A 57,671-nucleotide genomic window follows, 5' to 3' on the forward strand; every position below is an offset into this window, starting at 1 on the left:
CTCCGCCTGACTGCTTTAGCCAACGGTTCAGGCTTCGCTGAGTGAATACGAGACTGAATATAGCTCGGAACACATCCAGAACAGCAATACCAGCTTGCTTGGTGACATTCGACTGCTTCAGGAGTCTTGCTATCCTGTACTCCTTGAAAAAGGCAAAAACCATGGATTGGAGTTGATCTTGGTGTTGAGGTTCACGTACCATAAGGGAAAACATCCTCTTCTCTGTAGATTGTTGTCTCGTCAACTTCAGTCTACCAGAAAATGAGGGTGTTTTTGCCTTTTCAGCGCCTGAAATCCCAGTCGCACCAAGGATTTATTGACTCAGACCGGGTGCGAAACTTGAGTACGTAAATTTAACCTTTAATATGTTCTCTCAAGTATCTTCCCGTGATCGACTGCTCCGCATGGATGAGCTGCGCAGGTGTGCCCTCGAATACCACCTGGCCGCCCTTGCTGCCTCCGTCCGGTCCCATATCGATGATCCAATCCGCTTGGCTGATCACATCGAGGTTGTGCTCGATGACGATCACCGTATTGCCGGCATCCACGAGGTGGTTCATGATCTCCAGAAGGTGACCGATATCTGACATATGTAGGCCGGTCGTCGGCTCGTCCATCACGTAGATGCTGCCCTTCTTATGCAGCTCGCTTGCCAGCTTGATGCGCTGGCATTCCCCGCCCGAGAGCGTGCTGAGCGGCTGGCCGAGGGTCAAATAATCGAGCCCCACATCGCTCATGGCCTGAAGTTTGCGGATCACGTCCTTGTTTTCGAAGAAGGCGAGCGCCTGCTCGACGGTCATCGCCAGCACGTCGGCGATCGATTTGCCGTTCAGCTTGTACGCGAGCACCTCTTCCTTGAATCGTCTACCTCCGCATACTTCGCATGGCAGCTTCACGCTGTCGAGGAATGCAAGGTCTGTATACACAACACCCAGCCCTTGGCAGTTCTCGCAAGCCCCTTTGGAGTTGAAGCTGAACAAGCCCTGGTTGACCCTGTTCGCGGAAGCAAACGCCTTGCGCACATCATCCATAATGCCCGTGTAGGTCGCGGGAGTCGAGCGTGTTGACACTCCTACCGCCGATTGGTCGATGACGATCGCATCCGGATGCTGACTGAGGAATACTTCGTTAATCAGCGTACTCTTACCCGAGCCGGAGACACCCGTAACTACTGTCAGCACTCCGGTTGGAATATCTACACTCACGTTCCGCAGGTTGTGCAGTGTGGCATCCTTGATTGACAGCTTGCCGGACGGCTGCCTGCAATCGTGCTTCAGCTGAAGCGGCCGCTTCATATGGTTGCAAGTCAGCGTACCTGCCTCCAGCAGGCCTTGGAAGCTTCCTTCATACACGATGGTACCGCCGCGGCTGCCGGCGTGAGGTCCAACGTCGACGATGTGATCTGCAACCTTGATCACATCCGGATCGTGCTCAACGACAATCACGGTATTGCCCTTGTCGCGCAGCTTCTGAAGCAACCCATTTAACCGGTGTACATCACGGGGGTGCAAGCCAACGCTGGGCTCATCGAAGATGTAAGTGACATCCACCAGACTGCCGCTCAGGTGCTTCACCATCTTGACGCGCTGCGACTCGCCGCCGGACAGTGTATCCGTCTCTCGGTTCAGCGTCAAGTAGTCAAGTCCGATATCCACCAGATGCTGCAACCGCTCCGTCAGCGACTTGACGATCGGCGCGGCGACAGGATCGTCAATCTCCCGAATGACGCGGATGAGCTGTCCGACCTCCATGGAGGACATCTCCGCAATGTTGAGTCCATTGATCCTGCAGTTGAGCGCAGCCTGACTGAGTCTCGAGCCGCGGCAGCTGGGGCAGGGACCCTCGGAGATGTACGGCGTAACAGCTTGTTGTGTGCGCTCGGAATACGTCTTCACATCTCGCTTGATGTACTTGTTGGTGAACTTCTCGATGCAGCCTTCCACCGTAATGTTCACTGTCTTCCCGCCGAACTGCGTCGCCACTTTCCTCGCCTTGCCGTACAGCAGTTGTTCCAGTTCCTCATCCGAATAATCGCTCAGCTTCTTGTCGGGATTGAAGGGACCCGACTGCACGAGCATCGTCCAATCCATGCTGTTCACCGTATAGCCCGGCAGCAGGATTGCCCCTTCATTCAACGACCTTGACATGTCCAGCGCCTTGCTCATGTCGACGCACAGCCTGCGACCAACCCCGTTGCACTCGGGACACATGCCTTGTGGATCGTTAAACGAGAACATGTGTGCTGGTCCAACATAGGGCTGACCCACTCGGGAGAAGAGAAGACGGAGAATGGGAGAGATATCGGTAATCGTGCCCACGGTTGAGTGAGCGCCGCCACCCAAGCGTTTTTGGTCGACGATAACCGCCATGCTGAGATTTTCGATTGCGTCTGCATCCGGTTGCGGAACACGCGGCAGAAAGGTGCGGACGAACATGCTGAAGTTTTCATTCAGCAGACGCTGGGATTCGGCGGCGATGGTATCGAAAACGATCGACGATTTGCCGGAACCGGATACACCGGTAAAAATGGTAATTTTGCGCTTGGGAATGCGCAAAGATACATCTTTAAGGTTATTTTCCCGGGCGCCGCGGATTTCTATATACTCTTGGGTCATAAGATATCTTCCTTTACGTGTACAAACAGATCACTTGATGGGCAATAGATACCACTAAGTGATCTGTTTGATGATGTTGGGCTATTTCAATAGCGTCCCCATTCATTTAGTTTTGGGGAAGGAGATGTTTTAGTACCGAATGCGGTTATTGTTCCAACACCTTTTCAAGCTGTCCGCACATTTTAGTCCAGCCCCACTTAGCGCCTTCGAGTCCTTGAGCATTTCCGATTCCGGTTTGTTCGAGATGAAGGTTTACCTTTCCGTCCCCTAAATCTTTCAGCGTCCAGGTGACCGTGTGCTTCTCCCCTGCGCTTTCCCAAGTATAGGACAACCGGTTTGGTGCTTCCACGATAAGCACTTCGCCGTCAATAATTCCATTCCACCCATTGATCGGCTGAGTGCGAAACTGAAAACGGTGTCCTACGACGGGCTTGAAATCATTTTCCATGACCCACTTGGCAAGCTTGCTTGAATCGGTTAAGGCGGACCAAAGCTTCTCGATCGATGTCGTGAACTGAAAATCCAAGGATAATGTTAAACTCATTCTTTTTCCTCCTCTAATCGTTGGTTCAAGCGCAACATATTCGTACTCCAGAATTTGCTGTAGAAAGCCACCCAATCTTGGGCTTCTCTGTGTGAAGAGGCGTTTAGCCTAAATCGCGTTTCTCTGCCGACTTTTCAGCCAAGTACCAGTTCGGCCTCTTTAAGGAATGTCCAATGCTTGGATAACGCCATACGGCCTATTTGAAACTGTTCCGTCAACTCATGAAGTGATATCTTCTCCGCCGTTGCTTACAGACGAATCAGTCGGCGCCTACTTGGATCTGCAATCGCGTCAAACACATCCCGCAACGGGTTGTTCTCGCTCACAACACCCTCTCCACATCAGTGTTTCAAGTGAAACTTATTCAGGTTCCAAACTTTCCAATGACTAACTCCTAATTGGGCACCGTTTAGTGACGTTTTGATTATAGGCCACCATTTGGTGTTGTGTCAAGCAGACCATGATTGGCAATTTACATGCAGATGTGTATGTAATTTACCGAGAAATCATAGCGGTATCTTAAGTTCCGTAGATGATTTTCCACTTTCATCAATGTTTTCAACGACAATCTCATGTACCCTCGATTCGAATATCTCATTGAAGTGCTCGGTTTTTAGGAACAAATATTCCTCCTCAGACCCCGTGCCCCCCCGTAGAACGATATAGAACGGCTTCACACCCATCAAGGAATCTTGCACGTGTTGCGCGAGAACTGCAGTGGTGATTGTACTTTCAAACGGAAATACCAGGGTCACATGCGATTGAATGAGGCTAAACAACGGATCATATTTCGCCCGTAGGTTGTCAATAGCCTCTATGTTCGAAAAATAAGGAAATATGTGTATAGCCCTCAACACTGCAAAGCCACGTCCCTCACGAACCATTGTCTACCGTGTTATTTTTATTCGGATCTACAATGACTCCTCAAATACAACTGTTTCATTCAACGTTCGCTCTGGTATAGATGTCCAAGTAGACGAGACTGCAGTCAATGTATTGTTCAATATGCGTGATTTGATAGGTGATGTCTTCTCGGCGGATCTTGTGCATGATGGGAATGATGTGCAGCAAATTTTGTGGAGACACCGCAAGGCGTGGTGCACGCCACGGATTGCTCATAGCGGCGAAAACGGATGCAATCACATGAACGTCAACCTGATATTCTTGGCACCAGCGGTCAACCTGTTCTTTCGAGGGATAACCGTTTGTTCCACGGCTTTTCCGTATTCGCTCTGCGATGAGTTTCACCAATTGTTCATCAATCGGCTTCAGTCGATGGTCGTACAGGACCCTCATCATTAAGGATCTGATCCTCTCGGCTTGCAGAATCACGGCTTCTATTGATATTGTACCAAATAATAGGAACGTTTTGAGTGATCTAGGGCATCACCAGGGCTATCCTCGATAATTTCATAGAAAGAGGGCGTTTTTCGTGGCAACCATCGATGATTTTGCGAAACTGGAGATTCGAGTTGGAACAGTCATAAAAGCTGAACCGTTTCCGGAGGCTCGGGTCCCGGCCATCAAAATGGAGATTGATTTCGGACAGGCAGGTGTGAAGCGTTCCAGTGCTCAAATTACCAGGCGGTATTCCCCGGAATCGCTCATCGGAAAACAGGTTGTAGCCGTGGTGAACTTTCCTCCTCGGCGGATTGCTGGATTTGAGTCCGAGGTGCTGGTGTTGGGCGGCATTCCCGAGAAGGGTGATGTTGTGCTGCTCAATCTGGATGACGCTGTTCCGAATGGGACACCCATTGGTTGAATGGGATCCACCTGTGTGAAAGGGCTGCCGATGACGCGGGGAGAGGGCGAAGCGGGTGAATGTCTGTGGGAGCGCACGGATAACAACGGACGAATTTGTCCGACATGGGGGGATTGGGATATGAAAGTGGTCAGCGCATGTTTGGCAGGATGCAGATGTCGATACGACCAAAGAGCGGCCACGGGAGCCGACATTGAGGCCATGGTTCAATCGGGAGAGGCAATTCCAGTTTGTCCTGAGCAAATGGGCGGTTTGCCCACGCCGAGGAATCCCGCAGAAATGGTCGGTGGCGACGGATTTGACGTGCTCGACGGTCGAGCCAGGGTTCTGGACTCACAAGGCAACGACGTCACGGATGCGTTTATTCGCGGCGCGGAACAGGCACTCCGAATTGCACAATTGGTTAACGCCAGTGCAGCAGTTCTTAAATCGAAAAGTCCGTCGTGTGGGAGCGCGCAAATCTATGACGGGTCATTTTCCGGGCGCATGAAGACCGGAGTTGGCGTGACCACGGCACTGTTCATGCGGAACGGGATATCTGTCTCCTCGGAGTCGTAGGCTTTGACTTGACATTCGCGGCATGGAGATGGGAAGTGGCGAGACGGTCATACATGGTGTTCGGCTTCAGCAAGATTTCGCCTTTCAGGTCGAGTGGGAGATGGAGGTGGGGAATCGCAGTCAAATGTAAAATCCACCTCTGGGTATGTCTACATGGGCACCGAAGTGGGGGAAATGGTCTTGCTCGCTGCGTTCATTCACGGGTTTGTGCTGTCTGTTGGACTGATTCTGCCCATCGGCATGCAGAATGGATTCATTCTGACTCAAGGGGCGCTTCACCATCGCTGGTCCAGGTCACTACCAGCTGTGGTGACGGCGTCTGTCTGTGATACGTTGTTGATTGCACTGGCTGTCATCGGAGTTTCCACGGTCGCTTTGCAATTCACTTGGCTCAGGCTTACGTTCGGAACCATCGGGATTGGATTTCTGGCATTCATGGGATGGGCCACGTGGAGGGAGAAACCAGAAGGGAAGACGGACGATACCGTTTCGACGACTTGGACCACAAAGCGGCAAATTGGGTTTGCATCTTCGGTATCGCTGCTAAATCCTCATGCGCTCATCGACACATTCATGGTGATTGGCGGCAGTGCAGCGGCGTATGCCGATTGGCCGGAGAGAATCACGTTTGGTGTTGCAAGCGTGGCTGTCTCATGGCTGTGGTTCACTGGCTTGTCCATCGTCGGGCACGTCGTGGGTAAGGTGGTGTTGAGAACGTCTTCACTTCGTACAATCAATCGGGTATCGGCAGCAATGATGTGGGCGTCAGCCATCTATTTAGCCCATATCATCTATGCCTTCCAGTGAGCATACGACCGGGCGACGGTCAATCGATTTCGTTTCTCGGACTTTTTCTGACACATTCGATCCGAATGACCGAGAGGGCGATGCGACAATTCGCAATCTGGGCATGGATCACCGGACGATAACGATGGAGGGACAGTTGTAGAGGAGTGTCAGTGACATGCGAAGTGGGGACATCTCGGAACAGAACTGGAGATCTGTAGTTGAATCTGGATGGCAGCTCAAGCATGAACCGTCCCGATTGGTTCAGTATTTTCAGCACTTGGTCCATGCGTATCCAGCAGATGGGCGTGCGACGTTTGAACTGGCGAGTGCCCTGGACTTTCTTGGGGAAGAGGCGCAAGCGATTCCGTTGTACGAAGAAGCCATCGCACTGGGACTGTCGGAAGCCGATGAAGCCAGCGCCATGCTCCAGCTCGGCAGCTCTCTCCGCAATGTGGGGCGGTTCAAAGAGGCGGTATCGGTGCTTCAAAATGCACAACAACGTCATCCGGGTATGCCCGTCATCAGCATGTTCCTCGCTTTGGCGCTGTATAGCAATGGACAATCAGACTTGGCGTTACAGGTGGCGCTGCAGGTGATGATTGAACACCTCAAATCGGATGATGTTGAGCGATATCGCAAGCCATTGGAGAATTACATCTGGGAGTTGGAGTGTGAAGCATCATCGCGGATATCCCGCAAAGGCCGTCCGAATACTGTCAAACTACAAGATCCCATGCAGGTTCATATTCGGTCATTGCGAGCAGATGAACGTCCACCGATGGATCTGCTGCTGCTTGCCGATCCCAGTGCCTCGATAGTTGCCGGGTACGTGAAACGAGGATCCTGCTCGGTTGCAGAAGTTTATGGTGCCATCGTGGGCGTGTACGTCCTGCTCGAAACGCGTCCTGAAACGATAGAACTGGTCAACATCGCGGTGCGCGAGGATATGCGGGGCAACGGAGAGACATATAACCAATCCGAAACATGGGCAATCATCGTCTCAGAGGGTTTTGGTCATTGTCCAGACCACCAATAAGAGTCTCAGATAAACACTGTATTTTCAATCGCAGCAACATCGTTTGTGGATGAAGCGAGGGAGGCGATCTCGTGATTCATGGATACCAGATTCGCAAAGTCAATCCAACGGATGCTGGCGCCATTGCGAAGGTGCATGTGGACAGTTGGCGGACGACGTACAGAGGCATCGTACCCGATGATTTTCTGGATGGGATGTCGTACGCCGTCAGCGAAGCCCGATGGCGGCGAATCTCCGCGCAAAACGCTCCGGATTACGCCATGTTCGTGGCGGAGGATGAAGACGGCAGTATCATTGGCTTTGCCAATGGCGGGCGCGAGCGCTCTGGAGACGCGGACTACGACGGTGAGCTGTACGCCATATACCTCCTCCAAGCTCACCAGCGCAGAGGGATTGGTCGAGCGCTGTTCCAGAATATCGTGCAGCACCTGGTTGTGAACGGATTTCGTTCCATGCTCATATGGGTGTTGGAGGATAATCCCGCCTGTCGATTCTATGAATCCATGGGGGGTGTACCCGTTCGAGAAGCCGATGTTGAAATCGGTGGTAAGATGTTGAGAGAGATTGGATATGGGTGGATGGAGCTCGAAAGCTTGTGAACACCTCCAGCGCCATGTGCTTCTGCGCGCAAAAAAGAGGGGGCAGATCCGAAGACCGCTCCCCATTTAATATTGCAGTTGGGCATTCACAACATGGATGGACGTTCCGCCCCTTTCCCATAAATCGTGGGTTACCACACCGTATTCAGGAAGAGGAAGTGATGGACAGGTCACTTACCCTTATCCGTTCGCACAATTGTCGTGTTTGGACGATTTTGAGTCCATGATAATGTAAGCGCATTCCGCGAAGAGATATGATATAAATGGGGAATGCAAAAAATACTGAAAACAAAAGGAGGATGCCAATGATCACCCCGTTGACACCGCTGGATTTCTTTCGGCGAGCGCTCAAGTATTACCCGGACAAGCTCGCGGTGGTGGATGGCGAGCTGCGATTCACCTATCAAATGTTTGGACAACGCGTGTACCGTCTTGCCAATGGACTTCGACAACTCGGCGTGGGTCCTGGCGTGAAGGTGGCGGCGCTGATGCCAAACACGCATCAAATGCTGGAGTGCTTTCAGGCCATCCCATTGCTTGGCGCGGTACTGGTCCCGTTGAACATTCGCCTTCAGGCGGAAGAGTTGCGGTATATCATCGATCACAGCGACAGCGAAATTGTACTGTTTGACGCGGAATGGTCCCCGGTGATGCGGGAGGTCTTGCCAAATCTCCCGAAGATTCGGCACGTGGTGCAAGTGGAATGGCCCGGTTTTCCGTCGCTCGATGGGGTGATGCAATATGAATCTCTGCTGGATTCGTCCAGCGACAGTCCCGTGCGTGCGGAGGTGGATGAGAACGATCCCATCACCATCAACTACACCAGTGGAACGACGTCTCGTCCAAAAGGCGTGGTGCTCACACACCGCAATACGTTCACCAATGCGGCGGATTTTCTGTTTCATCTCCGCTTTTCTCCCGAAGACGTTTACCTGCACACCCTCCCCATGTTTCATGTCAATGGCTGGGGCGGTGTATGGGCTGTATCCGCGCTCGGATGCACGCATGTGTGTTTGCGCAAGGTGAATCCAGTCCAAGTTCTGCAGTTGTTCCAAGACGAAGGGGTCACGGTTGCATGTGGCGCACCGACGGTGTTGAGCATGCTGTTGCAGGCGCCCAACGTGAATCAGGTGAAGCTGGCGCAGCGCCCACGCATCGCCACAGCCGGTTCGCCGCCTCCGGCCGCTGTGCTTGAACGGGTCCATGAGCTGCTGGGCATGGAGGTCATTCATGTGTACGGGCTGACGGAGGTGTCCCCGTTTATTTCCTACTGCGAGTGGCGCCAGGAGTTCAATCAATTGCCCGCGTCGGAGCAGGCTGCACTTCGCGCATGCCAAGGTGTGGAACAACTTTTCAATGGCGAAACCAAGGTGGTTCGAGAGGACGGTACGGAGGTCGCATGGGATGGAAAGGAAATCGGAGAAATTGTTTGCCGTGGAAATGTGGTGATGAAAGAGTATTACAAGCAGCCGGAGGAAACGGCCAGGGCGTTTGCCGGAGGCTGGTTTCACACGGGAGATTTGGCTGTGGTGCATGCGAATGGATATATCGAAATTGTGGATCGACTCAAAGATGTCATCATTTCCGGGGGTGAAAACGTTTCCTCGGTCGAGGTGGAGGGTGTGCTGTACCAGCATCCGGCTGTGGCCGACGCAGGTGTGGTCAGTCGGCCGGACGAGCGTTGGGGGGAAGTGCCAGTCGCGTTTGTGGTCGTCAAACCCGGGCATCACGTGACCCAGGACGAGTTGAACGCATTCTGTCGGGATCGCCTGGCTCATTACAAGGTGCCGAAGGACTACGTCTTTGTTTCAGAGTTGCCTCGCACCGCCACCGGCAAGCTGCAGAAGTTTCGGCTGCGCGAGCGGTTCTGGCAGGGGCAGGAAAAGCGTGTCCAATAGGCCCTTTTCTCGCCGGTGGTGCCGGAAGTTTTGGTGATTCTGTTCACCCATCCCGACCTGACTCGGACCACGCTGCCAAGAGCGCGGCGCGCACCGCGCGTCGGTCCAGTTTCCCGGATGCGTTGCGGGGCAACTCTGGCCAGAGGTGCAGCTGCCTCGGTCGCTTGTACCCAGCCAGACGCGGCTGCAAGAACGCCTGCAGTTCGTTCCAACGCTCCGTCAAAGATGCGGAATGCGCAGGGTGGAGAACCACCACGCACACGGGAACCTCTCCCAGGCGCGCATCCGGCAGGCCGACCGCGCAGGCCTCGCGGACGGCCGGATGCGACTGGGCCACCTGTTCGATTTCCGCCGGGTGGATGTTGACGCCGCCGCAGATGATGAGATCGGTCATTCGCCCTGTCAAATGCAGGATGCCGTCAGCGTCCAGATAGCCGCAGTCCCCCGACGCGAGGTAGCCCTGCGGCCGTTGTACGGACGCGAGCAGTGCGGCGGATTCCCGTGTGTAGCCGGAGAATCCCATGCCGCTTTTGACCTGAATCTCTGTGCCAGCCACGCGCACGCGAGCCGGGAAGAACGGCCGCCCCACCGCATCCGGCGATGGCGACGCGGAGGACATCACCGAGATAAATCCGACTTCCGATGAGCCGAAGTATTCCACCCAGCGGGTCTTCGGGAAGGCGGCCAACCAGGCCTGTTGCAGCGATGGGGGAAGTTTGTCTCCGGCGCTCACGCAGGTGATGGGGTGAATCCCTGCAGGACGCTGCAACGGTATGGTCGCATCCAAGACGGAACGGTACATGGCGGGAACCATAAACACAGCCTGAATGTCCCCGCTGGCCAAGTGGTTCGCGACAGTAGCCGCGTCGAATCTCCGTTGCAGCCAGACGGTGCCGCCGATGAACAGCGCGTGCAGTGCGGCAATCAGGGACGCGGAGTAGCAGAACGGGCCGGGAACCAGCAGGGTGGTGTCCGAATTCATTCCAAACTCGAGGGTCATGCCGAAAAAGCTTTCCGTCCACGACTTATGCGTTCGCAAAACGCCCTTGGGTTGGCCGGTGGTGCCCGATGAACAACCGAGGTAGAACAGATCGGTATCGGACAAGCCGTCGTCGAGTCCGTCCCAATCGCTGGATACGCCCTGGCACAGCGCGTCCAACAGGACGGCGTGGCTCGACGGCACCTGCCCTGGGAGATGGATGTCCACCACTGGCCGTCCGTCGGTCTCATGGACAATGCGCCACGGCTGAATGTGCTGAACCATGGCTTCAGATTCCATCTCCGGCAGCCGTGGGTTGAGCGGCGCCACGACAAATCCGGCGTGCGCCAAACCGAGAAAGAGTGCGAGGTACAGGGGGCTGTTGTCCAAGTGAAGCGCCACAACGTCCCCGGGTTGTCCGCCGAGTTGCCGAAACGCCCGGCCGTATTGGGCCGCTGCTGCGGCGAGACGGCCGTATGACCAGTACTCTTCTTCCATTCGCATGGCCAGTTTATCAGGGTCCCAGGCGGCTTTCCAGAACACACCATCGGCAATTCTCACGATTTCACCTTCACTTTCTCCCACAGCACCGCAATCCCCAAACCGCCGCCCACGCCCATCGTGGTCATGCCAAGCCGGGCATCCTGGCGTCGCATCATCTCATGGAACAGGTGCGTGACCAACACGGCTCCAGATGCGCCGTACGGATGCCCGAGGGCGATGGCCCCACCGTTCACGTTCAAGCGCTCATGGGGCCAGGCCCATGCGTTGACGCAGGCGAGCACCTGTGCCGCGAAGGCTTCGTTGAATTCCACCAAATCAATATCTTCCAGACGATATCCGGTGCGCTCCATCAGCGCCTGCACGGCGGGAATGGGGCCAATCCCGAGGTAATTGGGGTCCACTCCCACGACGACGGAATCCACGTAGCGAAGCGCCATCCGACAGCCGAGTTCGCGCGCCTTGGCGGTGGAGGTGAGCAGGCAGACGCTGGCCCCGTCGTTGATGGGACAGGCATTGCCCGCAGTCACGGTGCCTTCGTCGACAAACGCGGGCGGCAATGCGGAAAGTCGCTCCAGGCTCGTGTCGGGGCGCGGGCATTCATCCTCGGCAATGGTATCGCCTGCCGGCGTCTGCACGGGCGTTCGCAGCGACTCGAAAAACCCTGATGCTTCTGCGGCCAGCGCCTTTCGGTGACTGTCCAGAGCGAACGCGTCCTGCGCCGCGCGGGAGATCTCATAGCGGCGCGCGACGTGCTCGGCGGCCACGCCCATGTCCGGATCGCCAATGGATTCGGGATTGAAACGCGCCCGTGCGTAAATGTGGGGCAAACCGCGGTACATGTCGTCCGGCTTTGCGATTTTCCAGGGGGCCCGGCTGGCGCTTTCCACGCCACCTGCGACGACCATCTCCGCTTGTCCTGCAAGAATGGACTGGGCGGCCAGCACCATTGACTGCAGGCCCGAACCGCACTGCATGTCCACGGTGTAGCCGGGCACGTGCAGGGGAAAGCCGGCTTCCAACAGAGCGAGTCGCGCGATGTTTCCTCCTGGACCCACCACATTGCCGAGGACTACGTGATGGATCTGGTCAGCGGTCGCACCGGCCGACTGCAGCACCGCCTGTATGACCGTGGCGGCCAAGGACTCGGGAGGGACTGCGCGCAGCCGCCCGCCGACTTTCCCGATGGGCGTGCGCAGTGCGGCGACCACCAACGCGTCCCTTTGCGGTCGATTCACGATGACATCATCCGATTCAATTGGTTCAGCATCCCTTCGGCGTCACGCACCATCTGGTCAAACAGTTCCGCCACGCTGGGCACGCTTTGAATGAGACCCATGGATTGACCGGCCCAGGCAAATCCTTCGTCCATGTGACCCTCGAGAATGGCGCGTCGGTTTCGTTCGCCCGTGATATACGGCCACAGCTGCTCTGGCGTGGTGCCCTTTGCCTCTTCATCGAGAATTCGATCCACCCATGGCGACGGCAGGACCCGCCCCGGAGCGCCAATGCTGCGCTTAATCACGATGGTGTCGGTCTCCTGTCCCTGAACCAGTGCTTCCTTGTACGCGGGATGGGCGATGCACTCCTTGGTTGCCACAAAGCGCGTCCCCATCTCAATGCCTTCCGCGCCGAGTGCCAGCGCGGCCATCAGACCGCGGCCGTCTGCAATGCCGCCGCTCGCGATGACGGGAATCCGAACCGACTCGACGACCCGCGGCACGAGGACGATGGTGCCGGTGTCGCCTCGCCCAATGTGACCCCCGCCTTCCTGACCCACGGCCATGACGGCGTCGGCGCCCAGGGACTCTGCCTTCTGCGCTTGGCGCACCGCGCTGACGAGAACCAGTTTCTTTATGGATACATCTTGGAGGCGGCGAAGAATGGGTTCCGGATTGCCGCCGGTCAAGGAAATGGCGGCCACGCCCTCTTCCACGGCCACCTCGACCAGTTCATCCACCGACCGATGTTGGCCAATGGCGATATTGACCCCAAACGGGTGCTCTGTGAGCGCTTTCGTCTTGCGAATTTCTTCGCGCAGGTGTGCCGTGGACGGCAACGAGGTGGCCGTGATCTGGCCGAGTCCGCCGGCGTTGGAGACGGCGGCTGCCAACTCCGCGTAGGCGAGGTTGGCGAGTCCACCTTGAATGATGGGGTATGAGATGTTGAACAGTTCTGTGATCCGCGTGCGCAACGTCTCCACATCCTTTCACGGGTTCCGCCGGCCGCCCGACGGATGAATGAACGGTTGCATCCACTTCATGCAGACTCTATTGTACCGCACGAGCGGAGAGGCGGGCGACTGAATTGGATGGGAGTTACGAGCGGGTATGGGAACGGGCTGTGTCCGGCGAGTGGTTGCTGCAGACACAGCCCGCGCGGCCGTGTGATGCAAAGCGCGTCAGCAGCGGCGACCGGGGCAGCCCGGATCGACGAGGACGTTTTGCACCATGGGTTGATAGAAGTGCTGCGGGACATTCACCACAATGTGGCGATTGACGGTGATAACGGGGTGAACGTACGGAATCATGCGCGGAATGTAGCAGTCGCGGACGATGTACTTCGGTTTGCAAACAATGGGTGGGCAGTTCATGAAAGACACCTCCATGATGCAGGATGGGTTAGACGATTTATTGAATGACGGAACGTGGTCTTTTGGTTGGGGACAGTCGCCTGATTCCGGAGTGAATCTTGGTCTCGCCGTTACCGCGGCAGTTGCTCGCAGACGGGATGAAGATTTTTCTAAACGCAAATGGATTTTGCGTATAATGAGGTTCGGTAACGCCGCAACGCGATGTCTACGTGGGAGGTCGATTCGGAATGACGGAGACAAACAACGCGTTTCGTGCGTATCCGCTGCAGTTTCGGGCGATACCGCAAGAGCGCATTTGGGGTGGACACGCACTGAAGTCGTGGTTTGGCGTGGAGCAATTGGAAGCGCCCATCGGAGAGTACTGGGTGCTCTCGGGCCACCCGCACGCCACCAGCGTGGTGACGAATGGGCCATTGGCGGGCCGGACATTGACCGATGTGGTCGACGCGTATCCCTCGGAGTACCTTGGGAATTCTCCGCAGCCGCGATTTCCTCTATTGATCAAATTCCTGGAGGCGGCGGACGACCTGTCCGTGCAGGTGCATCCGGACGACGCGTACGCAAAGCAGCATGAGGGTGACTACGGCAAGACGGAAGCGTGGTACGTGCTGGGGTGCAAACCGGACGGCAAGGTTGTCTACGGACACCGTTTTGCCGACAAGCAGAGTTATCAGCGGGCGGTGGCCGAGGGAACGGTGAAAGATTACCTCGACTATCAGTCCATTCAGCCGGGGCAGGTGGTGTTTGTTCCAGCGCAAACGCTGCATGCCCTGTTGGCGGGGACTTCGGTGATTGAAGTACAGCAGACATCCGATGTCACCTATCGGGTGTATGACTGGGATAGAGTGGACAAGCACGGCAGAGGACGCGAATTGCACGTGGACAAGGCGGGGGATGTGCTGGCTTACACAGCGACCGCCGAGCCCAGCGCACCCGCGCCGACACTGCTGTCGGATGCGGACGGCATACGGCGCGAACGGCTGGTCACCTGTGATTACTTCACGTTGGAGAAATGGGTGCTCCAACCGGGCGCGCATCGCATCGAGCGGGGCCCTGCCGCAAGCCCCGACGTCCTGATTGGCGTTGGTGGCGCCGGACAGCTCACCTGGGACGGAGGCGAGCTGTCTCTGCAGCGCACCACCACGGTGCTCGTCCCCACGTCATTGGCGTCGTACACGCTGGACGTGACCGAAACCTTGGAGATTCTGCGGGTTACCTACTGAGCAAGATGAATCCGCGTGCGGAAGAAACAGGCGGATGCGGTGGGGCAGGTATCGTGTCCACCCCTCGGCATAGCGTATATGGTATGGCATCGGTGCCACGCACGAGCGGCGGCCCCTCCTCCTTGCTGCCGCTCCGTGCGTCTGGAAATCCGAAACCCTCTTCTCACCGTCGAGAAGAGGGTTTTTCGATGTACGTACGGATGCGCATAGATCCTTTGACCCTGGAAATGATAGCGGTAAATGGTTTGGGCAGGTCTGGAGTGACGGTGTGTGTTTCACAAACGTAAAGGCAAGAAGATGCGCCACATGTCCTTATCTCTGGAATCGAACAGCCAATACGGGTCACTCGGCGGTGCGGAACTCGGGCCTGACTCGCCGGTGCCGGACACGCTCTCCGCGATGGCTCAATCCATCCAGGAAGACTGGGACAGGTGCGCGGACTTGCAGACGCGCATTGTGGACGTCCGGGGGACCAAGGTGCTGTTGGTGTGGATTCGCGGATCGGTCAATCTCTCGCGGCTAGAACTAAGCGTGTTGACGCCGCTGACGGAAATTTACAGAGAACGGCCGCGCTTGGAGCACATCCAGTGGGCGCTGCGCAGCTGTCGGCTCAATCCATTGCGCACGCGGCGAGAGGTCAATCAAATGATTGCCGACGGCGGTGTGGTGCTGTACGTGGATGGCGCATCCGTGGCGCTGAGCGTGGACAGTGGCGATGCCCCCGGTCGCAGCGTGGACAAAGCAGAAAACGAGCCGACACTGTACGGACCGCAGGAGGGGTTCGTCGAGTCGCTGGACGTGAATTTGGCGTTGCTTCGCAAACGCATCCGCAGTCCCCATCTGAAAGTGGAGAGTCGACGTGTTGGGGAGTATTCCCATTCCGAAGTCAGCATCGTGTATGTGGACAACATTGTCAAGCCGCAACTTGTGGAAGAAGCGCGTCGGCGGATCTCCGGACTGTCCGTGGACACCATGTCCGACATCTACAAACTGATGGAACTGGTGACGGATGTCCCCAAGACGGTTTTTCCCATGGTCGAAGAAACGGAACGTCCGGACAGGGTGGTTGGTGGACTGATGCAAGGGCGCATCGCCCTGATGGTGGACGGGGCTCCCTCGTGCTTCATGGTACCTGTTCAATTTGTAACCTTACTGGCGTCGGCGGATGATTACTACATGAACTTCATATTGACGCTGTTCATTCGTCTGTTGCGTCACATGGCCTTTTGGCTTTCCCTGTTGTTGCCCTCGCTCTATGTGGCTTTGTTGACGTACAACCAAGATTTGATGCCCACACCGCTGTTGATCAGTGTTGCGTCACAGCACCGAGGGATTCCGTTGCCCACGGTGCTGGAAGCCCTAGTGATGATGGTGTCTTTTGAGCTGCTTCGGGAGGCTGGACTCCGTCTGCCGCGTGCCGTGGGGCAATCGGTCAGTATTGTGGGGACACTGATCATTGGAGATGCAGCGGTGCGTGCTGGATTGGTCTCTGCAGGCATGGTGATTGTTGTGGCGGCCACTGGAATGGCCTCGTTCGCTTTGCCTGTGTACGGTTTCGTGAATCCAAATCGACAACTGCAGTACCTGTTCGTGTTGGTGGCTGGATTATTCGGATTGGTGGGCATTGTCACATTGGGATATCTGCTGGTGGTACATCTCGTATCGCTCCGCTCCTTCGGAGTTCCATATATGGGGCCCATTGCCCCGCTCAATTTCCACGATTTGAAGGATACCTTCGTTCGTGCGCCCTGGTACGCTATGGACCGCCGCCCGGAACAGATGGAGACGGTCAATCCCCGTCGCGGGCGCACACGCCGCCCCGGTCCCACCAAACAGTCGACGGGGGAGAACCCGTGAAGAGCGTCTGGAGGCCGTGCGCCACGCTGGTGGTTATCCTGATATGGACCACCCTGTTTTTGTCCGGTTGTTACGATTTGCGCGAGGTCAACGACATGAACATCGTGACCGGAATTGGCCTGGACGAAGCAGAGAATGGCATGGTGCGCGTCACGCTGCAATTGGTGAACCCAAACAACGTGCCCTCGGCCGCAGGAGGGCAAGGATCGGGCCGGGCGTTTCTCACTCGTACGGTGGAGGCCCGCTCCGTGGAGCAGGCCGTGAATAAATTTAGTGAAGTCGTGCCTCATTTTCTGTATTTATCGCATAACACACTCGTGGTGTTCGGCGACGCGTACGCGAAGCATGGACTGAGCCGTGCGTTCGACTATTTTGAGCGCAGTCGGTTCTTTCGGCGCAATCAGTTGTTTGTCGTGGCGCAGGGGGAGGCTCGTGACGTATTGGCGGCGTCAACGACACCTGAGCCCTTGAATTCTTTCGGAGTACGCTTTCTCGTGGAACAGACGGCCAGGAGGGCTCGACTTTTAGATTCCGAGCAACTCAGTGTGTTGAAGGCGTATTTATCCGTATCCAAATCTCCCGTCATGGCGTTGATTGACGTGCGGGACGGGCGTCTCCGGGTAGCCGGGGCGGCGCTGTTTCGCGAAGGTACCATGGTGGGGACATTGACGCCGAATGAAATGGAAGCGTTGTCCTTGCTTCGCAGCGGTCGTGGAGAAATCTCGGTATCGATACCCTGCCCTACGTCGGCGGCAGATACCAACACGTCGCTTCAAATCGACTCATGGCGCAGGAATATGCGGTCGTCATTCGTAGGACAGCGGCTGCATCTGGAGATTCAGTTGACGGTGAGTGGCGAGATAGAGCGACTCTGTCCGGGAGGACAGTTGAACAAACAAGTACTGAGATCTGTGCAAAGGGAAGGGGAAGCCATCATCCAGAGACGTCTGCGGACGGTGATTGAAAAACTGCAATCGGATGGTTCGGATGCGGGGGGATTTGGCCAATGGATGTTTCAGAATCATCCTGGCTGGTGGCGCGAGCATGGGGCCGATTGGAGCGATATTTTCCAACATGCGGATGTATCGTGTGCAGTTCAGCTACAGATTCGTCGTGCTGGATTGTCCAGCAATGCGCCGGAGGTGATGGTGAACGAGGTGGACAAGGCGCCAAAGGCCGGTAGAGGGGAGGATATCCCATGATTGCCATGGCCATTGTAGCATGTGTTGTGTCGTATTTGATACACCGTCCAACGAGTTGGCGTGAACGTGTCCTCACCTGGGCGATATTGCTGTGTGTGGTCGGCCTGTCCCTGCGCACGGCGCTGCATTTGTGGCCGAATCTGGATGTTCTGGGTCCGCTGGACCTGGTATTCGGCAGTTTGACGCGCGTTATCTACAAAGTCCTGTAGGGAGAGAACAAATGCATGGAAAAGGAACGTATTTCCAGTACGCAATTAGTGGTCTTGCTGATCTGGACGACACTCGGGACAGGCATTGTAACAATTCCCTATGTCTTAGGGCTGTTCACCGTTCGGGATGGATGGATTTCCACCTTGTTGTCTTCGGCGGGAGGACTGCTCGTGACCGCGGTCGCCTGGCTTTACATCCGTATGCTGGAGATGCGGCGATTGACCGAGGCTTTGCTTCGAACGTTCGGTCCCGTCGTGGGAAGAGCGTTGGGCCTGTGGGTGGTGTTCTGGATTTGGATTTCGAATTGCACCGTTTTAAGGGAACTGGAGCTGTTTGTCGGCAATACCATCTTACCCAGGACTCCAGAATATGTTATCGGATTCCTGGCCAGTACGACGTTCGCCTACGCCGTGTACATGGGGGTGGAGGTGCTCGCGCGTACGGGGGAATTCATTCTCCCGCTGAGCGCCGTTGTGGGGCCGGTCCTCATCATGCTCTCCCTGCAGTACATGGATATCCATGAGATGATGCCGGTGCTGGCGGACGGATGGAGCCCTGTACTTCGAGGCGCCGTTGTGCCCGCTTTGGCCTACGGGATGGAGTTCGGCATCGTGCTGCAGTATTTGCACGCTGTGAACCATAGGCAGTCGGTTCTGGGCTCCCTCGTGATGTCCACAGGCCTGGTCTCGGTAGTCCTGACCATCGTGGTCGCGATTACGGTTGGTGTCACGGGGCATTCGGTCAGCTATTTGAACTATCCTGTGTTGGAGATGGTTCGTACGATTCGGGTGGGACGCTTTTTGGAGCGGATTGACACGCTGTATGTGATGGCGGTGATGAGCACCATATTTATCAAGCTCGGGGCCTTTCATTACGCCTGGTGTGAAGGAATGAAGGACATCTTTGGCCTCTCGTCCCACCGGACACTGGCTGTGCCGGGCGCACTCTCGGTCTGGGCGGGCAGCCTGGCGGTGTTTGCGAAGGCGGGGACTGTGGAGCATTTCATCATCACCGACGTCCCGTCCTATTTTGTCTTCACCGTTCTGGTGATTCCGGCTGTGACAGCGCTCGCGGCATGGTGGAAGCAACGCCGGACGCACCGGGGGGCGCCGCGCAGGAACGTTGCGTGACAATGCTTGGCGGGGAGGATTGACACCAGACCATGATGGGGAGAAACTGGTCTCGGGCGGCCATGCGGTGGCTGGCGTCAGCCATCATACAGGGGCGTAAGGGAGATGTCGAATGTATAAAATTGTATTTTTTGACCTCGACGGCACGTTGTTGAACCGCGAGAAACAGGTGCCGCAGGAAGTGAAGCAAGCCATTCGCAGCCTTCGGCGGCAAGGTACCATTGTGATGATTGCCACCGGCCGCGCGCCCTACTTCTTCACGGAGGTTCGACGGGAATTGGAGATTGACTCCTACGTCAGCATCAACGGGGCGTACGTGGTGCACGAGGGACGAGTGATCTCGGAGACGCGCATTCCACAGACGCTGGTGGAGGAATTCACGACATTTGCCGCAGACATGCAGCATCCGATGGTCTATCTGACCGAGCAAAAGCATGTCACCGCGCAACCGGATCATCCGCTGGTGGTGAAAGACTTCACTGAATTGCGCGTCGGACTGCCCAGCTATGCGTCCGAACCGCATCGGAGGTTTCCCGTGTATCAGATGATTGCCCACTTTCCGGAAGCGTACGATGACCTGTACCGACAGCGGTTTCCAGAGTTGACCATTCTGCGCTGGTCGGACACCGCAGTCGATGCCATTCCCAGGGGACTGTCCAAGGCGCAGGGAATCGCCACCACGCTCCGGCTGCTCGGGATTCCGAGAGAACAGGCGGCGGCGTTTGGGGACGGTCCGAATGACCTGGAAATGCTCCAGTACGTCGGCATGGGCGTGGCGATGGGGAACGCGTCGAAAGAGCTGCAGCGGCATGCGGACTTCGTGACGCGCGATGTGGAAGAAGGCGGCGTGGTATACGGGTTGCGCCACCTGCAGTTGATTCCGTAACACACCCCACCACTCGCCATCTTCGCATCAGAAGTTCGCCATCGCAGCGCCGAGGAGGGTTACGCCGCCGCCAAGCCATGACCAGGCGGAGACCTGCTCATGCAGCAGAAGGATGCCGAACACCACGGCCCAGACGGGGAGCAGGTTGATGTACGGGGCGGCACGGCCAGCCCCCACGCGTTTGACGCCGACCGTCCATGCCAGATAGGCCAGGACGGAGGCGAAGGTGCTCACGTACGCAACGGATACCCAGGCCCATGCGGTCATGTGAATCTGGTTCGCATGAATCGTTCCGATACAGGCGAGGGCGCTGAACAACGTACCGTACACTGCCGCTCCTGCCGTCATTAGCAATGAGTCCAGCGCCTTTCCGTACCGCTTGCCAAGGACGGTGTACAACCCCCACGCGATACAGGACAGCAGAATTTCCAGGTCGCCCAGCAAAGAGCCGCGTGGGCTTCCCCCATGCTTGCCCTGCACCAGCAGGATGACGCCCGCGATGGACACCAATGCGCCCATCCAGGCTCGTCCTTTGACAGGCTCCTTCAGCAGCAGCTGCGAGAATGCCAGAATCGCAATGGGAATCCCGGATGAAATCATACCGGCGCGGGAGGCGCTGATATTCTGCAGTCCGAGGTACGTCAACGTGGAGAAGGCGAAAACCCCCAGGAAACCGAGCAAGGCGAACGGCTTCCAGCACCGCATCAGTGGAATGCGCTGTTTGCGAAGCAAGAGAATGATGATGAACAGCACACTCGAGATGGCCCAGCGGACGGTGTTCAACAAGACAGGGGGCAGCGCGGTGCCGAGAAATCGGCCGCAGATGTAGTTGCCTCCCCACAGCATGGTGGCCAAAATCAGAAGTCCAATTCCCCGTCGCACAAGGCCATCATTCCTTTTTTTCAGATTGCGATCCGCGCGATGGCGGGGGCGAAGCCCCCACCACCTTCACGCCTTCCGACTCATTCCGCGCCCAACTCGCGGTTGAAGAAGGCCAGTACTCGGGCGAACGCATCGCGCGCGGCGCGCGGATGATAAGAAGCGCGCGTATCGTTGAAAAACGCGTGGTGCGCGCCTTTGTACACGTGGTACTCGAACGATTTTCCGGCTCGTTTCATGTTCTCCGCAAAGCCGGGGACCGCGTCGGTGATGCGCGGATCGAGCTCGCCGTAGAAGCCCATCACCGGGCATTGAATCCGCTCAATGGCCTCTGGCTGCGGTGCGTTGCCATAGAAAATGGCGGCTGCGGAAAGCGCCGGATCTTCGCAGGCCAACAGTCCCGACAGCGCACCTCCCATGCAGAATCCGACGGAGCCCACGGGCTGTCCCTTGGAGCCTTCATAGGTATCGCGCAGATGGCCGGAGGTCGCTTTGACCTGGTCGATGTACAGGTCCATCTTCAGCCCGCCGAACAGGGCGCCGAACGTCTCACGGATCTCCGATTGACGGGGTTGCGGCAGCTTCGCCAGGGCGGCGTTTCGCTCCTCTTCACTGTGCCAGGCGGTGGGCGGAACACTGTCGAGGAACGTTTTCACAGCGGCAATCCTGTCTGCCCGGAGCGCTTCCGGCCGCTGCCCGTCCTTGGCATACAGATCTGGCGCCAGCGCGACATACCCCGCCTGCGCAAAGCGCCGCGTGATGTCCTGGATGTGTTCGTCCACGCCCCAGATCTCCTGAATCACCACCACCGCCGGCAGCGGTTCGCGCGTACCCTCCGGAGCGGCCAGATATCCGAGGTACTGGTTGTCCGAACCGTATCGAATCCAACCTGTCTTCAAGCCCATCTTCATTCCTCCTCCATGGCGTCGCAGCCGCAGATGTCACTGCAGCAGCAGGTTTCCTTTCCGCACCGTGGACACATGGTCAAAACCTCCTTCGCATTGCCGCATCCCCACAGGAAATCCATCCTTCGAGAGCCGAACCGGTTTCATTATAAACCACCGGGCGGCAGTGAATCTTTTTCGTGCATGCCGCGCCAAAGTTTGATATGGTATAAAAATATAAATATACACAAAGGATTTTCGCGCATTCGCCGCTTCAGCGCGGTGCTGTGTAAACGTATAGAAACCTTGGTTCGGGTTGTCCTGCGACGACAGGCACAATGGAGGTGCAGCGGTGCAGAACGTAACGGAAGCACGGCGCGCGGGTCAGGCACAGGTGCCGCTGTGCGGGACCATGCGCGTAGCGGAGAATGGACATCTGTGGATTGGCGGCTGTGACACTGTGGAATTGGCGAAATTGTACGGCACGCCGCTGTTTGTCTACGACGAGGCGTTGATCCGCAGTCAAATTCAAACCTTTCATCGGACGCTGCAAGATCTCGGTGTGCGTTATGAAATTTCCTATGCCACCAAGGCGTTCTGCACCGTCGCGATGTGCCAACTGGCACACCAGGAGGGATTGACGCTCGACGTCGTCTCGGGCGGCGAACTGTACACCGCGCGGCGGGCCGGTGTCCCTGCCGGCGCCATCCGCTTCCACGGCAACAACAAAACCCCAGCGGAACTGGAATACGCCATTACTGAGGGGGTTGGCGTGTTCATCGTGGACAACTTTCACGAAATCCGTCTCCTGAATGGGTTGGCCGAGCGCCATGGGCGAAGGGTGGACGTGCTGCTGCGGATTGCCCCCGGCGTCGAGGCGCACACCCACGACTACATTGCCACAGGACAGCAGGACAGCAAGTTCGGATTTGACTGGCAGAGCGGGCAGGCGGCGGAGGCCATGCGGGCTGTGCAGCAAGCCTCAGCCTTGACGTGCATCGGGCTGCACTGCCATATCGGATCGCAAATTTTCGATCCGGAGGGACACGCGGCAGCCGCTGACCGGATGATCACACTCTACGCCGAGGGGGTTCGGCTCGGCCTGCCATTCCGCGTACTGAACCTGGGCGGTGGTTTTGGCATCCGGTACACGGAGGAGGACACCCCGGCCCCCATCGCCAGCTATCTGGAGCTGATGGTGGCGGCGGTGCGCGCCGGTATGGAGCGGTTTGGCTTGCCGCTTCCGGAGCTTTGGATTGAACCGGGACGCAGCATCGTGGGCGCTGCAGGGGTCACGCTGTACACGGTGGGCAGCCAAAAGGTGGTTCCGGACGTGCGGAGTTTCCTGGCGGTGGACGGCGGAATGACGGACAATCCCCGATTGGCGCTGTATGGCGCCGAGTACCGGGCGGCGTACGCCAATCGCATGGTGGACGCGGCGGACGGCGCCTGGACGGTCGCCGGCAAGTGTTGCGAAAGCGGGGACATCGTGATTCGCGATGCTGCGCTGCCGACGCCGCAGGCGGGGGATTTGCTCGCCGTATTCGCCACCGGTGCCTACAATTACTCGATGGTGAGCCACTACAACCGGATTCCTCATCCGGCGGTGGTGTTTGTCCGGGATGGGCGGGCGAAGCTGGTGGTGCAACGGGAAACGTGGGCGGATGTGGCGCGGTTTGATCTGCCTTTGGAGGATTGATCGTCGAGGGGCTGCACCCAGGTTCGAGAATCTGGTGTTGGTGCGCGTAAATCGAGGCGGGCTGTCGTTGGGGACAGCCCGCCTTCGCGCAGGTGGGAGTTCGTCGCTCAGCAGGTGGGGGGGCCGTTCAGAATCAAAAAGCCCGCTTCGTCTTCGGCGTCCAGCCACTCAATGGTGATATCCTCCAGCAGATGCGCAATCTGCTTGGCGTATACCAGGGACACCCCGTGCACCTCCACCTGTACATCTGACCGAAAGCGGAGTGTCGTCCATTCGATGGACAGTCCAGCGCCACCACAGGCCGGCGTGAATACAATGCGCGCCACTTCATCCGGCGCTTCCACCTGATGTTGAAGGAACTGCTGGCGCGCGCGATCTGTGATGGCCATCATGGGCAATCCCTCCGGCGTCCAATGTTACGTTCATTGTATCATACGGGACATATCGGCTTCGGCCTGACCCGCGTGCCTGCCGCGATTTCGTCGGTGGTCGGTGCTATAATACATAGTGGTTGTGGCAAACAAGTGTATCTATCGCAATCTATGCAAGCCATTCCATGGTCCCCCGGAGGGCAGGGCAAGTCGTTGAAAGCGGCACCACAGTGGAGAGGAGATGGCCAGAACATGACCCCGATACAGGAGAGCCTGTTGCAGCTCATCACGGAAACTTCGACCAATTTGCCGCCGGATGTTCGGCGGGCCATCAAACGCGCGCAGATTCAGGAAGAACTCGGATCGCGCGCGGCGTTGGCCCTCAACACCATCGTTGACAACATCGTCTCCGCAGAGGAAGACGTGCAGCCCATCTGTCAGGACACGGGCATGCCGACGTTTTATGTCAAGTGTCCCGTGGGGTACAACCAACTGCAGTTGGAGCGGGACATTCGCACCGCGGTGGAAGAAGCCACCCGGCGCGGTGTGCTTCGGCCGAACTCGGTCGATCCGCTCACCGGCAAAAACTCCGGCAACAACCTGGGCCCCGGCACGCCGGTGATTCACTTCCACCAATGGGAGCGAGATGACGTGGACATCCGCCTCATCCTCAAGGGAGGCGGATGCGAGAACAAGAACATCCAGTACGCGCTGCCGACGGAACTGCCTGGACTGGGCCGGGCCGGACGCGATCTCGACGGCATCCGCAAGTGCATTCTGCACGCGGTGTACCAGGCGCAGGGCCAGGGATGCAGCGCGGGATTCATCGGCGTCGGGATTGGCGGAGATCGGACGACGGGCTACGAGTTGGCGAAACAACAGCTGTTCCGTCCGGTCGACGACACGAATCCGAACGAGACCCTGGCGGCGTTGGAGCAGTACATTCTGGAGAAAGCCAATCAGTTGGAGATTGGCACCATGGGCTTCGGCGGCAAGGTGACGCTGCTCGGCTGCAAGATTGGCGTCATGAACCGCATCCCCGCGAGCTTCTACGTATCCGTGGCCTACAATTGCTGGGCTTTCCGGCGCCTCGGCATTGTGGTGGACGCGAACACCGGCGAGATCAAGCAGTGGCTGTACCGCGACCATGAGGAGCGGTTGGAGCGGCCGACGGGCGGCTTCGACATGAGCCGGGCCGTGGTGCTTCAGGCGCCGATTTCGGAAGAGCAAATTCGCCAATTGAAAGTGGGCGACGTGGTGGTCATTCGCGGGGAGATTCACACGGGCCGCGACGAACTGCACAAGTATCTGATGAAGCACGATGCACCGGTCAATCTGCAGGGCGGCATCATTTATCACTGCGGACCGGTGATGCTCAAGGACGACGAGGGCAACTGGCAGGTCAAAGCGGCGGGTCCAACCACCAGTTCTCGGGAAGAGCCTTATCAGGCGGACATCATCGAGAAGTTCGGAATCCGCGCGGTGATTGGCAAAGGCGGCATGGGACCGAAAACGTTGGCCGGTCTGCAGAAGTCAGGCGCGGTGTATCTGAACGCCATCGGCGGCGCGGCACAGTACTATGCGCGCTGCGTGAAGAAGGTGAACGGCGTTGACCTGTTGGACGAGTTCGGCGTGCCGGAAGCGATGTGGCACCTCGAGGTGGACAACTTTGCGGCGATTGTGACGATGGACGCCCACGGCAACAGCCTGCACAAGGATGTCGCGGACGAATCCATGGTCAAGCTGGAAGACCTGAAGGAACCGGTGTTCGCCTGAACGGACGTACACATCCGTCGGGGGTTCGACGGAAATGCAAACAGCCGCCTGGCTTCAGCCGATGCTGGAGCGGGCGGCTATTTGTTGTCATTTTGGGCCTTCGCCGGACTTCACCAGTGGACGTACTGCCCGAACAACGCCACGGCGACGACCACCACAATCAGGGCGATGAACACCATGGAATACGTTCCGTTGGGACGCGGATCCTGTTTTTCGGTCACGCGGCAATCCTCCATCTCTGCGCAATTGGGGATAGTGTCTGCGAAGGCGCAAAAACCATGCGTCGCCGGGATTCAGTCGTGCCGAGACCGTGTGCCGCGAACCTTGGTCAGGAGACTGCGCACCACTTCCAGGTACGGTCGAAAGTCGGACCTGCGGACGAGCCACACGGTGTGCCCCGGCTGACCGGTGGAGTAGCGAAACCACCACACGTAGGTGATGAACGACACGAGCGAAGACAGGGTCGTTGCCACCGCAACCGTCACCAGTGGCGGACAGACGTGCCAGAGCGCCCAGATGAGCAGTCCGTTCACCCCAATGTAGAAAACATTCATCACGACCGCCCGGAAGGGTTGGCCAAGGGAGTTGGTGAAGTATTGCATGATGACGGATCCTCCCGCTCTCAGTACATAACCGGGCAGCAGGATGAGAAATGGGACAATGGCTCCGTAGTACTTCGGGCCGAAGGCGAGCACCAACAGCCAGGGGAACGTCACCATCATGACGGCGGCCGCGAGCGAAGACGACAGCAGGGTCTGCCGGGTGGACGACTGCGTCACGGCGATGGCGTCCTCCCTGGATCCCCCCGTCATTCGCGCGAACACCAACTGGATGATGGACCCGGACAGGTTGTTCAGGACCTCCGCCATGACCAGGGCGATGCCGTACACGCTGAGGATGTCTTTGTTCGAGGCCAGGCACCAGTATCCCACGTTTCGGGCGATATTGCTGGTACCCTGGGCTGCGGCGGACCATCCGCCGTAGTTCAATGTCCCTGCCAATTCGCGCAGCGACACGCGCCAGCGCAGGATGCCCGCGTGGCGAAGATGCCGGTAGGTGATAATCATGGTGAGGCCGACGGCCACCGCAAAGCTGACAATCCAGAGATTGTACGTCCAACTCAGCTTTGCAGCTTCGGACAGATGTCTGTCCAGCCAAAGCGGGATGTAGAGCAAGAGGAACAAGAGCGGCTGGGCCAGGTTCATGCGGTTGAGCCAGGATTGTTCATCCATCGCGTTCAAAATCCGCGAACCGTATCCGTAGATGAACGTGAATCCCATCGCCAGCAGCGCAAAGAACCAGATGCGGGAGATGTGCGCGACCGGCAGTGGCACAACAAACAGCAGGGCGGCGGCCAGCCAGGTGAGCGCGCTGACGGTGTACACCAAAAAATTGCCTGCCTGTACCACCGCCACGGTCTCCTGCGGCCGCTTCCGGAGCGCGAACGCGTAGTAATTCATGAATCCTCCGAAGATGGTGTTCCCCGTTTGTTGATAAGATCCGGCCAATTGAAATTCGCCGCGGTCCGGCCGATTCAATCCGTGCGCCACAATGGCGCTGCTGACGAAGAGAATCAGGGAATTGACCGCTTTATAAAGAAACGTGAAAAACAACAGTTTTCGACGAGACGCAGGCATACTTCATTCAACTCCAGTGTGAGCATCTGAGGGAAAGGCTGCCCGGATTGCGCGCGAACGCATTCCGAAAAGAACCGCGCCATCCTCGGATGGACGGCGCATCCTTTGTAACTATGTCGAATCCGAATTGGGTCCGTCAAGTGGAATTCATCGTTTCCGATTCGCCGGAAGAGACCCTCGGTCCGCACACACTTCATGGAATTGGGGCAGTGTGGTAAAATCCAGGCAATTACGGAGGCGGAAATGGGACAGATGCCGCTCGAAACGACGCCACGGGCGGATGAAGGAGGCAATCGTGGGTGCGTGTTGTCGAACTGATTGAGAAAAAGCGAGCTGGGAAGGCTCTGACCGCATCGGAGATTCACAATCTGATTGCGGCCTATACAGAAGGGAACGTTCCGGACTATCAGATGAGTGCTTTCGCCATGGCTGTCTGTTGGCGGGGGATGACCGCCGCTGAAACGGCCGCGTTGACGGAGGCCATGGCGAAATCAGGCCAGCAGTTGGACCTGTCGGCGATTCCCGGCGTGAAGGTGGACAAGCACAGCACCGGCGGCGTGGGGGACAAGACGACCTTGGTGCTCGGCCCGCTGGTGGCCGCAGTCGGCGTGCCGGTGGCCAAAATGTCGGGCCGCGGTCTCGGCCATACCGGAGGAACCATTGACAAGCTGGAGTCCATTCCCGGCTTTCGAGCCGACCTGTCGATGGAGGATTTTCTCGAACAGGTGCGGCGGATTGGCATCGCTGTGGCTGGCCAGACGCACGACCTCGCGCCGGCGGACAAAGCGTTGTACGCGCTGCGGGATGTCACCGGAACGGTATCGTCCATTCCGCTCATTGCCAGTTCCATCATGAGCAAGAAGCTGGCGAGCGGCGCGGACGCCATCGTGCTGGATGTCAAGGTGGGCGAAGGGGCTTTCATGAAAAGTCGGCTGGAAGCGCGACACCTGGCGGAAACCATGGTCCGCATCGGACAGGCGGCGGGCCGGCGCACGGTGGCGCTGCTGACCGCCATGGATCAACCGCTCGGCCAGGCGGTGGGAAACGCGCTGGAAGTGCGGGAGGCCATTGCCACGCTGAAAGGCGCAGGGCCTCGGGACCTTCGGGAACTGTGTCTGGCGCTCGGCAGTCACATGGTGGTGTCGGCCGGGCGGGCGGACGATGAACGGGCGGCGCGTTCCCTGCTGGAGCAGGCCTTGGCGAGCGGTGCCGCACTGGCGAAATTCAAAGAGTTCGTGGCCGCGCAGGGAGGTAATCCGGCGGTGGCGGAGGAACCCGACCTGCTGCCGACAGCGCCGGTAATCCACCGGGTGACGGCGCCAAGGGGCGGCGTGATTCGCCGGATCCACGCGGAGGCGGTGGGCCTCGTGGCGATGCGCCTGGGCGCGGGCCGCGCCAAACGGGACGACGTCATCGATCCGGCCGTTGGCATTGTGCTGACGCGAAAGGCGGGCGAACCCGTGAAACCGGGAGAGCCGATTGCGGAAATTCACGCGCAGACCGCCGCGGCGGCCGCGGCGGCGGAACAAGAACTGTTGGCGGCTGTGGAGATTTTCGATGGTGCGGCTTTTGAAGATGCGCTCATCTTGGATGTGGTCAAACCAGGGGGGGCAGGCCAGGACGAGCATGCGGCGCAAGCTTTGGTGACCGCCGCGCGCGAGGCGATGGCAGGGGCGTACGTGCCGTACTCGCAGTTCGCCGTCGGTGCGGCGCTTCGGCTGGATACCGGCGAGGTGGTCGTCGGCGCCAATGTGGAGAACGCGTCCTACGGCTTGACCAACTGCGCGGAACGCACCGCAATCTTCAAATATGTCACATCCGGTGCGCGGGCGCGCGGTGAGCGCGTGGTCGAGGTGGCCGTGGTCGCGGACAGCGAGGGTCCGGTGGCACCGTGCGGCGCCTGTCGGCAGGTGTTGGCGGAGTTCTGCGCCGCCGATACGCCGGTGCACCTCGCGAATCTGAATGGGCAGATCCGCCGCACGACCGTGGGGGAACTCTTGCCCTGCGCGTTCGACGCGGGGCAAATGAACGTGGATAGAACGACGGGCATGGGGATTCGCGAATGAGCGTATCTTGTACACAGAAGGCAACAGCCAATAGGAGGATTCGAAGATGAGACTAGGATATGGAATCCGTTCAGCGCAGAGTCAGCAGGTGTCGCAGGGCGGAGGGCTGCCGTCTCGTCAGGACATTGCGGCGGAGTTTCAGTGGCGGCTCGAAGATATGTACGCTTCCAACGAGGCGTGGCAACAGGATGTGGATGCGGTCGGGGGCTTGGCCGCATCCTTGCAGGAACTGCAGGGCAAAGTGGGAGAGTCCGCTGAAAATCTGCATCGGGCCCTGTCTCTGCAGGACCAATTGGAGGAGCGTTTATCGAAGATTTACGCATACGCGCGAATGCGCCGCGACGAAGACAATACCAATGCGACTTATCAGGCCATGGCCGACCAGGCCATGTCACTCTGGGTGCAGACGGAGAGCGCGAAAGCGTTCCTCGTCCCGGAGATCTTGCAGATTCCGAATGAACGCATCCACGCGTTTCTGGACGCACACGAGCCGCTTCAGTTGTTTCGGTTTGAACTGGAGGAACTGCTGCGCCAGAAGCCGCATGTGTTGTCTGCGGAGCAGGAGGCATTGCTGGCGGCGGCTGGCGAGATGGCGAGCGCGCCGCAACAGATTTTTACGATGTTCAACAATGCGGACATGAAGTTTCCGACCATTCAGGACGAGTCGGGGCGAGACGTGGAACTGACCCACGGGCGCTACATTCAGTTTTTGGAGAGTAAAGTCCAGTCTGTGCGCAAAGCCGCCTTTGACGCCATGTACAGCACGTACGGGAAACACCGGAACACGCTGGCGGCCATTTACGCCGCGAGCGTCAAGAAGGATGTCTTTTACGCGCGCGTCAGAAACTACGAATCGGCGCTGCAGGCATCGCTGGATGACGACAATGTTCCGGTGTCGGTGTACGACAACCTGCTGAAGGCGGTTCACGAATCCCTGCCGCAGCTGCACAAGTACCTCGAACTGCGCAAGCGCGCACTCGGATTGGATGCGCTGCACATGTACGATTTGTACACCCCGATGGTTGGAGACGTGGACATGACGATGGATTATCCGCAGGCGGTGGAGGTGGTCCAGCGCGCCATCGCGCCGCTCGGTGCGGAATATCAGCGGATTGCCAGCGAAGGACTGCAGAGCGGCTGGGTGGATGTGTACGAGACCAAGGGCAAGACCAGCGGTGCATACTCGTGGGGGGCGTATGGCGTTCATCCGTACATTCTGTTGAACTATCAGGGGCGGCTGGACGACGTGTTCACACTGGCTCACGAGCTTGGGCACGCCATGCACACGTATCTGTCCAATCAACATCAACCGCACGTCTACGCGTCCTACACCATTTTCGTTGCGGAGGTGGCGTCCACCTGCAACGAGGCGCTGCTCACGCATCACCTGCTGCAGACAACGGACAACCAGCGCATACGGGCCTATCTGCTGAACCACCACCTGGAAAGCATCCGCGCCACCCTGTTCCGGCAAACGATGTTTGCTGAGTTTGAAAAACTGACGCACGAGCATGTCGAGGCGGGCGGATCGCTCACACCGGAGTGGCTGTGCGAGACGTATTATCATCTGAATCAGCAGTACTACGGGGCCGTCTGCACGGTGGACGAGGATATCGCCATGGAGTGGGCGAGAATCCCTCACTTCTACACGCCGTTTTACGTTTACAAATACGCCACGGGAATTTCTGCGGCGACCGCGCTGTCGCAGCGGATTTTGACGGAAGGGCAGTCGGCGGTGGAACAGTACCTCGGATTCTTGAAGAGCGGGCGCAGCGACTACCCCATCGCACTGCTGAAGAGAGCCGGCGTCGACATGGAGTCTCCCGAGCCGGTTCGAACGACGCTCGAGTTGTTCGGAACCATGGTCGACGAACTGGCGGGCCTGCTGTCGTAACCACCCGTCCGGTCAACAGAGGGGAGGAAAACCGTGTCAGGTGTGGCCTGGGTCCGCAAGGCGGTGATGGGGGTGTCGGTGGGCGTTGGCGTGGTCGGCCTGGCACTGGCCATCGCCTATCGCATGGCGCACCACTCCATCCCGTTGTGGGATGAAACCGTGACGGTCTACGGTTTGATATTCTCTATGTTTCTCGGCTTCGATGTCTTGGCCAGAGAACTGGGACGCGCTCGGATGTCCAACGGCAGGCGGCCTCTCGTCGTTCGTTCAGATGCAGCGCTCACGGCGCCGGGGCGTCCGGTTGTGCGCCTGGTTCGAGCCACCGATGCAACGAGGGCGTCGTCCCTGGCAACTCTGGTGGAGGCATGCCTGGCGGAAGTATCCGCATTGGAAGGGCGGCCCCCGTTGCCGGAGGCCATCGTGCACTGGCTCGGGCAACCACTGGACCAATGGGTGGCGCAGGATGGTGCGCACCCGTTCCTGGTGATGGCGGACGGGACAGCGGTCGGCTGTCTTTTGGTGAGCGCCGAGGAAGGGAGTTACCGCATTGCGCTCGTCTATGTCAAACCCGGATATCGCCGTCGTGGCATCGCCTCCGCGGCCATGGCGCAGACCGAAACGTGGATTGCCCTGTTGGCGCCGGAAGTGCTGCTTTGCGCCGACACCACTTCCGCCAATGCCCGCGCCATTCGGTTCTGGCAATCCTGTGGATTTCAGTGGGAAGCGGCTGCGACGCCTCGGCACCCGATGTTGGTGAAGCGGGTGGGTGGCGCGCCGATGGGCTCTTAATACAGGGCGACACCCGCTTTCCCCCGGCCCTCGGCCGACGCGTTTCTGCGGAACGGTGTGCCGTCCGGTGCCTCGTTGGATTATTCGCGCAGCATGGGGGCCATCGGAGGCCGCTGTGCGTGATGGGACGTGGCCTCGTGCAGGGTGTCGAACAGGGCGGGGCCCGCCTCGCGCAACGGCGTCATCCCGCATTCGGTCACGCCGCCGGGAACACACACCTTTGTGATGATATCCTGGATCGTCACGCCGCTTTGTAACAACTGTGCGAGGCCAACGACGGTGGACGTCAGCAGGTGTTCCGCCTGAACTCGGGTTAGACGGCCGGTGCGCTCTGCCGCTTCAGCCCAAAGCTGCAGCAGATATGCGATGAACGCCGGTCCGCAGCTGGTCAGATCACTCGCCACGCGCAGTTGATCTTCGGCAACCACAAAAGGCGTTGCGATGCGCCGAAATACGTGGTCCAAGAATACTTGTTGATCCGGTGTCAGAGATGGGCCGTGGGAGACGAGCAGGATGCCGCTGCGCACCGATTGCACAATGCTGGGGATGACCTTGGCCACGCCCGCGTCGGTGCAGGATTCGAGTTGGCTGCACGGCAGGGTGCTGATGGTCGGTACGAGATACTGACGGCAGGACAGGCGGGGGCCGATGTCCTCCAAAATGGAAATTCCCTCTCCGGACTTGGTACATAAAAACACCACATCCACCGCGTCGGCCACGGCGGCTTCGTTCGGCAAGACGTAGATGCGTTGCCATGCGTCCGCCAGGGCATGCGCCTTGCCAATGGTGCGGTTGTACACGTATACTTCCGTGTCCGGGCATTCTGCGAACGCTTTGGCCAACATTCCGCCAATGTTTCCAGTGCCAATGACACCAATGCGCATAATTTTCCCTCCAAATCGGTCGAACATAGACCTCACCTATCTCGCGCCAGTCGGCTCCTCCTTTTTGCTCTCACTCCCGCAGCGCCGGTCAATGCTTACTGTATGTGTATTCAAGGGCGCTAGATTTGCGCACCGAAAACGAACTTCCACCCCGAGGCGAAAGTTTTCTCCGGACGCTGCATACTGTGGAAAGGAGGTATCGAGCAGGAAATATGCCAACGACATCGAAATTACGAAATGTGTTAAGAAAATGATGTAATTTGATGACACTGATGTGAACCGAGGGGACACCGATGTGGCTTGGGTTTTCACTGCAGCAGGAACAATCCCAGAAATTGTTGATGACGGCGCAGATGCAGCAGGCGATTGCCGTCCTGCAGTGCTCCGCGTTGGAGCTCATCCCCTTTGTGCAGGCTTGCGCGGCAGACAATCCGTGTTTAGAGGTGGAGTGGCCCGAGGAAGCGGACGGATGGCTGCAATTTGCCGAGCAATGGGACCGGTGGTCCAGGTTCGCGCCCGGCGGCTCAACGCTGGCTCGGTTGGGAGACGAATGGGATGGCTGGTTGGAGCAGGTCTGCGTGGCGGAAACCACGCTCTACGATGAACTGGCTTTGCAACTGAAGACCATGCGGCTGCCGGAGGCGGTGTTGCAACTGGCACTCCACCTCATCGGAAGTCTGGATGAAAGCGGTTACCTAAGGGAGTCGGACAGTGAACTGGCGCGGCTGTTTTGCGCGACCGAGGATGTGGTGGCGGCGGCCGTGGCGGCGGTCCAATCGTGTTATCCGCGCGGGATTGGCGCAAGAACGCTGCAGGAATGCCTGCTGTTGCAGCTCGATGATGTTCCGGTCGGGGACAGAGCTCTGGTGGAGGCCATTCTGCGGAACCACCTGGAGGATGTGGCGGCCGGACGGTTTTCGCAAATGGCGAAACGCCTGAAATGCGGACCGACAGACATTCAGCGCGCGCTGGACGCCATCCGAAAGCTGCAGCCCCGGCCCGGTATGCCGTACGGCGGGCGTCCCGCAGGACGAGTGGTCCCTGACGTCATGGTGGAGGCGGGAGCGGATGGCTACTTTGTGCACACCAACGACGGAGTGGAGCCCGTTCTGCGGATTCACACGTATCGGCTCAACACGCCGGACGCCGACGGGGAGGTCAAGCGGTATCTGCGGACCAAGGTTCGGCAAGCCGTTTGGATTGCGCGGTGTGTGGAACAGCGTCGGCGCACCATCCTGGCGATTGCCGAGGCCATTGTGCGACTGCAGCCGGAGTTTTTCCGCGAGGGCCGCGCGGGGATGCGCCCGTTGACCATGCGGCAGGTTGCGGGTGTCGTCGGGGTCCATGAATCCACCGTCAGTCGGGCCATCCGCGGTAAATATATGGCCACGCCGCAGGGCATGATGGAAATGAAACAGTTTTTCTCGGCCGAACTGGGGACGGATTCGCATGAAGGCGGAACGTCCGCCACTGCGGCAAAAGTCGCCATTCGTCGGCTGATACAACAGGAGGATGGGCAAAAGCCGCTGTCGGATGAAGCCATCGCCCGGGCGCTCGCCGAACAGGGCATTCATATCTCTCGGCGGACCGTGGCCAAGTATCGGGATGAGTTGCGAATTCCGGCAGCGCTGCAGCGGCGCCGCTTTGGTTGACTCCGCGGCGGATGCTCCGCTGCGGCGCGGGTGCGCGCCGCAGCGCTCCAGCACGGCCCGAAGGTGTAAAAATTTTGGCAGCCGCGCGCCGTCCGCCGTTGCTTTGGATTTCCACTTGGCGTACAATGGGCAGTGATCGGTAATTCTTTTTTTGTGGTGCCAGCGGGACAGAATTGTATCCGTCGGGACGAAATAAGTCCCGAACGCCATGCGTCGATTGCGTGCTGCCGTAGGGCATGACTGGAAAGGAGGTGCGCGGTGAACGAAATTGACCTCGCGGTGGTGCGGAGAATCGTTCCTGAATTGATTGAGACGCTTCAGGAACGGGCTTGGATGATGCATCGGATTCGCTTGTTGCAGCCGATTGGGCGGCGCGCGCTCGCGGCCGAATTGAACACCACGGAGCGGGTTCTGCGGGCGGAGGTGGACTTTCTCCGTCAGCAGGGGTTGATTGTGAGCGCACCGTCAGGCATGTCTTTGACAGAAGAAGGGGACGCTCTGCTTGATGAATTGGACGACGTGTTGGCCACCATCGAAGGCCGATCCGAACTCTCCACCCGGCTCTCTCGGGCGCTGGGCATTCACAGGGTGTACATCGTGCCGGGCGACAGCGATGAGGAGAACTGGGTCAAGGACACCCTCGGGTATCAGGCCGCCATTCAGTTGCGCGAGCTGCTGCGCACTGCGGATGTCCTGGCTGTGACCGGCGGCACGACAATGGCTGCTGTGGCGCGCATGATGCCAAAGAAGGGCGTGGACCTGCCCATCAAGGTGGTGCCGGCCCGCGGGGGACTCGGAGAATCGGTGTATGCGCAGGCCAACGTGATTGCCGCTGAACTGGCGGAGCGCCTCGGTGGGACATCGGTAATGCTGCACGTGCCGGATCGGCTCGGATCGGAGACGTTAGACCTCCTGATGCAGGAACCTCAAGTTCAACAGCGGCTCCAAGAGGTTCGCGAGGCGACAGTGGTGGTGCATGGCATCGGCGATGCGATTCAGATGGCGGAGCGGCGGCAGCTGTCCGCGGCGGAAATCGAATTGTTGCGGGAACGAGACGCGGTGGCGGAGGCGTTCGGATACTACTTCAACCGCACGGGACAGATTGTGTACACCATGACCACGGTGGGGCTGCGGTTGGATGATTTGGCCGACATGCGGCTGGTCATGGGCGTGGCCGGCGGCAAGTCCAAAGCGGCGGCGATTGCCGCAGCCGCCAAGGCGTACAAAATGGACGTTCTCGTCACCGACGAGGGCGCGGCGAAGGAAATTCTACACCTTCATGGAGGGGTTCAAGATGACAACGAAAATCGGGATTAACGGCTTTGGGCGCATCGGGCGCAACGTGTTTCGGGCTGCGCTGAAGCGCAACGACCTCGAGGTGGTCGCGGTCAACGACCTGACCGACGCAGCTACGCTGGCGATGCTGTTGGAGTACGACTCGGTGCACGGGCACCTGGATGCGGACATTCGCGCGGAGGAAGGCTGCATCATTGTCAACGGCCGCCGGGTGCAGGTGTTGGCGGAACGTGATCCGGCAAATCTCCCGTGGGGCAAACTGGGCGTCGACATTGTGGTTGAGTCCACGGGCCGCTTCACCGATAAGGAAAAGGCGGTTGCACACATCACCAGCGGCGGCGCGAAGAAAGTGATCATCTCGGCGCCGGCGAAGAACGAGGACATCACCATTGTGATGGGCGTCAATGAGACGGCGTATCAACCCGACCAGCACCACGTGCTGTCCAATGCATCCTGCACGACCAACTGCCTGGCGCCGGTGGCGAAGGTGTTGGATGAGCAGTTTGGCATTGTGCGCGGTCTGATGACCACGGTTCACTCCTACACCAACGACCAGCAGATTCTCGACCTCCCGCACAAGGATCTCCGTCGCGCCCGCGCGGCTGCCCTGTCCATCATTCCCACGAGCACCGGTGCGGCCCGCGCAGTGGGATTGGTGCTGCCGCACCTGAAGGGCAAGTTGAACGGCATGGCGATGCGCGTGCCGACGCCGAACGTCTCCGTGGTGGATTTGACGGCGGAATTGAAGCAATCGGTCACCGTCGAGCAGGTCAACGAAGCGTTGAAGAAGGCGGCGGAGTCGAGCCTCAAGGGCATTCTGGCGTACTGCGACAAGCCGCTGGTGTCGAAAGACTTCAACGGCGACGCGCACTCTTCGATTGTCGACGCGCTGTCCACCATGGTTGTGGAAGGCAACATGGTCAAGGTGGTTGCCTGGTATGACAACGAATGGGGTTACTCCAGTCGCGTGCTCGACCTGGCTGCGTTCGTTGCGAGCAAGCTGACGGTCAACGCACACTGACAATTTACAGGGACTGATTTCGTCCCGGTTGTGTTACAATGCATTTCGGCGGGGAGAATGAATGGGCTCATTCTCCCTTTTTCAGGGCCGGATTGTGGAAGGGGGATGGCGATGGACAAGAAGACGATTCGCGACGTGGCGTGGCAGGGGCAACGGGCGTTGGTTCGTGTGGACTTCAACGTGCCAATGCAGGACGGTGCCATCACGGATGATACCCGCATGCGCGCAGCGCTGCCGACCATTACATATCTCTTGGACAACGGTGCGAAAGTGGTGTTGATGAGCCACCTTGGACGTCCGAAGGGGGAGCGAACCCTCAAGTATTCTCTGGCGCCGGTGGCGGAACACCTGCGGACGCTGCTGCCCGGACGCGAGGTCCGGTTTGCCGAGGACTGCATCGGGGCACCCGCCCAAACGGTGGTGTCCGACCTTCCGTCGGGAGCCGTGGCAGTGCTGGAAAACCTGCGTTTTCACCCGGAAGAGGAACAGAACGATCCGCATTTCGCCGAGCAGCTCAGCGCGCTTGGCGATGTGTATGTGAACGACGCCTTCGGGGCGGCGCACCGCGCTCACGCCTCCACCGCAGGCGTGGCGAAGTATCTGCCAGCGGTGGCGGGTTTTCTGATGGAAAAGGAAATTGACGTGATGGGGCGCGCGCTGGAGTCGCCCGAACGGCCGTTTGTGGCCATCATCGGCGGCGCCAAGGTATCGGACAAGATTCAGGTCATGGAAAACCTGCTGCCGAAGGTGGATGCGCTCCTGATTGGGGGCGGTATGGCCAACACGTTCCTCGCCGTGCAGGGGTATGAACTGGGCACCTCGCTGGTCGAGGAATCGGCCAAGGAATTGGCGAAACGGCTGCTGTCCGGATCGTACGCCAGCAAGCTGAAACTCCCGACCGACGTGGTGGCGGCCACGGCATTTGCGAAGGACGCGGAGCACGACGTGTACCCTGTGTCGGCCATTCCAGCGGACCGCATGGCGCTGGACATCGGGCCTGAGACGGTGAAACAGTACCAGTCCCTGATTCGCGGCGCGAACACGGTCATTTGGAACGGCCCCATGGGCGTGTTCGAGATGGCCCCCTTTGCGAAGGGGACGTTTGCCATTGCGGAAGCCATGGCGGAAGTGGCAGGCACGACCATCGTCGGGGGCGGCGACTCCGTTGCGGCGGTGGAGCAGTCGGGATTGGCGCAGAAAATGACGCATGTCTCCACCGGCGGCGGTGCATCGTTGGAGTTCCTCGAGGGCAAACCGCTGCCCGGTGTGACCGCGTTGCAGGATCGCGCGTGAGAACGGCGGCCTCGGTGGGAGGCGCAGATTGGCAACCACCTTGGACGGACAGGGGGTAGAACAGTGGCACGGCGCAAGATGTTGGTTGGAAACTGGAAAATGTACAAGACGGTGGCGGAAGCCCGTGCGTTTGCGGAAGCCCTTGGCAGGCTCTCCGGGCGGCTCTCGGATGACCTGGAGTACGCCATTTGCCCGCCGGTCACCGCATTGCAGACGCTGCGCGTGGTGATGCCGACGAAAGTCGCGCTGGGCGCCCAGAACGTATATTTCGAACCGCAGGGCGCGTTCACCGGGGAAGTGTCCACGGATATGGTCAAAGAGCTCGGCGCGCGCTACGTGATTGTGGGGCACTCTGAGCGGAGGACGCTGTTCTGCGAAACCGACGACCTGGTGCAGAAGAAAGTGCAGGCCGTCGTGGCCGCCGGCATGGTTCCCATTCTCTGCGTGGGCGAGAACCTCGTGGAGCGGGACGCGGGAGAGACACTGCCGGTCGTTCGCCGACAGACCGAGCGCGGATTGGCTGGACTCAGCGGAGCCGCCGTGGCGCAAACGGTGGTGGCGTACGAGCCGGTGTGGGCCATCGGCAGCGGTCGAACCCCATCCGCAGAGGACGCGGAAGTGGTCATCGCGGCCATTCGCGGTGTGATTGCGGAACAGCACGGATTGGAAGCTGCGGAGGCGGTTCGCATTCTCTACGGCGGCAGCGTGAAGCCCAACAACATTGCGGGCTTTTGCGGTCAGCCGAATATTGATGGCGCACTGGTCGGCGGCGCCAGCCTCGAGGCAGAATCGTTCGTGGCGATGGCGGAAGCCATGGCTGGAGGTGACAACGCATGAGCGGCAACGCAGAAAGCAGTGCATTTGAACGGAGGTCCATTCCGTCCGGCAGCGGGCCGGTGGCGCTCATCATTCTGGACGGCTTTGGGCTGCGCGACGACACGTATGGCAACGCCGTGGCCCAGGCGCACAAGCCGAACTTCGACGCGCTGTGGGCCAAGTATCCCCACGCCACGCTGAAAGCCAGCGAAGAGGCGGTGGGCCTGCCGAAGGGACAGTTCGGCAATTCGGAGGTCGGGCACTCGAACATTGGCGCGGGGCGCATCCTGTATCAGGACCTGACGCGGATTAACCTGGCCATTGAAAACGGCGACTTCTATCAAAATCCCGTTCTGAAGCGGGCCATGGAGCACGTGAAAGCCAACGGTACGCGCCTGCACCTGGCCGGACTCGTTTCGGAAGGGGGCGTGCACAGTCACATAGACCATCTCCTGGCGCTGTTGCGCATGGCCGCCCGGACAGAGGTGAAAGAGGTCTTCGTGCACGCGTTCATGGATGGACGGGACGTGCCTCCCACCAGCGGTGTGCAAGACCTGCAGAAGGTGCTGAACACCATGCGCGAGCTGGGCGTGGGCCAGGTGGCTTCGGTCCAAGGACGGTATTACGCGATGGACCGGGACAACCGCTGGGAACGGACGGAGAAGGCCTACCGGGCCATGGTGTACGGAGATGGTCCCACGAGCACAGATCCCATTCAGGTGCTCAAAGACAGCTATGCGAAGGATGTGACGGATGAGTTCATCGTCCCCACCACCATCGTTGGGACGGATGGCCAGCCGGTGGGCCTGGTGCAGGATGGCGATGCCATCATTCTGTTCAACTTCCGCCCGGACCGAGCCATCCAGATCTCTCGCGTGTTCACCAACGAGGCGTTCGACGGCTTTGACCGGGGGCCGAAGTTTCCGCACGTCCACTACGTGTGCATGACCAAGTTCAGCGACGCGGTCCACGGCGATATCGCGTACCCGCCGACCAGCCTGGACAATACGCTCGGCGAGGTGCTGGCCGCACACGGCTTGGCGCAGTTGCGGATTGCGGAAACGGAGAAGTACCCGCACGTCACGTTCTTCTTCTCGGGCGGCAGGGAAGAGCCGTTTCCCGGAGAACAGCGCGTGTTGATCCCGTCGCCGAAGGTGGCGACCTACGATTTGAAGCCTGAGATGAGCGCCTACGAGGTGGCTGACGCGGCCGTGGAAAAAATTTCGAGTGGCGCGGTGGATGTGATCATCCTCAACTTTGCAAATCCGGACATGGTCGGCCATACCGGCGACCTGCAGGCCGCCATCCGCGCCGTGGAGGCCGTGGATGAGTGCCTCGGCAAGGTGGTCGCGGCTGTCCATGAACGAAACGGGGTTTGCTTGGTCACGGCGGATCACGGCAACGCGGATATCATGATTTATCCGGACACGAACGAACCCTGCACGACCCATACGCTCAGCCGCGTGCCGCTGATTGTGACGCGCGAGCAATGCGCGGTCAAAGACGGCATATTGGCCGATTTGGCCCCAACCATGCTGGCGCTGCTCGGCGTGCCGCAACCGCCGGAGATGACGGGGCAGTCACTGGTTGAGTGCAAGTAAGCGACCATGTCGCTTCGCTTGGCAGCCCCGCCGCCGGCTTGAACGGCTGGCTGGGGCAGCGGGTGATTCCCAATCCATACACGTCCATCCCAAAGGAGGTCCCATCATGTCTGAAATCTTTGATGTCCATGCGAGAGAAGTCCTCGATTCCCGCGGGAATCCGACCGTTGAAGTGGAAGTGCAGCTGGAATCCGGTGCCGTCGGTCGCGCCATCGTCCCTTCCGGTGCGTCCACCGGCGCGCATGAAGCGGTGGAGCTGCGCGACAACGACAAAAGCCGCTACCTCGGCAAAGGCGTGCGTCAGGCGGTTCAAAACGTGATTGAAACCATCGGCCCCGAACTGATTGGCGAAGAGGCCCAGGATCAGGTGGAAATTGACCAGAAGTTGATTGCGCTCGACGGTACGCCGAACAAAGGCAAGTTGGGCGCCAACGCGATTCTCGGCGTCTCGATGGCGGTGGCCAAGGCTGCGGCGGCGGAGTTGGAGATTCCGCTGTACCGTTACCTTGGTGGCTTCAACGCTCGCATGCTGCCGGTGCCGATGATGAACATTTTGAACGGCGGAAAGCACGCCGACAACACGGTGGATATCCAGGAATTCATGGTGGTTCCGCACGGCGCACCCACCTTCAAAGAGGCGCTGCGGATGGGCGCCGAGGTGTTTCACAGCCTGAAGTCGGTGCTGAAGAAGCGCAATCTGGCTACCACCGTCGGCGATGAAGGGGGCTTCGCACCTAACCTGAAGACCAACGAAGATGCGATTGCCATCATTGTGCAGGCGATTGAAGAAGCGGGTTACACCCCGGGGGCTCAGGTTTCCATCGCGCTGGACGTGGCGTCCACCGAACTGTATCAGAACGGAGTGTACGTGTTCGAAGGCGAAGGGGTTACCCGAAGTGCGGATGACCTCATTAAGTACTACGAAACGCTGCGCGAAAAATATCCGATTGTCTCCATTGAGGACGGTCTTGCGGAGGACGACTGGGAAGGGTGGCAGGCCCTCACTCGGGCCCTCGGGAGCCGGTTGCAGTTGGTCGGCGACGACCTGTTCGTCACCAACACCGAACGCCTCACCCAGGGCATCCAGCGCGGCGTGGCCAACGCGATCTTGGTCAAGGTCAACCAGATTGGCACGCTCACCGAGACGTTTGCCGGCGTGGAAATGGCGAAGACGGCGCGCTACAACTCCATCATCTCCCATCGGTCCGGAGAGACGGAGGACGTGACCATTGCGGACATCGCGGTGGCGACGAACGCCGGGCAAATCAAGACCGGGGCGCCGAGCCGGACGGATCGGGTGGCCAAGTACAACCAGCTGCTGCGGATTGAGGAAGAATTGGGCACGGCGGCGGTCTACGCCGGACAGGTGCTGTTCCAGTCCAAGTGATTCATTCGGCGGTTTGCTACGGGCTGTGCGTTTGCGCAGCCCGTATTCCATTGGTTAGAGATTGCAGGCCGACGTTTGTCGGACGGGAAGATTCGTGCTAGACTTTGGACGTGATATGTCTGTGCGGCTTGCCTTTGCCGGCGCCGAAGACATACTGCGGCGTACGGCGTCGTACGGATGGAGGTGACAAGGTGCTCACGGCTGCAAAAGTGGTGCTCGTGATTCTGTCCGTCCTTTTGGTGCTCGTGATTCTGTTGCAATCCGGGCGCAGCGCCGGATTGTCCGGCGTCATCACGGGCGGTTCGGACCAGGTGGTCAATCGCCGGGCGCGCGGGGTGGATTCGCTGCTCGCCAAGGTCACGGTGGTGCTGGCCATTCTGTTCTTCCTGGTTACACTGCTGATTGCGTATCTGCATGTGCACAGCGCTTAACCTCGCTCTCTCACGGCTGTCCGACGGAAATTCCGTTGGGCAGTTTTTTATTGCCGCCTGTCGTGCGCGCGTGGGTGTACACCTGGTGCGGTCGGTTATACTAAATGCATATGCCGCCATGCAGACGGAGAGGTGGAGACGATGGTGGAAGCGCAAGAAGTGATTGAGTTCATGCGCCGCGAGGCGTACAAGCCGATGACCGTGCATGAACTGTTGGATACATTTCGATTGTCCACGGCGGACGATTTTCGAGCGTTCCTGAAGCTGTTGAATCAGTTGGAGGAGCGCGGCGAGGTGGTGCGCACCCGAACGGATCGGTACGGGGTGCCGGAGCGCATGAACCTGGTGGTGGGGCGGCTTCAGATGAAGGCCCGCGGGTACGGATTCGTCATTCCCGACGTCCCGGGCCACCCGGATCTGTACGTGCCAGCCGGTGATTTGAACGGAGCCATGAGCGGAGATAAAGTGTTGGCGCGCCCAGAAAAATCAACCACCGGCCCGCGGCTCGAAGGGCGCATCCTGCGCATTCTCGAGCGGACCACCCAGCGCATGGTGGGCAAATTGAGCCATCACCGCGATCACGCGTTTGTCACGCCATTGGACAAGCGGTTCCCGCAGGACGTGTTGGTTTCCCGCGAGGATACGGGCGGGGCGCATGACGGGTACGTGGTGGTGGTGGAGATCACTTCGTTTCCGACCGCCACACGCGGGCCGCAGGGCAGAGTGGTGGAGGTGCTCGGGCATCCCGACGCGCCAGGCATCGACATCCTGTCGGTGGTGCGCAAATACGCGCTCCCCGAGGCGTTTCCGGAGGAAGTACTGGCCGAGGCGGAGGCGATTGACGCCGAACTGACGCCTGCAGACCTGCAGGGCCGACGGGATCTGCGGCACGAAGTGATTGTTACCATTGACGGAGAGGACGCCAAAGACCTGGACGACGCTGTGCACGTGCGGCGCCTGGAGAACGGGAACTACCTGCTCGGCGTGCATATCGCGGACGTCGGCTACTACGTGCGCCAGGGCTCTGCCCTCGACCGCGAAGCGTACCGTCGAGGGACGAGCGTGTATCTGGTCGACCGCGTGATTCCCATGTTGCCGCAGCGTCTGTCCAACAACATCTGTTCTCTCAATCCAAAAGTGGATCGACTCACCATGACCTGCGAGATGGAGTTCACGCCGGACGGCGAGCGGATTGCCCACGACATATACCCCAGCGTGATCCGGACGACGGAGCGAATGACGTACAGCAATGTCAACCGCATCCTCGTGCATCGCCAGCCGGATGTGGTGGAGCGTTACCGGGATTTGGTGCCCATGTTCCGACTGATGGAGGAACTGGCGCTGATTCTGCGGCGAAAACGGATGGACCGAGGTGCCATTGATTTCGACTTCGCCGAAGTCAAGGTGGTGGTGGACGACGTCGGCCACCCGGTGGACATTGTGCAGCGGGAGCGATCCATTGCCGAGCGGATCATCGAAGAGTTCATGTTGGCCGCCAACGAGACCGTTGCGGAACATTTCCACTGGCTGGAGGTCCCGTTCGTATACCGGATTCACGAAGATCCCGATATCACCCGAATGATGGAGTTCAACGCGTTCATCCATAACTTCGGGTATCATGTCAAAGGCGCCAACAACAAGGTGCACCCGCGCTCGCTGCAGCGCATCCTCGAGGAGATCCGCGGCACGCGCGAGGAGCGCGTGATCTCGACGATGATGCTGCGATCCATGCGGCAGGCGCGCTACTCGCCGGAATGCGTGGGTCACTTCGGACTCGCGGCCACCTATTACACGCATTTCACCTCGCCCATTCGCCGTTATCCGGACCTCATGATTCACCGCATCATTCGCGAGGTGCTGACGCGCGGATTGGATGAGGAACGCGCTGATCAACTGCGGGAGTATGTGACGGAAGGTTCCGCGCACGCCAGCGAGCGGGAGCGCATCGCCCAGGATGCCGAACGCGAGTGCGACCAATTGAAGATGGTGGAGTACATGCTCGACCATATTGGCGAGACGTACGATGGCATCATCAGCGGGGTCACATCGTTCGGGTTGTTTGTGCAGCTGATGAACGGCGTGGAGGGACTCATCCATATCAGCTACCTGACGGACGACTACTACGTGCTCAACGACAAGCAGATGGCGTTGGTGGGCGAACGCACGCGGCGCGTGTTTCGCTTGGGAGATCCGGTTCGAATTCAGGTGGTTGGGGCGAATAAGGAAGAATTGACCATCGATTTTCAACTGGTCGCGCACCAGCGGGAAGGCACCATGGTGTCCACGGCCGGGGGTGACCGCGTGGTGTACGACGAGGATTTGTCGCCAGCGGACCGACGGCGGCAGATTGCGGAGCGCGAGGCGTTGTCTCGCCATCGCAAGCCGAGGGTGGGGGGATTTCGTTCTGCGGAGGACGGTCCGGCTCGCGGCCATGGCAAGGGCGCGGGGAAAGAACGCCGGAAACGGGCCTCGGTCTCCGGTAAGCAGCGCGGTTCCGGCAAAGGAGGCGGCAACCGATTCGCCAAATCGGGCGTGCGCGCCGCCAAGCAAAAGCGCGGGAAGGGCCGCCGAGGCAGGGAAACGTGGACGTGATCATATCCCGTGCGCGGGTGTGGTTTGATTGACTGCCAGCCGCACCCTCTTTGACAAAATCCTGTAAAATGATGGGGATTTTCTTGACTTTCCTTTTTAAAATGTAGACAATCGCGGTATAGCATTTGTAGATTCAGGGGGGCCTGGCCAACCGCTCTGCTGATGCAGTTTCCCATAGGCATACTCTCGATTGGGTCATGGATTCGGAAGAGACACCATTGTTCGCAGAGACCCCTGTGAATCGAAAAGCCAGCCCTGTGCTCGCGCAATTCCGAAGGAGGCCGCTGTTGTGGTGAGAACGTGGCCTTTTTGTTTGCGCGCACCTCGCCACACTCGGGGGCTTTCGTGACAGGACGAGGATGGCGTGTGCCCTTTGCAGTGCTCGGGCGTGTGCCATGTTTTGTTGGCCGGGCGGCGCGACAGGTGCGGGAATCAACAAGGCAGCAGCGGCACTGGTATCCCTCATCAAGGGAGGTTGACTCATGACAGAGTATCTCATTCGCCGGATTCTGCAATCGGTCCTGGTACTCTTTCTTGTCAGCGTGATCTCGTTTGCGTTGATGCACGCCGCGCCGGGCGGTCCGCTGATGGTGCTGCTGCCAAAGAGCGGGACCCAAGCGGCGATTCTTCAGCAGGAAAAAAACATGGGACTCTTAGATCCGCTCCCCATACAGTACCTGCATTGGTTGGGGCAACTGTTGCACGGCAATCTCGGCTACACGTATAAAAATCACGTCCCCGTTGGACAGATCCTGTGGCCCACAGTCGGCAACAGCCTGATTCTGATGGGCGTTTCCTGGATACTGTCGCTATTGATTGCGATTCCGTGGGGAATATATAACAGCACCCGCGCTTATGGTCTTTCGGACAACATCTCCGCGGCAATCGGTTACCTCGGATTTGCGATGCCGGCGTTCTGGTTCGGCATCCTGCTGCAGGAGATGTTTTCTCTCAATCTGAACTGGTTTCCACTCTCGGACATGCACAGCATGAACAAGCAGGGAGACATCGGGGACCTCATATGGCACCTCGTCCTTCCGGTTACCGTTCTCGTGCTCGGCTTCCTCGCTTCTTATTTGAAGTATTCCCGGGCGAGTATGCTGGAAGTTCTGCACATGGATTTTGTTCGCACCGCACGGGCCAAAGGCGCTTCGGAGAAGCGGGTCATCTATCGTCACGCGCTGCGGAATGCGCTCATCCCCATCATCACCGTCCTGGGGTTGGATTTACCGATTCTCGTGAGCGGTGCGGTGATCACGGAAAACGTCTTTAACTGGCCTGGTATGGGCCGGCTGTTTGTGGAAATGGCGTTCGCGCGCGAATACGCCGTGCTGATGGCCATCTCGCTCGTCAGCACTGTGTTCGTCGTCATCGGCAACCTGGTGGCCGACATCCTGTACGCGGTGGTCGATCCGCGCGTGCAACTGGGCAAGAAGGGAGGCGCAGCCGCGTGAGTCAACTGAACACGACGCCGGAGGAATCACAGATGGCACAGGTGGAATCGACGAAGCCGGACTTCTCCGCGGAAGGCGTGGCGGCTCCGCCGACGAGTCTGACGCGCGTGGCCATGCGCAAGTTTTTCCGCAATCCATTTGCCGTCGTCGGCTTGATTGTGTTGTTGTTCTTCATCGTCTTGTGCGGGTTTGCGCCCCTGTTCACGCATTACAACCCGGCCACCATCGACATGCTGCACGCGAGTCTGCCGCCCGGAACGGACGGACATCTGCTCGGCACCGACGAAATTGGACGCGACGTGTTCACGCGCCTGTTGTACGGGGGACGCGTGTCGCTGATTGTCGGTTTCTGCGTGGCCTTCTGCTCGGTGGTGGTGGGTACGCTGGTTGGTGCGATTGCCGGATATTTCGGCGGTTGGGTGGACATGATTCTGATGCGTCTCGTTGACGTGATGAATTCCATCCCCTCTCTGCTCCTGAACATCATGGTCCTGGCGCTGTTTGGCTCTGGCTTCTGGTTGATGATTGCCGTGCTGTCGCTCACCAGTTGGCAGTACGTCGCTCGTCTGGTCCGCGGCACATTCCTACAGCTTCGGGAGATGCAGTACGTGCAGGCGGCCCGGGCCATCGGCGTGAGCAACTGGAGTATCATCACCCGTCACCTGATTCGGAACTCCACGGCGCCCATCATCGTGAATGCGACGCTTCAGGTTGGCACCGCAATTCTCGTGGAGTCGGCGCTGTCCTACCTGGGACTCGGTGTTCAGCCGCCGCAAACGAGCTGGGGGCTGATGCTCAACAATGCGCAGGAGTTCATGTTGACCAATCCGATGGAAGCCATCTATCCGGGGCTGTGCATCCTGCTCGTTGTGTTGGCGGTCAATTTCATCGGCGATGGGTTGCGCGACGCCATTGACCCGCGTACGAAATTGAAGATTTCCCGGAGGAGGCTGCAAAAATGGCGGAACCGCTTCTCGAAATCCGGAATCTGAACACTGGATTCGTCACGGAGAATGGCATCGTGAAGGCGTTGGACGGCGTGTCCATCCGCATTGACAAGGGCCAGGTGGTCTGCCTCGTTGGGGAGTCGGGGAGCGGCAAGAGCGTCACGTCCATGAACGTGATGCGGCTCTCCGATTATGACGGTGGCATTGTGCTCGAAGGCGAGATTCTGTTTGACGGTCGGGATCTGCTGAAACTGAGTCAGGAAGAGATGCGCAAGATTCGGGGCAACCGCATCGCGATGATCTTCCAGGAACCCATGAACGCGCTGAACCCGGTGTTCACCGTGGGCGATCAGATTGCGGAGGCCCTGTATCTGCACAAAGGGATCTCGAAAGAAGAAGCGGGCAAAGAGGCCGTCAAGATGCTGCGCATGGTCGGGATTCCCGAGCCGGAAATTCGAGCGAAGCAATTTCCGCATGAGCTGTCGGGCGGTATGTGTCAGCGCGTGGTGATAGCCATGGCGCTCATCTGTCGGCCCGAGTTGGTCATTGCCGACGAACCCACCACCGCGCTGGACGTGACGGTGCAGGCGCAGATTCTCGATTTGCTTCGGAATTTGAAGGAAGAGTTCAATACATCCATCCTGTTGATCACGCACGACATGGGTGTGGCCGCGGAGATGGCGGATCGAATCGCCGTCATGTACGCGGGGACGATTGTGGAAGAAGGTACGGTGGAACAGATGTTTACACAGCCTCTCCATCCGTACACCGTGGGGCTGCTCAATTCCATTCCGGGGCTGGAAGGCGCGCGGGGAACGGAGTTGTACACCATCAAGGGCTCCATTCCGAGCCTGGCCAACCTGCCTAAAGGGTGCCGGTTCCATCCCCGTTGTCCGTTCGCGACGGATCGCTGCCGGTCTGAAGAGCCGCCGCTGCGCGACGTGGGGGACGGCCGACGGTCGGCCTGCTGGTACGCGGAAGAAGTGGCGGAGAAAGCGAAGACCGTGATGACGACCGCGGGAGAGGGGGAATGAGCATGGCGCAGTTGACGCAGGACGCGACGGCGCAGTCGCCGACCAACGGCGGCGATTACCTGATTGAGGTGAAACATCTCAAGAAGTACTTCCCCATCAAGAAGGGGTTGTTCAGTCGAACCGTCGGCAACGTGCGCGCTGTGGATGACGTGTCGTTCGGCATTCAGGCCGGCGAATGTTTCGGATTGGTCGGCGAGTCGGGATGCGGCAAGTCCACGTTGGCGCGCGTGATGCTGCAGTTGCAATCGGCCACCGATGGCCAGATTCTGTTTGAGAACGAGGACATCCTGAAATACTCCGGACGGCAGATGCGGGATCTTCGAAAGAAGATGCAGATCATTTTTCAGGATCCGTTTGGAAGCTTGAATCCGCGGTTCACCGTTCGCGACATCATCGGCGAACCGCTGAAGGTGCACACGAATCTGTCCGCGAAGCAGATTGACGACCGCGTTGTGGAATTGCTGAGCACGGTCGGGTTAGATCCTGCGCGGCGCGGACGCTACCCGCACGAGTTTTCCGGAGGCCAGCGCCAGCGCATCGGCATTGCCCGCGCCATTGCGCTCAACCCGCGGTTTGTGGTGGCGGACGAAGCGGTATCGGCGCTCGACGTCTCGGTTCAGTCGCAGGTGTTGAACCTGTTGATGAAACTTCAGAGGGAACTCGGGTTGACGTATCTGTTCATCGCGCATGGGCTCAATGTGGTGCGTCACATTTCGGACAGGGTCGGCGTGATGTACCTCGGTAAGATGGTGGAGGTTTCCACCACGGACGAGTTGTTCAAGCATCCGCTGCATCCCTACACGGCGGCGCTGTTGTCCGCCATTCCGCGCGCGGAAATCGGTCGCAAGCGCGAGCGGATTGTGCTGCAGGGGGATGTACCGTCGCCCGCCAATCCGCCGTCGGGCTGCCGTTTTCACACGCGCTGTCCGTTCGCAAAGGAGCGCTGCAAAACCGAGGAGCCGCCGCTCCGCCGCGTGACGGATGATCGCCTGGTCGCCTGCCATTTCCCGTTGGAGTGAGAAATAAACAAACGCCGCTCGGATGTTTCGAGCGGCGTTTGTGCACATTTTGACATGCTCAGGGTGTGCCGCGAACGGTCATGTGGGTGACATGGACATGGGAGATCCGTGGAAACTATACTAACGGAGTTTTGGGAAACGTGGAAAAATTCGCTTGACACCATGTCGCCGAACGATAAAAATTGAAGATAACCATGAGAGAGGCCATAGAGTGAAGGAGCTCGGACCACGCACCCTTCAGACACAAACAAATTCCATCGAAACAGGGGGGCATGCGGATTGAAGAGAGTGCGCAAGTGGCTTTTCCCCATCGCCACGTTGTCCGTGGCGGGAATGCTGGTTGCCGGATGCGGAAGCAACACGTCGTCCACCAACAATTCACAGAACACTTCATCATCTTCACAGCAACCGAAGGATGGCGGTACGTTGACCGTATCCACGTTTTCGGACATTGTCACGGTCAACCCGCTGTTTATTGAAGACGATTCCTCGGGGGACGCTTCGCAGTTCATCTACGCCAACATCTATGACGTGGACCGCAACGGCAACGTGGTGGCCCAGCCCTGGTCGCTGGCCGACGGAGCTCCGCAAATCAGCAACAACGGTCTCACCTATACCATCAAGTTGAAGCCCAACGCCAAGTGGTCCGACGGACAACCGGTGACGGCGGAGGATGTGGTGTGGACGATTCAAACGGCCATGAATCCGGATACCGGTTCGGTGCTCATGTCCAATTTTGACCACGTCAAGGACATCAAGGCGTTGGATGATCATACAGTCCAAATCGACCTGAAGTCTGTGTACGCCCCATTCTTGGTGAACCTCAATATTCCCGCGCTGCCGTCGCACATTCTGAAAAATGTGCCGGTGAAACAGCTGCAGAAGAACGCGTACGGCACGGACCCCTCACAAACGGTCACGGACGGGCCGTGGAAGTGGACCAAGTGGGTGCAGAAGCAATATCTGCAATTTGATAAAGATCCGAACTACTGGGGGCCGGCGCCGCATATTCAGACCATCGTGTACAAGATTTACGCGGATCAGAACACCGAGGTTCAGGCGCTGCTCAAAGGCGACGTCGACCTCGACGAGGCGGTGCCGACCACGCAATTGGCGGCTGTGCAGGCGCGGAAGAACATCACCATCATCAATCAACCGGGACCGCAGTTTGAATACCTTGGCTTCAACTTCCAAGCGTCCAACTTCCCCGGCAATTTCGATCCCTTCACGAGCGAGAAGACGCGTCAGGCCATCGCCTACGCCCTTGACCGGGATTCCATGGTGAAGGATATCCTGAAGGGTGTCGGCAATCCCATCAACTCGCCGTTCCTGTTGCCGCCGGTGGGCTGGACGGGCGCGGACGACAAAGCCACACATTACGACTACGACGTGAACAAGGCGAAGCAGCTGCTGCAGGAAGACGGCTGGACACCGGGGCCGGACGGCATTCTGCAGAAAGACGGACACAAGTTCTCGTTCACCCTGCTCTATAATACGGGTAACAGCCGCCGCGAGCAGGTGGCCGCGGTGATTCAGCAGGAACTCCAAGCGGTGGGGATACAGGCGACGCCGAAAGGCATGGACTTCTCTTCATTGGTTGCCAACAATCTGAACCCGGGCAAGTTCCAGGCCGTGCTCATGGGCCAGGTGCTCACACCAGATCCGGACGTGACGCAGTTGTTCAGCTCCAAGGACTTTCCACCGAACGGCGAGAACATGTTCTGGTACAAAGACTCGAAGGTGGACGACTTGCTGGAGAAAGCCGTGTCCACGCTCGACAAGACCCAGCGTGCGCAGTACTATCAACAGGTGGCGGAAGAGCTGTCGCAGAACCTGCCCGTGGTGTTCCTGTACCAATACGGATTGCCGATGGCCTACTCCAGCCGGGTGCATTGGGCGGATGCGGACAAACCGGAAGCCTCGCTGCAGTACGGCTACTTCTACCACATCCAGAACTGGTGGCTGGACTGACGCCATACCGTGTTATCCTGCGAGAATCAACGAGGACAGTGCATCATGCGCTGTCCTTTTTCTACTTTGCGACACAGCTCTGATACACGTCATATTCCAGAAATAGAATGCTTTTCATACTCGATTCCTTTTAATCCGGTCTCGATTATCAATCGATTGACAACTTGTTAAAAGAGGGGGACAATCACAGAGCATGCATCATGATCTGATGAATGAGTAATGGCGCATTCTGTGGGTACATTACGGGTTAGCGCCAAAAAAGGAACGACTCATTCGCAGATCTGGGTTTTAGGGGGTTCAGAGAGTGACAAAGAAACAGAAGTGGCTGCTACCAATCGCGACGCTGTCTGTAACCGGCCTGTTGCTCGCAGGATGCGGTACCGGCGGGAACAACGCGGTCGGTAATACGGACAACGGATCGTTAAATGCCTCGACCGCCACGCCGAAGGATGGCGGCACGCTCGTGGTTTCCTCATTCAGCGACATCGTGACCGTTAACCCGCTGTTTATCGAAGACACGGCGTCCGGCGACATCCAGCAACTGCTGTATGCCAACGTCTACGATGTGGATCGGAAGGGCAACCTCGTCGCGGAACCGTGGTCGCTTGCGGATGGCCCGCTGAAAATCAGTCCGGACGGGCTTACCTACACAGTGAAACTGAAGCCGAACGCCAAGTGGAGCGACGGCCAACCGGTCACCGCAGACGACCTGGTTTGGACCATCAACACGATTCTCAACCCGGCCACCGGCTCGGTGCTTCTGTCCAACTTTGACCACGTCAAGAGCGTGAAGAAGATTGATGAACACACGGTGCAAATCCAACTGAAATCCGTGTTTGCGCCGTTCCAGTATTCGTTGAACTTCCCGGTGCTGCCGTATCACGTGTTGAAGAACATCGCACCGAAAGACCTGGAGAAAAATCCGTACGGAACCGATCCCACCAAGACTGTCACCGACGGTCCTTGGAAGTGGACGGAGTGGAATCAGAAGGAATATCTGAGACTCGACCGCGATCCGAATTACTGGGGTCCGAAGCCGCATATTCAGACCATCATGTATAAGATTTACGCGGATCAGAATACGGAAGTTCAGGCTCTGATCAAAGGCGACACGGACGTCAACGAGTCGGTGCCGATTCCGCAGCTGAACGCGGTGGAAGCGAGGAAGAACATCGACGTCATCCTGAAGCCGGGGCCGCAGTATGAGTATCTCGCATTCAATTTCCAGGCATCTAACTTCCCGGGCAATTTCGATCCGTTCACGGGCCAGAAGACTCGTCAGGCGATTGCGTATGCGCTCAACTGCCAGGGCATGCTGGACAGCGTCCTGCACGGCACCGGTACGCTGCTCAACAGCCCGTTCCTTCCGGCACCCGTGGGTTGGACTGGCGCGGCGACGGCAGGGACTACATACAACTACGATCCGGCCAAGGCGAAGCAACTTCTCAAGGAAGACGGATGGACACCGGGGCCGGACGGCATTCTCCAGAAGGATGGCCACCGGTTCTCCTTCACGCTGCTGTATAATACCGGAAACAGCCGCCGTGAACAGATTGCCACGGTCATCCAGCAGGAACTCAAGGATGTCGGCATCGATTGTCAGCCCAAGGCCGAAGACTTCTCGTCGCTCGTGGCAAACAGCCTGAACCCGGGCAAATTCCAGGCGGTACTGATGGGCCAGAACATGACGGTCGATCCGGACGTTTCCGTCCTCTTCAGTTCGAAGTATTTCCCGCCCAACGGCGAGAACATGGGCTGGTACAAGAACGCGCAGGTGGACAAACTGTTGGCAGAGGGCGACGCCACGCTGGACAAGACCCAGCGGTCGAAGATTTACCAACAGGTCGCGAAGATTATGTCTCAGGATCTGCCGGAGGTCTTCCTGTATCAGTACGGTTTGCCGTTCGCGTACTCCAGCAACGTGCACTGGAACCCGCAGTGGGCGCCGGAACCGTCGCTGCCGTACGGATATTTCTACGGAATCCAAACGTGGTGGGTGGATCGTCAGTCCTAAGCGCGGGGCAAACTTGCATCCAACCTTCGTGTGGGTCGGTCGGCCGCTACGGCCGCTGGCCCACCGTTTGCTTTCGCGGGTAAATCCGCATGGCGCATGCTTCTTGTCGTCATCCGCCGCGGCATGGTACCATATCATATCAGGCGCACTCACTTGACTACACCTGAGGTGGAACGAAATGGCCAAGCACGACGGAAAGGTCCTTGCCCAAAATCGAAAAGCGTACCACGACTACTTCATCGAAGACACCATCGAAGCAGGCATTGTCCTCGTGGGCACGGAGATCAAGTCCATCCGACGCGGATCGGCCAATTTGCGCGACGCCTACGCCCAGGTGGAGGATGGGGAAGTTTGGCTGCACAACATGCACGTCAGCCCGTACGAACAGGGCAACCGCTTCAACCATCAGCCGCTGCGCAGCCGCAAGCTGCTGCTGCACAAGGCGGAAATTGCGCGGTTGGTCGGCGCTTCGCGAGAAAAAGGGTATACCCTTGTACCCACCAAGCTGTACCTGAAAAACGGGTTCTGCAAGGTGGAACTCGGCCTCGCCAAAGGTAAGAAGCTGCACGACAAGCGGGAGGCCATGCGTAAGCGCGACGCGCAGCGCGAAATCGAACGCGCTCTGCGCGATAGAAACCGTTGACGGTGGCTTCACCGCCGGAGGCGGATTGAGCCAATGATGCCAACCGTCCACCATTGCACCTATCTGACGGATGCACTATGATAAAGGTTGTGAATGCACACCCTAGCGGTCCATGCGTCTGACGCAGTGCCTTGGGGCGCGGAACCAGCGCATTGTCCTGGCGCGGATGGATTGAGGGGGTGGCACTGCATGAGCTCCTTTGCCAGCGTGTCCTTGGTTGTGGGACACATCACCCGGAATGTTCGGCATTCCGCATCCAAACACCCACATGGGGGCGTTTTGGATTCGACGGGGATTGTTCGAGCATGAACGGCGGGTCGTGGGGCTGCGAGGCCACGTAAAAAACGCGGATCGAAATTAACTGGCAAAGCTAAGAAGAGCTTCAACAACAACCTCGCCCTGGCTGCCTAATTGGCTCCAGGCCGTTACCTTGTGATGGGTCCGTGATCACCTGGTGACGTCAACGAAACGGACTGGTTAATCGCTGTGCTCGACGGCGGTTAACGAGAAAAACGAGCTCACCTGCAGGCAAGCGTGTGCATCCGCGTGCCGCAGGGACAGGACAATAGATGTACTACACCCGTAGAAGTTCATGTAGCGAGGTCTTCGGACGCGGGTTCGACTCCCGTCGCCTCCACCAAAAAGTAGGGCTCCCGATGAGGGAGCCCGTTACTTTTTGGTGGAGGTAGTCGGAGCGAGACCGTCACGGGTTCGCCCCGCGCGCACGAGCGGCGCATGCGCCGCGAGGAGCACGGCATCTGGTTTAACCGATAAGGTTTAGGCATCTTTAAGACGCGTCTATGCAGTGCAATGGTAAAATTGGGTCGAACTTGACTGGACACCAGTTTGTGTCCTATGATTGCTGAGGCAGGTTTTGTGTTGGGTGATTTGAACGCCGTATCTTCCTCCACATCTCTGTGGAAAGGACGTATTCGATGCTTGGTCGTAAAAGCTACACTCAGGAAGAGCTTGACCACTGTAAGTCTGCGATTGAGCAACAACTTGCGGCGTAGCAAGGTTTATGGGATAAGAGTTCTTAGTGTATCGCACACAAGCGGAATGGATCCCTTCCATAGGAGGAGGCTGCTTTGTCCGAGTTAAGTCAAATGCACGATGTCTATCACGCTGTTGCAGACCCAAACCGCCGAAAACTCATTCGTCTCTTGGCAGATGCGGAAGAATTACCTCTTCACGAGTTGACATCTCAGCTGCCAATAGGTCGCACGGCGGTTTCCAAACACCTGGCCGTTCTTAGAGACGCTGATCTTGTTGTACACAGGAAAGTCGGAAGGGAAACCCGGTATAGGCTGAATCCCGTTCCATTGAGGCAAATTCAAGATTGGGTATCTTATTACGAGAAATTCTGGACCAACAAAATGGTCGCCTTAAATCGATTGTTGGAGGAGGAACAACACACGGGGAAAGACGTGTCACTTCACTTTGAATTCAAGTGTTCAATCGGGAAAGTTTGGGCTGCCTTTACGAATTCAAGCACTCTTGCGAAATGGCTTTATCCAAATGATTTTAAACCGGTTGTTGGTCATAAATTTCAGTTTCGGGCCGAACCGACCCAATGGTGGGATGGAATTATAGATTGTGAAGTAATCGCAGTGGACGAGCCTCATCGGTTATCCTACACGTGGGTGAGTGGAGGGGAAAACACGACGGTTACCTGGACTTTCAAACAGGCCGACGATGGGACGACGCATGTGCACCTCGAGCAAACCGGGTTCCAAGCAGAGCAAGCATTTCATGGAGCATTGTATGGCTGGCAAAGGATGGCCAATCAGCTCGAAAAAGTGCTGGCAGAACGATGAGTGGAATCGCATGAACACCGTGATTTCGTTTGGCATTCGACGGTGCGAATGGGGACAAGAACGATACAAGAGAATGAAAAATTCAATGCAGCGCGTTCGGTGCTGCATTTTTCTGTATTCCATTGTAGAAAACAGATAAGAAGTCAAAAGCGTTTGAGTGCCATAATGAAATTTGTTAGAAAGGGTGAGGCCGATGGAAAAAACAGCGTTAATCACGGGGGCATCGCATGGAATTGGACTTGAGTTAGCAAGAGTGTTCGCTGAGCACGGTTATCGACTCGTTCTCGTCGCTCGAAATGCTCACAGACTGTCGGAAATCAAGGATGAGTTCCAGCAATCGTTCTCTACGTCAGCGGATATCATCGTCAAAGACTTAAGTGAACCCGACGCGCCGAGGGAAGTTTTTGATGAATTAAGGGACAGGAACCTCACCATTCATGCGCTGGTGAATAATGCGGGATACGGTTGGAAGGGACAGTTTGCCGACGGAAATCCGGATACTCAGCTGAACATGATCGATTTAAACGTGCGCGCTCTTACATATTTAACCCGTTTAGCACTTCCCTCCATGGTTGCTGCAAAGAGCGGATATATTTTAAACGTGGCTTCCACGGCGGCTTTCCAGCCGGGACCGCTTATGGCAGTTTATTATGCAACAAAAGCGTACGTACTGTCGTTTAGTGAGGCGATAGCCAATGAAGTAAGAGAATACGGTATTACGGTCACGGCGCTGTGTCCAGGTCCTACGTTCACCGAATTTGCAAGTCGCGCAAATATGTCCACAAGTCGGTTGTTCCAGGGCAGCGGGGTGATGGACGTAAAAACCGTGGCCAGACTGGGATATGAGGGCTTGATGAAGGGGCGAAACATCGTAATTCCAGGGATGCGGAATCGGGTGCTGGCCACAAGTACTCGGTTCGCCCCACGGCGACTCATCACTCGTATTGCGCGGTTCCTGAACGAGGGATAAACGTTTGTCAACGCAGGACTTCATTTGGTACTTCCGTGCACTGGTGCCGCTCTGGGCAGTGACTGTACTTGAATGTCTCTGTCCGGTGCGGTCTCACCCTTTAAGCACTTGGACCGAGGACTCCTGCCTTTCGCCAAAACAGCGGGGATTCCGATGAGGGGCCCCGCATTGATCATTAAAATTCAGCCATCTCCAGCACAACCGGACAGTGATCGCTTCCCAATACGTGCGAATCAATGCGAGCGTCGACGATGAAGGGTCGGAGTCTCGATGAAACGAGAAAGTAGTCGATTCGCCATCCGATGTTCCGTTCTCGCACTCTGGGCATGTTGGACCACCAGGTGTAGGCGTCCGTGCGGTCGGGATGAAGATATCGGAAGGAGTCCGTGAAACCGGAGTGCAGGAGCAGCGTCATCTTTTCGCGTTCTTCATCCGTAAATCCGGAGTTGCCG

General features: G+C 58.3%; 49 protein-coding genes, 1 other RNA gene and 3 pseudogenes (1 of these 53 running past the window's edge). 37 read left to right on the forward strand and 16 right to left on the reverse strand.

What is annotated here, in order from left to right:
• The 6 genes and pseudogenes from G463_RS23310 to G463_RS0105190 form a co-directional block, all read right to left on the reverse strand.
• A pseudogene (locus G463_RS23310) lies at positions 1 to 202 on the reverse strand (hypothetical protein); the annotation flags it as partial.
• A 151-nt stretch (positions 203 to 353) separates the two neighbouring features.
• On the reverse strand, positions 354 to 2,615 hold the full coding sequence (locus tag G463_RS0105175; RefSeq protein WP_026974313.1) for an ATP-binding cassette domain-containing protein: 2,262 nt from the start codon (positions 2,613 to 2,615) through the stop codon (positions 354 to 356).
• A gap of 145 nt (positions 2,616 to 2,760) precedes the next feature.
• Positions 2,761 to 3,159, reverse strand: a complete 399-nt coding sequence (locus G463_RS0105180; RefSeq protein WP_026974314.1) for an SRPBCC family protein — start codon at positions 3,157 to 3,159, stop codon at positions 2,761 to 2,763.
• Positions 3,156 to 3,485: pseudogene (locus G463_RS23445) on the reverse strand (ArsR/SmtB family transcription factor). Before G463_RS23445 ends, G463_RS0105180 begins: the two are co-directional and overlap by 4 nt.
• Before the next feature lie 180 nt (positions 3,486 to 3,665).
• Positions 3,666 to 4,043 (reverse strand): 2'-5' RNA ligase family protein, encoded by a 378-nt coding sequence (locus G463_RS18930; protein WP_084171235.1) that lies wholly within the window; start codon positions 4,041 to 4,043, stop codon positions 3,666 to 3,668.
• A gap of 55 nt (positions 4,044 to 4,098) precedes the next feature.
• Complete coding sequence (locus G463_RS0105190; protein ID WP_026974315.1) at positions 4,099 to 4,458, reverse strand: chorismate mutase family protein; 360 nt, start codon at positions 4,456 to 4,458, stop codon at positions 4,099 to 4,101.
• Positions 4,459 to 4,591: 133 nt separating this feature from the next.
• Between G463_RS0105190 and csaA the strand changes: the two genes are divergently transcribed.
• The 6 genes from csaA to G463_RS0105230 all read left to right on the forward strand — a co-directional run bounded on the left by csaA (position 4,592) and on the right by G463_RS0105230 (position 9,801).
• Positions 4,592 to 4,921, forward strand: a complete 330-nt coding sequence (gene csaA, locus G463_RS0105195) for a chaperone CsaA (RefSeq protein WP_026974316.1) — start codon at positions 4,592 to 4,594, stop codon at positions 4,919 to 4,921.
• Positions 4,922 to 5,041: 120 nt separating this feature from the next.
• On the forward strand, positions 5,042 to 5,479 hold the full coding sequence (locus G463_RS0105200; protein ID WP_026974317.1) for a 2-thiouracil desulfurase family protein: 438 nt from the start codon (positions 5,042 to 5,044) through the stop codon (positions 5,477 to 5,479).
• A 153-nt stretch (positions 5,480 to 5,632) separates the two neighbouring features.
• Positions 5,633 to 6,286: a LysE/ArgO family amino acid transporter gene (locus G463_RS0105210; protein ID WP_245575693.1), complete on the forward strand. Its 654-nt coding sequence runs from the start codon at positions 5,633 to 5,635 to the stop codon at positions 6,284 to 6,286.
• 157 nt (positions 6,287 to 6,443) lie between these two features.
• Complete coding sequence (locus G463_RS23915) at positions 6,444 to 7,304, forward strand: tetratricopeptide repeat protein (RefSeq protein WP_051321961.1); 861 nt, start codon at positions 6,444 to 6,446, stop codon at positions 7,302 to 7,304.
• Between the two features lie 71 nt (positions 7,305 to 7,375).
• Positions 7,376 to 7,903, forward strand: a complete 528-nt coding sequence (locus G463_RS0105225) for a GNAT family N-acetyltransferase (RefSeq protein ID WP_051321962.1) — start codon at positions 7,376 to 7,378, stop codon at positions 7,901 to 7,903.
• Between the two features lie 305 nt (positions 7,904 to 8,208).
• The gene (locus G463_RS0105230; RefSeq protein ID WP_026974320.1) at positions 8,209 to 9,801 is read left to right on the forward strand and encodes a long-chain-fatty-acid--CoA ligase; all 1,593 of its coding nucleotides are present in this window, start codon (positions 8,209 to 8,211) and stop codon (positions 9,799 to 9,801) included.
• 43 nt (positions 9,802 to 9,844) lie between these two features.
• Here the strand turns inward: G463_RS0105230 and G463_RS0105235 are convergent, their stop codons facing one another.
• The 4 genes from G463_RS0105235 to G463_RS0105250 all read right to left on the reverse strand — a co-directional run bounded on the left by G463_RS0105235 (position 9,845) and on the right by G463_RS0105250 (position 13,874).
• Positions 9,845 to 11,341: a class I adenylate-forming enzyme family protein gene (locus tag G463_RS0105235; RefSeq protein ID WP_026974321.1), complete on the reverse strand. Its 1,497-nt coding sequence runs from the start codon at positions 11,339 to 11,341 to the stop codon at positions 9,845 to 9,847.
• The gene (locus tag G463_RS0105240) at positions 11,338 to 12,519 is read right to left on the reverse strand and encodes a thiolase family protein (protein ID WP_035485848.1); all 1,182 of its coding nucleotides are present in this window, start codon (positions 12,517 to 12,519) and stop codon (positions 11,338 to 11,340) included. The genes G463_RS0105235 and G463_RS0105240 overlap by 4 nt, the downstream gene beginning before the upstream one ends.
• A complete protein-coding gene (locus tag G463_RS0105245) occupies positions 12,516 to 13,475 on the reverse strand; it encodes an NAD(P)H-dependent flavin oxidoreductase (RefSeq protein ID WP_026974323.1) in 960 nt (319 codons plus the stop codon). The genes G463_RS0105240 and G463_RS0105245 overlap by 4 nt, the downstream gene beginning before the upstream one ends.
• A gap of 207 nt (positions 13,476 to 13,682) precedes the next feature.
• Complete coding sequence (locus tag G463_RS0105250) at positions 13,683 to 13,874, reverse strand: hypothetical protein (RefSeq protein ID WP_026974324.1); 192 nt, start codon at positions 13,872 to 13,874, stop codon at positions 13,683 to 13,685.
• Positions 13,875 to 14,101: 227 nt separating this feature from the next.
• Between G463_RS0105250 and G463_RS0105255 the strand changes: the two genes are divergently transcribed.
• The 6 genes from G463_RS0105255 to G463_RS0105280 all read left to right on the forward strand — a co-directional run bounded on the left by G463_RS0105255 (position 14,102) and on the right by G463_RS0105280 (position 20,382).
• Positions 14,102 to 15,097: a type I phosphomannose isomerase catalytic subunit gene (locus G463_RS0105255; RefSeq protein ID WP_035485852.1), complete on the forward strand. Its 996-nt coding sequence runs from the start codon at positions 14,102 to 14,104 to the stop codon at positions 15,095 to 15,097.
• Positions 15,098 to 15,367: 270 nt separating this feature from the next.
• Positions 15,368 to 16,954, forward strand: a complete 1,587-nt coding sequence (locus G463_RS22775; protein WP_245575694.1) for a spore germination protein — start codon at positions 15,368 to 15,370, stop codon at positions 16,952 to 16,954.
• Positions 16,951 to 18,156 (forward strand): Ger(x)C family spore germination protein, encoded by a 1,206-nt coding sequence (locus tag G463_RS0105265; RefSeq protein ID WP_026974326.1) that lies wholly within the window; start codon positions 16,951 to 16,953, stop codon positions 18,154 to 18,156. The genes G463_RS22775 and G463_RS0105265 overlap by 4 nt, the downstream gene beginning before the upstream one ends.
• Positions 18,153 to 18,365 (forward strand): hypothetical protein, encoded by a 213-nt coding sequence (locus G463_RS0105270; protein WP_026974327.1) that lies wholly within the window; start codon positions 18,153 to 18,155, stop codon positions 18,363 to 18,365. Before G463_RS0105265 ends, G463_RS0105270 begins: the two co-directional genes overlap by 4 nt.
• A 15-nt stretch (positions 18,366 to 18,380) precedes the next feature.
• A complete protein-coding gene (locus G463_RS0105275; protein WP_026974328.1) occupies positions 18,381 to 19,496 on the forward strand; it encodes a GerAB/ArcD/ProY family transporter in 1,116 nt (371 codons plus the stop codon).
• 112 nt (positions 19,497 to 19,608) lie between these two features.
• Complete coding sequence (locus G463_RS0105280; RefSeq protein WP_026974329.1) at positions 19,609 to 20,382, forward strand: Cof-type HAD-IIB family hydrolase; 774 nt, start codon at positions 19,609 to 19,611, stop codon at positions 20,380 to 20,382.
• A gap of 27 nt (positions 20,383 to 20,409) precedes the next feature.
• Here G463_RS0105280 and G463_RS0105285 read toward each other — a convergent pair whose 3' ends face one another.
• Together G463_RS0105285 and G463_RS0105290 are read right to left on the reverse strand one after the other, a co-directional pair.
• On the reverse strand, positions 20,410 to 21,264 hold the full coding sequence (locus tag G463_RS0105285) for a DMT family transporter (protein WP_026974330.1): 855 nt from the start codon (positions 21,262 to 21,264) through the stop codon (positions 20,410 to 20,412).
• Between the two features lie 80 nt (positions 21,265 to 21,344).
• Positions 21,345 to 22,166 carry a dienelactone hydrolase family protein gene (locus G463_RS0105290; RefSeq protein WP_026974331.1) on the reverse strand — a complete coding sequence of 274 codons (822 nt, stop codon included), beginning with the start codon at positions 22,164 to 22,166 and terminating at the stop codon, positions 21,345 to 21,347.
• A gap of 373 nt (positions 22,167 to 22,539) precedes the next feature.
• Here G463_RS0105290 and lysA point away from each other — a divergent pair, with 373 nt between their 5' ends.
• A complete protein-coding gene (lysA, locus tag G463_RS0105300; protein ID WP_026974332.1) occupies positions 22,540 to 23,844 on the forward strand; it encodes a diaminopimelate decarboxylase in 1,305 nt (434 codons plus the stop codon).
• A gap of 107 nt (positions 23,845 to 23,951) precedes the next feature.
• Here lysA and G463_RS0105305 read toward each other — a convergent pair whose 3' ends face one another.
• Positions 23,952 to 24,236: a hypothetical protein gene (locus G463_RS0105305; protein WP_026974333.1), complete on the reverse strand. Its 285-nt coding sequence runs from the start codon at positions 24,234 to 24,236 to the stop codon at positions 23,952 to 23,954.
• Between the two features lie 231 nt (positions 24,237 to 24,467).
• Between G463_RS0105305 and G463_RS0105310 the strand changes: the two genes are divergently transcribed.
• Positions 24,468 to 25,991 (forward strand): fumarate hydratase, encoded by a 1,524-nt coding sequence (locus G463_RS0105310; protein WP_026974334.1) that lies wholly within the window; start codon positions 24,468 to 24,470, stop codon positions 25,989 to 25,991.
• Positions 25,992 to 26,284: 293 nt separating this feature from the next.
• Here G463_RS0105310 and G463_RS0105320 read toward each other — a convergent pair whose 3' ends face one another.
• Positions 26,285 to 27,628 carry a lipopolysaccharide biosynthesis protein gene (locus tag G463_RS0105320; RefSeq protein WP_026974335.1) on the reverse strand — a complete coding sequence of 448 codons (1,344 nt, stop codon included), beginning with the start codon at positions 27,626 to 27,628 and terminating at the stop codon, positions 26,285 to 26,287.
• 299 nt (positions 27,629 to 27,927) lie between these two features.
• Here G463_RS0105320 and G463_RS18950 point away from each other — a divergent pair.
• The 4 genes and pseudogenes from G463_RS18950 to G463_RS0105335 all read left to right on the forward strand — a co-directional run.
• Positions 27,928 to 29,226 (forward strand): annotated as a pseudogene (locus G463_RS18950) (pyrimidine-nucleoside phosphorylase); the annotation flags it as partial.
• A complete protein-coding gene (locus tag G463_RS23460) occupies positions 29,221 to 29,694 on the forward strand; it encodes a cytidine deaminase (RefSeq protein ID WP_281171062.1) in 474 nt (157 codons plus the stop codon). The pseudogene G463_RS18950 and the gene G463_RS23460, both read left to right, overlap by 6 nt.
• Before the next feature lie 46 nt (positions 29,695 to 29,740).
• The gene (gene pepF, locus G463_RS0105330) at positions 29,741 to 31,588 is read left to right on the forward strand and encodes an oligoendopeptidase F (protein ID WP_051321963.1); all 1,848 of its coding nucleotides are present in this window, start codon (positions 29,741 to 29,743) and stop codon (positions 31,586 to 31,588) included.
• 33 nt (positions 31,589 to 31,621) lie between these two features.
• A complete protein-coding gene (locus tag G463_RS0105335) occupies positions 31,622 to 32,377 on the forward strand; it encodes a GNAT family N-acetyltransferase (RefSeq protein ID WP_026974337.1) in 756 nt (251 codons plus the stop codon).
• 80 nt (positions 32,378 to 32,457) lie between these two features.
• Here the strand turns inward: G463_RS0105335 and G463_RS0105340 are convergent, their stop codons facing one another.
• On the reverse strand, positions 32,458 to 33,261 hold the full coding sequence (locus G463_RS0105340) for a pyrroline-5-carboxylate reductase dimerization domain-containing protein (RefSeq protein ID WP_026974338.1): 804 nt from the start codon (positions 33,259 to 33,261) through the stop codon (positions 32,458 to 32,460).
• 293 nt (positions 33,262 to 33,554) lie between these two features.
• Here G463_RS0105340 and rpoN point away from each other — a divergent pair, with 293 nt between their 5' ends.
• The 19 genes from rpoN (at position 33,555) to G463_RS0105435 (ending at position 57,219) form a co-directional block, all read left to right on the forward strand.
• The gene (gene rpoN, locus G463_RS0105345; RefSeq protein WP_026974339.1) at positions 33,555 to 34,913 is read left to right on the forward strand and encodes an RNA polymerase factor sigma-54; all 1,359 of its coding nucleotides are present in this window, start codon (positions 33,555 to 33,557) and stop codon (positions 34,911 to 34,913) included.
• A 258-nt stretch (positions 34,914 to 35,171) separates the two neighbouring features.
• Positions 35,172 to 36,230 carry a sugar-binding transcriptional regulator gene (locus tag G463_RS18955; protein ID WP_051321965.1) on the forward strand — a complete coding sequence of 353 codons (1,059 nt, stop codon included), beginning with the start codon at positions 35,172 to 35,174 and terminating at the stop codon, positions 36,228 to 36,230.
• On the forward strand, positions 36,208 to 37,230 hold the full coding sequence (gene gap / locus G463_RS0105355) for a type I glyceraldehyde-3-phosphate dehydrogenase (RefSeq protein WP_026974340.1): 1,023 nt from the start codon (positions 36,208 to 36,210) through the stop codon (positions 37,228 to 37,230). The genes G463_RS18955 and gap overlap by 23 nt, the downstream gene beginning before the upstream one ends.
• 111 nt (positions 37,231 to 37,341) lie before the next feature.
• On the forward strand, positions 37,342 to 38,523 hold the full coding sequence (locus G463_RS0105360; RefSeq protein ID WP_026974341.1) for a phosphoglycerate kinase: 1,182 nt from the start codon (positions 37,342 to 37,344) through the stop codon (positions 38,521 to 38,523).
• A gap of 63 nt (positions 38,524 to 38,586) precedes the next feature.
• Entirely contained in the window at positions 38,587 to 39,360 is a 774-nt protein-coding gene (tpiA, locus tag G463_RS0105365) for a triose-phosphate isomerase (RefSeq protein WP_026974342.1), read from the forward strand.
• Positions 39,357 to 40,940: a 2,3-bisphosphoglycerate-independent phosphoglycerate mutase gene (gene gpmI, locus G463_RS0105370; RefSeq protein ID WP_051321966.1), complete on the forward strand. Its 1,584-nt coding sequence runs from the start codon at positions 39,357 to 39,359 to the stop codon at positions 40,938 to 40,940. Before tpiA ends, gpmI begins: the two co-directional genes overlap by 4 nt.
• Before the next feature lie 106 nt (positions 40,941 to 41,046).
• Positions 41,047 to 42,327, forward strand: coding sequence for a phosphopyruvate hydratase (gene eno, locus G463_RS0105375; protein ID WP_026974344.1), 1,281 nt, complete (start codon positions 41,047 to 41,049; stop codon positions 42,325 to 42,327).
• A gap of 191 nt (positions 42,328 to 42,518) precedes the next feature.
• Positions 42,519 to 42,758: a preprotein translocase subunit SecG gene (gene secG / locus G463_RS0105380; RefSeq protein ID WP_026974345.1), complete on the forward strand. Its 240-nt coding sequence runs from the start codon at positions 42,519 to 42,521 to the stop codon at positions 42,756 to 42,758.
• A 141-nt stretch (positions 42,759 to 42,899) separates the two neighbouring features.
• The gene (rnr, locus tag G463_RS18960) at positions 42,900 to 45,350 is read left to right on the forward strand and encodes a ribonuclease R (protein ID WP_051321967.1); all 2,451 of its coding nucleotides are present in this window, start codon (positions 42,900 to 42,902) and stop codon (positions 45,348 to 45,350) included.
• Between the two features lie 482 nt (positions 45,351 to 45,832).
• Positions 45,833 to 46,804, forward strand: coding sequence for an ABC transporter permease (locus tag G463_RS0105390; RefSeq protein ID WP_026974346.1), 972 nt, complete (start codon positions 45,833 to 45,835; stop codon positions 46,802 to 46,804).
• A 32-nt stretch (positions 46,805 to 46,836) separates the two neighbouring features.
• Entirely contained in the window at positions 46,837 to 47,796 is a 960-nt protein-coding gene (locus G463_RS0105395) for an ABC transporter permease (RefSeq protein WP_051321976.1), read from the forward strand.
• Positions 47,763 to 48,785 (forward strand): ABC transporter ATP-binding protein, encoded by a 1,023-nt coding sequence (locus tag G463_RS0105400; protein ID WP_026974348.1) that lies wholly within the window; start codon positions 47,763 to 47,765, stop codon positions 48,783 to 48,785. Before G463_RS0105395 ends, G463_RS0105400 begins: the two co-directional genes overlap by 34 nt.
• A gap of 2 nt (positions 48,786 to 48,787) precedes the next feature.
• Complete coding sequence (locus G463_RS0105405) at positions 48,788 to 49,804, forward strand: ABC transporter ATP-binding protein (RefSeq protein WP_026974349.1); 1,017 nt, start codon at positions 48,788 to 48,790, stop codon at positions 49,802 to 49,804.
• 288 nt (positions 49,805 to 50,092) lie between these two features.
• Positions 50,093 to 51,775, forward strand: a complete 1,683-nt coding sequence (locus G463_RS0105410; RefSeq protein WP_342663811.1) for an ABC transporter substrate-binding protein — start codon at positions 50,093 to 50,095, stop codon at positions 51,773 to 51,775.
• 304 nt (positions 51,776 to 52,079) lie between these two features.
• On the forward strand, positions 52,080 to 53,789 hold the full coding sequence (locus G463_RS0105415; RefSeq protein WP_026974351.1) for an ABC transporter substrate-binding protein: 1,710 nt from the start codon (positions 52,080 to 52,082) through the stop codon (positions 53,787 to 53,789).
• A 178-nt stretch (positions 53,790 to 53,967) separates the two neighbouring features.
• Complete coding sequence (smpB, locus tag G463_RS0105420) at positions 53,968 to 54,432, forward strand: SsrA-binding protein SmpB (protein ID WP_026974352.1); 465 nt, start codon at positions 53,968 to 53,970, stop codon at positions 54,430 to 54,432.
• A 270-nt stretch (positions 54,433 to 54,702) separates the two neighbouring features.
• Positions 54,703 to 55,072: a transfer-messenger RNA gene (ssrA, locus tag G463_RS22170) on the forward strand.
• 448 nt (positions 55,073 to 55,520) lie between these two features.
• Positions 55,521 to 56,249, forward strand: a complete 729-nt coding sequence (locus G463_RS24000) for a metalloregulator ArsR/SmtB family transcription factor (protein ID WP_084171237.1) — start codon at positions 55,521 to 55,523, stop codon at positions 56,247 to 56,249.
• A 193-nt stretch (positions 56,250 to 56,442) separates the two neighbouring features.
• On the forward strand, positions 56,443 to 57,219 hold the full coding sequence (locus G463_RS0105435; RefSeq protein WP_026974354.1) for an SDR family NAD(P)-dependent oxidoreductase: 777 nt from the start codon (positions 56,443 to 56,445) through the stop codon (positions 57,217 to 57,219).
• A gap of 175 nt (positions 57,220 to 57,394) precedes the next feature.
• On the opposite strand, the gene G463_RS0105440 is transcribed toward G463_RS0105435, so the two are convergent.
• A protein-coding gene (locus G463_RS0105440) for an exodeoxyribonuclease III (protein WP_026974355.1) crosses the window boundary here: on the reverse strand, positions 57,395 to 57,671 show its end. The gene runs 482 nt beyond the window's last position; the window shows 277 of its 759 coding nt (coding positions 483-759); the start codon falls outside the window, past its right edge; the stop codon is at positions 57,395 to 57,397.

It is taken from the genome of Alicyclobacillus contaminans DSM 17975 (assembly GCF_000429525.1).
GTDB classification, from domain to species: Bacteria; Bacillota; Bacilli; order Alicyclobacillales; family Alicyclobacillaceae; genus Alicyclobacillus_A; species Alicyclobacillus_A contaminans.

Coding starts and splice junctions, on each gene's coding strand:
- eno (WP_026974344.1), top strand. CDS start 41,047: ATGTCTGAAATCTTTGATGTCCATGCGAGAGAAGTCCTCGATTCCCGC.
- G463_RS0105280 (WP_026974329.1), top strand. CDS start 19,609: ATGTATAAAATTGTATTTTTTGACCTCGACGGCACGTTGTTGAACCGC.
- G463_RS0105180 (WP_026974314.1), bottom strand. CDS start 3,159: ATGAGTTTAACATTATCCTTGGATTTTCAGTTCACGACATCGATCGAG.
- G463_RS0105395 (WP_051321976.1), top strand. CDS start 46,837: ATGGCACAGGTGGAATCGACGAAGCCGGACTTCTCCGCGGAAGGCGTG.
- rnr (WP_051321967.1), top strand. CDS start 42,900: ATGGTGGAAGCGCAAGAAGTGATTGAGTTCATGCGCCGCGAGGCGTAC.
- G463_RS0105340 (WP_026974338.1), bottom strand. CDS start 33,261: ATGCGCATTGGTGTCATTGGCACTGGAAACATTGGCGGAATGTTGGCC.
- G463_RS18930 (WP_084171235.1), bottom strand. CDS start 4,043: ATGGTTCGTGAGGGACGTGGCTTTGCAGTGTTGAGGGCTATACACATA.
- pepF (WP_051321963.1), top strand. CDS start 29,741: ATGAGACTAGGATATGGAATCCGTTCAGCGCAGAGTCAGCAGGTGTCG.
- G463_RS0105250 (WP_026974324.1), bottom strand. CDS start 13,874: ATGAACTGCCCACCCATTGTTTGCAAACCGAAGTACATCGTCCGCGAC.
- G463_RS0105255 (WP_035485852.1), top strand. CDS start 14,102: ATGACGGAGACAAACAACGCGTTTCGTGCGTATCCGCTGCAGTTTCGG.
- smpB (WP_026974352.1), top strand. CDS start 53,968: ATGGCCAAGCACGACGGAAAGGTCCTTGCCCAAAATCGAAAAGCGTAC.
- G463_RS0105360 (WP_026974341.1), top strand. CDS start 37,342: ATGGACAAGAAGACGATTCGCGACGTGGCGTGGCAGGGGCAACGGGCG.
- G463_RS0105175 (WP_026974313.1), bottom strand. CDS start 2,615: ATGACCCAAGAGTATATAGAAATCCGCGGCGCCCGGGAAAATAACCTT.
- gap (WP_026974340.1), top strand. CDS start 36,208: ATGACAACGAAAATCGGGATTAACGGCTTTGGGCGCATCGGGCGCAAC.
- rpoN (WP_026974339.1), top strand. CDS start 33,555: ATGTGGCTTGGGTTTTCACTGCAGCAGGAACAATCCCAGAAATTGTTG.
- G463_RS0105310 (WP_026974334.1), top strand. CDS start 24,468: ATGACCCCGATACAGGAGAGCCTGTTGCAGCTCATCACGGAAACTTCG.
- G463_RS0105305 (WP_026974333.1), bottom strand. CDS start 24,236: ATGATGGCCATCACAGATCGCGCGCGCCAGCAGTTCCTTCAACATCAG.
- G463_RS0105290 (WP_026974331.1), bottom strand. CDS start 22,166: ATGGGCTTGAAGACAGGTTGGATTCGATACGGTTCGGACAACCAGTAC.
- G463_RS0105190 (WP_026974315.1), bottom strand. CDS start 4,458: ATGATGAGGGTCCTGTACGACCATCGACTGAAGCCGATTGATGAACAA.
- gpmI (WP_051321966.1), top strand. CDS start 39,357: ATGAGCGGCAACGCAGAAAGCAGTGCATTTGAACGGAGGTCCATTCCG.
- G463_RS0105210 (WP_245575693.1), top strand. CDS start 5,633: ATGGGCACCGAAGTGGGGGAAATGGTCTTGCTCGCTGCGTTCATTCAC.
- G463_RS0105200 (WP_026974317.1), top strand. CDS start 5,042: ATGAAAGTGGTCAGCGCATGTTTGGCAGGATGCAGATGTCGATACGAC.
- G463_RS0105275 (WP_026974328.1), top strand. CDS start 18,381: ATGGAAAAGGAACGTATTTCCAGTACGCAATTAGTGGTCTTGCTGATC.
- G463_RS0105320 (WP_026974335.1), bottom strand. CDS start 27,628: ATGCCTGCGTCTCGTCGAAAACTGTTGTTTTTCACGTTTCTTTATAAA.
- G463_RS0105435 (WP_026974354.1), top strand. CDS start 56,443: ATGGAAAAAACAGCGTTAATCACGGGGGCATCGCATGGAATTGGACTT.
- G463_RS0105230 (WP_026974320.1), top strand. CDS start 8,209: ATGATCACCCCGTTGACACCGCTGGATTTCTTTCGGCGAGCGCTCAAG.
- G463_RS23915 (WP_051321961.1), top strand. CDS start 6,444: ATGCGAAGTGGGGACATCTCGGAACAGAACTGGAGATCTGTAGTTGAA.
- G463_RS0105400 (WP_026974348.1), top strand. CDS start 47,763: ATGGCGGAACCGCTTCTCGAAATCCGGAATCTGAACACTGGATTCGTC.
- G463_RS0105390 (WP_026974346.1), top strand. CDS start 45,833: ATGACAGAGTATCTCATTCGCCGGATTCTGCAATCGGTCCTGGTACTC.
- G463_RS0105405 (WP_026974349.1), top strand. CDS start 48,788: ATGGCGCAGTTGACGCAGGACGCGACGGCGCAGTCGCCGACCAACGGC.
- G463_RS0105270 (WP_026974327.1), top strand. CDS start 18,153: ATGATTGCCATGGCCATTGTAGCATGTGTTGTGTCGTATTTGATACAC.